The sequence below is a fragment of the Halomonas alkalisoli genome, from assembly GCF_021412585.1.
GTDB lineage: Bacteria > Pseudomonadota > Gammaproteobacteria > Pseudomonadales > Halomonadaceae > Halomonas > Halomonas alkalisoli.
The window spans coordinates 191,429-238,488 of record NZ_JAKCMI010000027.1 but is presented as its reverse complement, the minus strand read 5'-3'; the positions used below and the strand labels follow the sequence as shown (position 1 = coordinate 238,488).

The following is a 47,060-nucleotide window of genomic DNA, read 5'->3' as shown; positions in this document are numbered from 1 at the left end:
CCATCGGCTGCACAGTGGCCTTGGTTACCGGACTCCGATAGAGTTCGAGGAGATTAACTGATGGTGGCGTGTCCACTTTGTCGGGGGAAGTCCACATGACTCGCCACCGCATAAGAAAGAAACATTGTTGGAGGTAGCTTTAGCTCGCGACCGCGGTGTCACCAAACCTTGCCGATTAATACCAACAGCAGCGCTGCGACAGAGTAAAAAATAACTGCCTTTGTTTCCACCACCTAGTTGTAAAATCAGTCCAATGGCAGAAATCGGCCATGATGCGCCATCAAACAAGAAAAGAACGTTGTTGGAGGTAGCTTTAGCTCGCGACCGCGGTGTCACCAAACCTTGCCGATTAATACCAACAGCAGCGCTGCTACAAGAGTGAAAAAAACTGCCTTTGTTTCCACCACCTAGTTGTAAAATCAGTCCAATGGCAGAAATCGGCCAGAAGCAGATATCCAGAGAATTTTCATACAACGCTCTGGAATTCCTCTGCGATGCGCAAAGCACGATGATAGGTGAATGCTCCGTCGCCCGCCGCCACCTCGGCCATTCCCCTTGGCCGGCACATCGTCGACAAGGTGAAGGAGCAAGTGGACGGGTGACAGTAGTCGCACCTGCTAGACTATGAGAAGGGACACAAGACCGGGCAACAATTGGGAGATTGACGCCATGATGCAGTCCATACTGCTGGCTATCGATTCTTCTCCGTCCGCCGAGGTGGCTCGCCGGTACGCGATCGACATGGCGCGCCGACTGGAGGGGACGGTGCATGCGGTGTTTGTTATCGACTCTCGGCTCACGGAATTCTCTTACTTTAGCGATGAGTCGCGCCCCGGCGTCGTCGAAGCCGCCTTGCGGCTCCGGGAGCAGACCCTGCAGCAGCTTGAAGAGCAGGGTGAGCTTCTGCTGGAAGCGGTCAAGGCCGAGATCGAGGCAGCGGGCATCGAGTGTCGTGTCGACAGGCTCAGTGGCGTGCCCGCGGTGCGGATTCTCGATGCCGCGAGCGACAGCGATCTGATCGTCATGGGGCGGCGGGGCGAGTCCGCGGGCCTAGGCGATACCAAGGGACTGGGCGAAGTGGTGGAGCGGGTGTTGCGTACGGCCGATCAGCCGGTACTGCTCGCCGGCGCCGATTTCCAGGAGATCACACAGGTCCTGCTCGGCTTCGATGGCTCCAAGCCGGCCCGAGAGGCTATGAACTATGCCATCGAACTCGCTCAGAGGCTTGTGCTGCCGGTGAGGGCTGTCAGCGTGCATCACGAGGAACACGTTGCCCGTCGTCATCTGGAGACCGTCGAGCTCTATGCGGCCAGCCACAAGGTCAAGGTCGACACCGATATCCGCAAGGGCGATCCGGCCGACGTGATCCTGAGCATGGCGCAGCCGGGTGACTTGATCACCATCGGCGCCTTCGGCGAGGGGCGCATTCGAGAGTGGCTGCTAGGCTCGACCACTGAGACGATCTTGCGTTCGGCGGCGCAGCCGGTATTGTTGCATCGTTGAACGCGTGACTAAAAGCGCAGGGTGGCGCGCGTATCTTATCCAGATCACCCTCAAATTTCAGCGATCACGAGACCTTGGCACCGGCGCCCCCTATCAGCGTGGCATCCTGGCGGCTACTTCTTTTCCAGCGGCTCGGGCCACCTGGCTTCCGGCACGACAGAAGTCACCTTCGAGATCGAGGTAGAACCACAGTGAACAAAACCCTTCTCATCTCGATAGTCACTCTGCTCACCTCCCTACTACTAACTGCCTGCTCACCAGCCATCGGCGAGCCACCGGCACACTACCTGGAACGCGCCGGCACCGCCCTCATGGAAGCCATGGGCGATACGCAGCAGCTCGAAAACGTTCTTGCGATCTACGATGAAGGGCTGGAACGACACCCCGACAACGCCGAATTGCTCAACAGCCGCGCACAGCTTCTCGCCAGCCTCGGCCGTTACGAGGAAGCCAAACGTGACCTGGATGAACTGCACGAAGGGGAATTACACAAGGAGGGAATGCTGCTGCGCTGCATGCTGCAAGAGCGCCTGGAAGGAGCCACGGACGATGCCTTGGCGTGCTATGCGGAGGTGGAGGCCGCCTATGTCATGGCCGGCGAGCCAGACGACCATCCCAACGCCAATCACATCCTGGCGGCTCGCCTGGCCGAAACATCCGAGGCCGCCGACCTGCTAGAGGAGTGGCAGGCAAGCGACGACCCGATGAAGAACCTGATGGTGGAAGAGATGCTGGAGATGGAACGAGGGGAGCTGATCCAGATGCTATTGCCTTGAATGTTGCCCTACGTGAGAAGCCCAAGGCCGATAGATATCTGGCATCCTTATGGGGAATGTTGAGTACAGGGCGTTACCCAAGTGGACGACATGATCGAACGGGCTGCACTGTTCAGCAGGGCCGCCCACCAAGCCGTGGGGCAGCAACGCAAATACACCGGCGAGCCCTACTGGCACCATCCGGTGGCCGTCTCGGAGATGGTGTCAGCCGTCGAGACGGCGACCCCGGAGCTGATCGCTGCAGCCTTGCTGCATGACGTGCTTGAGGATACCGACGTTACGCCGATGGACATCGAGGAGTGCTTCGGTCAGCGAGTCACCGTCCTGGTCCAGGAGCTGACGGATCAATTCACCGATCCCGAAATCGGTAACCGTACCCACCGCAAGGCGCTGGAGCGTGACAGGCTGGCCGAGATTTCCCCAGAGGCTCAGACCATCAAGTACGCCGACCTGATCGACAACACCGTCAGCATCGTCGCGCGAGACCCTGGCTTCGCCCGGGTTTATCTGGCCGAGAAGCGCCGACTCCTCGAAGTGATGGCAGCGGGTGACCAGGAGCTGAGGCGCAAGGCATGGAGCGTATTGCTTGAAGGTGAGGCAAAGGTTCGCGGAGCAGCATCGAACGCTCGCACCTCGACGCGCTAGCTAGATCAGCTAGCGGCTATGATGCGCCACAGCATAAGAAAAGAACGTTGTTGGAGGTAGCTTTAGCTCGCGTCCGCGGTGTTGCCAGTCTTGCCGATGGAGACCAACAGCCGCCCTGCTATAAAAGTGGAAAAATCGCTGCGTTTGGTTCCACTTCCTATAGCTTGCAAATCGATTCAATGGCAGAAATCGGCCATGACGCGCCACCACACAAGAAAAGAACGTTGTTGGAGGTAGCTTTAGCTCGCGACCGCGGTGTTAACTAATCTTACCGATTAATACAAACAGCAGCGCTGCGACAAGAGTGAAAAATAACTGCTTTTGTTTCCACCTAGTTGAAAAATCGATCCAATGGCAGAAATCGACCAGAAGCTGGCTCTCAGAAAATACTGATTTAACATCGTGCTCTGCGGCAAATTTGTAGCGCAGCGGAAAATTTGTCCGACAGCAGCACTTTGTTATATGCCCTTTTCATTAGTGGCTCACAGGTATTGCTTGGAATTGGTGAGACATTTCCGTTTGGTCAAGGGTGCGGTCACGTAGTCTTCGTCCAGAAAGCGGATCAGCTCCTTCAGTTGTTTCTTGTCTTCCGGGATAACCAGCTTGCCGTCGTCGTTGACGATAATGGTGATGTGGTGATCTTCTGGCAGTTCGGCATTGAAGGTGTAGGCGACGACTTGGATGTCGGTGACGGTGATGTCTTTCAGTACTTCATTCTTCTGCAACAGGGCGATTTTCTTGCGGATGATGGAGTCGGCCTGCTCCTTGAATCCTGCTTGGTCTTCAAAGGCAAAGAGGTCGGTGGCGGCGAAGCCCTCGAGATCGGTGTCGGTGGCTTCTCGGTAGTATTCGGCCAGATCCAGAAAGCGTTTAGTGTTGTGGTAAGAAGTAAAATACAGGGTGCCGTTATGGAAATGGGTGGTGAGTTTGTCTTGCAGCATCATCCCCGGCTCTTCCAGTTTTTTGTAAGTGTCGCCACTGCCGATCAGGGTAAAACCGCGCTTGAGCAACTTACCGGCATCGAAAACCTGAAAGTTAACGGTTTTGTTGGCTTCTGTCCAAGTGCCGCTAAACAAGGCCTTGATGCGGTGCGTTTCGGCATTGAGGTCCAGCACCGGACAGGTGAGCGGATTGCCGATGGCCTGTCTGATGGCGGGTGGCAATGGGTAATCGGCAATGGTGAAGATTTCGCCTTCATCCACGTTGTAGCTGCCGGTAAAGGCGATCGACTGCCGGTCGCCAAGCAGTGTCGACTGTTGCTCGGCGAACAATTGTGCCAGTTCGGTATTGAGTGCGGCGGTCAGTGGTATGCGACGGATGGGAGCATCGTCATCATCGACCAAAGCGAACAGGTTGGAAGGATTATTGTTATTTGGCATGGTTGGCATCCAATATCATATATTCCGTTAATTGCACCACCTGTGAGACGGCCTTGCAATCGGTAATGTTCTGGCGGGTGACCAGCACATAGGTGATGTCGCCTTCGATCGTCACTTCAAAGAAGTGATAGCCGAAAAAACCCAGCAAAGGGTTGAAGTGGTAGGCGTGGGAGTTGTAGACGATAAAGAAGAAGATCACCGCCACAAACACCAGCACCGGCAGACTGATGGTGCTCTGGCTCTGGTTGATCAGCGGCAGCAGGTAGACCAGCAGAAAGCCGACGATCTCCTTGTCCACGGTTTTGACCGATTTGATCTTCACCGGCAGACGCTCCAGCCCGTGGCGCGAGGCAGACAGCCATACCAGTCCAAAGCACAGGCCACTTAACACCAGCGCGGCCAGCAGATAGCCGCTGCCCACTAGCCAATGAGCGGCCAGATTCTCCGTCCACGGCAAACCGCGCAGCCATGAACTGCTGATTTCGACAAACCACAGCGTCAGAAAAATGGGCGCAAGTGCCGTAGACACCAGCGCCAATTTGGCGAGCCGATTAAGCACGGGCAGCCTCTGGGGTATCAGCGCTGACTTTGTTATTCTTCGCTGCGGGTTCAGCTGCGCTGTTATGGCTGAAGGCTTCTTTTAACACCGCTTGCATCAGTTGTTCGGCGTGGTTCTGGTTTTGGGTGATCTGGGTTTCCAGTTGATCGCAGATGGCGAGGAGTTTATATGCCTTGTCGACTATTTTTTCTTGCTCATCAATCGCTGCTAGGGGAAACCGGAAGTTAGATAGTTTTGTAGCATTTATGTTTGACTGACCAAGTGCATCAGTTTTAACTTCATCGCACCATGCTGAATGTAGGCGCGAATTCATCACTAAATTTGCATAATCAGGTGAGATGCTGCCTGCCATGTGGAACCGAACCAAGTAACCGGCATAGATCGCTGGGTGCTCACCTCTATATAGAGCTGTTTTTCCAACCAGCTCTCTACTGTTCGTACGATTAAACAGTACATCACCTTCGATCAGTTCATATTTCTCAATTTCAACTGGATCATTTGAATATACCAATCCATCCCAGTCTATATCACCAGATTGAATATTCCCCATTCTTAGGACCGGAACATCACCTGTTTTCTTTGATTTGCTACTGGTTCCGTATTGAAATCCGTAGGTAACATCAGCCAACCGACACCATTCCCACCCCTGCGGCAGTTCGAACGGTTTTTCCTCGTCCGTAATCGGTGGCAACGGTTTTTGCGCTTTGATTTTTTTGTCTTTGACCAGCTGCGCTTTTTCGGTGGCGATGCGTTTGAGCAGTTCGCTGGCCGGTTCCACATCGGGGTTTTGCGCGCGCCATTCGGCGGTGAGTTTGCCTTCGATGGCTTCTTGTAAAATCTGCTGACGCAGTTTTTTCAGAAGGGCTTGTTGGTGGGTGAGTTCGGAAGATAATGTTGTACTTCTTGCTTTGATCGCCTGAAATTGCTTATTGAATACTCGCTGTTCTGTCAAATCGGGGAGGTAAATTGTCTGGTTAAAAAATTTATCTTTTTGTAAGCGAATTCGTTGCGTTGTGCCATCACTGCCTTTTCGGCAGATCTCGTCAAACCAATGCGTTGAAGTGAGCTCCAAAAAGAAACTTTTATCGACCACATCGTCGTCAATTTCAAAGCACCAGAAATCGTTGGTAACAACTGCGCCGTCCAGTTCCGGCGGCACAATACCAAAAGCCCCATTTCTGGCGTCAATGCCAGAAAAAATAAAATCACCCTCTTTAACCTGATACATTTTTGACTTTATATCAGCGCCAAGTTTTTCTTCACGTAGCACTACTCCCTTGTGATACAGCTTCACAGTGACAAGTTTGTACCGTGATGTTGGCTCAAGGTTTATTGGCCTTTTAATACGGTGAAGAAAATCGCCAATGAGTACCGGATTGCTCACTACACCAACTCCTTGCGCAATTGCTCCAGCAGCTGATCACCCTTGGCAAAGGACTGATGCAGCAGGTCGAGCAGTTCGGTGCTGCTGTGCTGTTTTTCTTCCTCGGCGCGATGCGGGTTTTTGATGTCGAGGTTGTAGCCATTGGCCTTGATGGTGTCGATATCCACCTGCCAGGCCTGTTTGTTGGCTTCGCGCTTCCCTTTATTTGAGCTCCACCAGTTTTTCAGGGAGTCGAACTCGGTCAACTGAATCGGCTTGGTTTTAGAGTAGGACTTGTAGCTTTCCGGCAGTTTGTGTTCGTAGTACCAGATGGTTTTTGTCGGCTCTCCCTTAGTGAAAAACAGCAGGTTGGTGGCCACCGAGGCATAGGGCTGGAACACGGAGTTGGGCAGGCGCACGATGGTGTGCAGGTTGCAGTCTTCCAGCAGTTTCTGGCGGATGCGTTGTTTGACGCCGTCGCCAGTGAGTGAGCCATCGGGCAGGACGATAGCGGCGCGGCCACCGTCCTTGAGCAGGTGAATCATCAGGATCAAGAACAAGTCCGCCGATTCCTTGGTGCGGTAGGTTTGCGGAAAATTATTTTCATTGTTATTGGAGACTACGCCACCAAAAGGCGGGTTGGCGATGATCACGTCTACCCGGTCTTTGCGGGTGTATTCGCTCAGGGGGCGTTGCAGGGAGTCGCCAAACTGGATATTGGGGGTGATGATGTCGTGCAGGATCAGGTTGGTGTTGGCCAGCATATAGGGCAATGGTTTGTATTCCCAGCCGCGCACATTGTGGGCAATGGCTTCACGCTCGGCTACAGTGCTGGCGCTGGCCTTGAGGTGCTCGATCACCGCCGTTAAAAAGCCGCCGGTGCCGCAAGCCGGGTCGAGCACCGTTTCGCCGTGTTCGGGATTCACCATTTCGGTCATCAACTGGGTAATGGCGCGGGGGGTGTAGAACTCGCCCAGGGTGCCGGCGCTTTGCAGTTCGCTCAGGAAGGTTTCGTAAATCTGGCCGAACAGGTGCAGGTCTTTGCTGTTGTTGAAGTCGATTTCGTTGAGCTTGTTGATCACCTGACGCAGGTGAATGCCGGATTTCATGTAGTTGTAGTTGTTGGCAAACACCTCATGCACCAGCACGGCGCGGCGCTTGGCGGTGGACAGATCAATCTCGGAGAGCGTGGGGAACAGCTTGCGATCAACAAACTGCAACAGCTCGTCGCCGGTCATCCCTTCGTCATCGCCGGCCCATTCGTCCCAGTGCAGCTCTGCGGGGATAGGTGAGCTGTAGTTGTCGTCCATCAGCTCCAGTTCTTTGTCCTTGTCGCTGAAAATTTTCAGAAACAGCATCCAGCCCAGTTGCAGAATGCGCAGCTCGTCGCTGCCGGTGCCGGTGTCTTGCCGCATGATGTTGCGGGCGGATTTTACGATGCCTGATACGTTTCCCATGTTACTTGTTGCTCCAGTGGGATTTTTCGTAGGCGCTTTGCTCTTCCCGACCTAGCGGTTGCGAGGAGCAACCGCTGCGCACGAAAAAGTCTTCCCTACCTTCATATTGGATGAATACCGGCTTGCCGCTTTTGGATACCTTGACGCGGCATATCTGCGTGTCTTCAACGGTGGGGAAGCTGATTTTTACATGAGAGATCAGCCCCGCGCCGATGTACTTCTTGATGATTTCTACCAGGTGCAGCTCAAAGCCATCGATATTGGGTTTCGACAAGGTGGATATATCATCAACAAGGCCCAGCATGTTCTGGTTATCGTCCACTCCGATAAAAAGATTGCCGCCCTCGCTGTTCATGAAAGCAGAGATGGTTTTGGCAATCACATATTCCAGCTTTTTATTCACCTCTTTGGTTCGCAGGTCATAACGCAAGGTTGACTTGAATTCGACGGTATCGCTCTCTCCCGACAGGATCAGCTCTTGCACCTCTTCGTTGGCCGGCTCTTCGTGGCTAAGTTCAATGCGCGATTTAAGCTCCCGGTAGATCAGCTTCGCGCGCGCCTGCAAAAAGGTCTCGTAATCATTGCTTTCGATGCCGAAGCCTTCGACATCAATAAAATGGGTTTGCAAGGCTTTGTTGATCTGGCTGTTTTCGTCCTGAAAATCCGCTATATATTGCGACGGGGCTTTGGCGCCAATCTTGCGCTTGTTCAGGTGGTCGCTGACAAAAGTAATATTCACCAGGCTGTTGCTATTGAGCACCGTTTGGCTTTTCAGGTAGGCCTTGGGGAAGAAGTGATGATAATTCTTGCTGCTGGCCACCTTCAGCCATGAGTTATCGAGAATAACCTTGCCGTTATCCTGAAAATCCTTTGGTTCCTGATAGGCCAGCAGGCACAGCACGGCCTTGCAATAACTGTTGCCGGCGCTGAAGTTAGTATCTATCAAGGCCTGTGGCGAATCAAGATAAACCTTGATGTCACTGTAATCGGGCCGCTGGCCGGCGAGAATCTGGTCGATGCGCTTGATGTCCTGTGCCAGCTTTGATTCCGTTGAGCTGGAGTAGCGGGACGATAAGGAGATACGCCAAAAGAACTCCTCAAGGTACTTGCGATGGTCGCCACTTGGCTTGCCCTTATTGACGTGAAAGAAATAGGCAAAAGGCACCAAAAGTGAGTCATAAGGGAGCAACTGGGAAACCGGGATGCGATAGGTTGTGCGGAAATAATCGACGCTGTCCTTGAGAGCAGAAATTACGGAATCCCAGCTATCGATAATGCTTTGCTTATCCAGGGCGAGGATGGTTTTACGCTTGCATTCCTTGGTGCGGCTTAACAGCAGCGCCAACAGACTCAGCACCACACTGCTGGATATGCCTTCGTATTTTATTTCCTTCAGCTCCTTGATGAAACCTTCCCACTTCACCTGCATGTCGAAGTGTTGAGGCTCGTCGTAGGTCTTGGCGGACATGATTTCAAACAGGGTCAGGGTTTGACCGCCCGTGTTGATGCGGGTGAACACTTCGATTGCCGAATCAATATCTTCCTTTCTCAGGATGACGGTCGAAAAATCATAAGTGTCAAAGGCTCTGGAATAAGCATGGATATTCTTGAAGTCCTCATCGGAGAAGCGCTCCTTGATATCGGTCATTCTGTCCATAAAGTTCAATACATCGGATAACGAGATAAATTTTTCACCCGTTGCTTCTTCGGTGATTACTTGCTCATCGTTATCGTTGATATCGACATCAAGATTTACCACGATGCTGCCGTAGTCCGTAATCTTTTTCTCGCCGACTTTCTGGATATGCGCCCCCTGATAGGCTGCAAACAATGAGGTGATTCGTTGCTGTCCATCTAGAACATACTGAACTTTGACACCGTCGGGGGTGTCGGGAATGTTCAGATTGCCAACGTTCTTGATGTCGTTGATGCGCTCGTCTGTTTGCCAAAGGATAAAGGTGCCGATGGGATAACCCTTTAAAATGCTGTCCAGCAGCTTGGCTGTTTTATCGATGGTCCAGACAAAATCCCGCTGGAATTTCGGGATCTTGATGATGCCTTTCTGTATCTCATTGATGAGGTCAGAATATTTTTTTGAATCGGGTTTTGGTTGTTCAAAATTCATGTTTTATGCCGCCTGATACAAGGCTTGTTCCAGTTGGGTCAGGGCTTGCAGGTATTGCTGCTTGCCGCCGAAGAGTTTGATGATTTCTGTCGGGGTGCCGAACTGGTCGAAGGGATTGACCTTTAGCACCTTGATGTCTTCGATGTTCTCGATGCCTTCGTCGGCGTATTTGTCCAGCAGGGCGTCCAGCACTTTGCGGGCCTGCTCGCCATAATGTGTGAATACGTCGCGCTTTCTGACCTGTTTGGCGCGCTCGGCGCGGGTGAGCGGCGGCTGATCAAAAGCGGTGTGACAGATCATGTCGAAGATATCCATCTCTTTGCCGATGGCTTCCTTCAGGTTTTCCAGCACGATGCCCTGCTCAGTCAGCTCATTGATAATGGCTTGCTTTTTGTCGGCGCTATGCCACTTGTTGAGGAAGGCATCCAGTGAGTGGAATTGCTCGCGCACTTTCTGGCGGGTATAGTCCTTCAGGCTGCCGGTGATCAGTTTGCCGTTGCCGTCCATGTACTGGATGCGCTCGTTGAGGATAGCGACATTGATGCCGTTGACATAAAACTTGGGACGCGGTTCGCTGATGATCTCCCCACCGGTGATGATTTCCGGCGGTTCAGGCAACGGATCAAAGATGATCTCCTCTCCCGCTTCATCGGTGATGGTATCGCCCTCGGCGATTTCTTCTTCGGGTGTGTCAAAGTCGTCATCTTCGTCCAGCTCTTTCACGCGTACCGGGTCGCCGTCGAAGTCTGGGTCGGCAAACAGGTCGGTGACGTTGCGGAAATCAAGAATGGTGAAAAAGGTCTTGCCGAACTCTTCGTTGATGCGGGTGCCGCGCCCGATGATCTGCTTAAACTCGGTCATCGAGCCTATGTTGCTGTCGAGCACGATCAGCTTGCAGGTTTGCGCATCCACACCGGTGGTCATCAGTTTGGAGGTGGTAGCGATTACCGGATAGCGTTCTTCCGGGTTGATGAAATTGTCCAGTTCGCGCTTGCCTTCATCGTTGTCGCCGGTGATCTGAATGACGTACTTGGGGTTGTGTGCCATCAGGTCGCCGTTGGCATTGGCCAGCGCAGTACGCATACGCTGGGCATGGTCGATATCCATGCAGAAGACGATGGCTTTGTCGAAGCGGTTGGTTTTGGTCAGGTATTCGGTGATCTTGTTGGCCACGGCTTCGGTGCGCTCGTCGATAACCAGGCTCTTGTCGTAATCCTTGCGGTTGTAGATACGGTCATCCACCAACTGACCACTTTTATCAGTTTTGCCTGCCTCCGGTCGCCAGCCTTCCAAATCAACATTCAGGCCAACCCGTAGCACCTTGTAGGGGGCAAGAAAGCCGTCCTGAATGCCCTGCTTGAGCGAGTAGGTGTAAATGGGGTCGCCGAAGTATTCAGTGCTGGAAACGGTTTCGGTTTCCCTGGGCGTCGCGGTAAGGCCGATATGAGTAGCGGTTTTGAAGTAATCCAGAATTTCGCGCCATGCGCTGTCTTCCGAAGCGCTGCCACGGTGGCACTCGTCGATGACGATCAGATCGAAAAAATCAGGGCTGAATTCGCGGTAAGCGTCCTTGTCTTCATCGTAGTTGGTCAGCCCTTGATAAAGCGCCAGATAGATTTCGTAGGATTTGTCGATCTTCTTGTGCTTGATGACCGTCATTTTGTCTTTGAAATGACGGAAATCGCCGCGCCGGGTCTGGTCGATCAAGGCGTTTCGGTCGGCCAGAAACAGGATGCGTTTTTTGGCCCCGGCCTTCCACAGGCGATGGATGATCTGAAAAGCGGTATAGGTTTTACCGGTGCCGGTGGCCATAGTGAGCAGAATACGCTGCTGACCGTTGGCAATGGCCTCTACCGTTCGGTTGACTGCGATTTGCTGATAATAGCGCGGGCTACGACTGGTGCCGTCAAAGAAATAATCCTGGGCGCTGATACGTTCTGCTTCTGGCGAAGTGATGCCTTTGTAGCGTTTGTAACGCTCCCAAAGCTGTGCTGGCGTTGGAAAGTTGTGCAACGGGAGTTCGCGCTCGATACTGCCGCTGGCGGCTGTGCGGTCGTGTTCAAAAAAGCCATCGCCATTGCTACTGAACACCGAGGGGATATCCAGAATGGTGGCGTAATCCAGCCCCTGCTGTATCCCTGCCATGACCGAGTGCTTGTTGTCCTTGGCCTCGATGATGGCGACCGGGATATTCGGCTTGTAGTAAAGGATGTAATCGGCCCGCTTGCGCTTGCCGCGGGTGGTGAGATTACCCTTCACATAGATACGGCCATCGGTGAAGCCGACTTCCTCGCGGACTTGCTTCTGCATGTCCCAACCGGCTTGCTCCAGCGCAGGCGTGATGAACTTGCTGCAGATGTCGCGCTCTGATAGTGCTTTTTTATTTGTCATCCGATGGTCGGGTTCCCTTTGTTAGTTCGAGCTGGGCTGGGCAAAACAGTTGTGCTATATGGCATGCTTGATATTCCACTTGAACACGCACGCACGTCAAACAGTGTTATGCTGCGCGCTCAAACACATCTTATCCTATTTTAAACCCTATAAACTAAGTATAGCTCGGCAGTATAACACCAATCATCGTGCATGCTGCCTTTCCCACATGTCCGCTTTGGGGTCGTTTCTACCTTTGGTTCAACCCTACTCAAATGCCGATAGCAAGTTGCCCCCATCAAGCCACGGCGATCCCCGCCAGTCGCGAGCTAAAGCTGCCTCCAACAATCGTTAATGCGACCGTTAATGGCTATCTCGGATCGGAATCGGAACTCTGCATTGGGACTTACCAGACTAGTCTGATTCTTTAATGACGGGCTAGCGCTTCATCTTCCGTAATACTTCTCGAAGGCAACGAAATCGGAATATCCGGCTGCTGTTATGTGCTTAAACACACTACCGCCCGGGGATAACATCATTTCCCTGCGACAGCCCTGTCTGCGTTGTACTGCCTGTTCTATCGGCGGTCGTCTCGGCGACCTTAACCTGAGTTAACTAAATCTTGTAACAAATTGCAAAGAGAAAGGGCCTACCCTTTGGTAGACCCTTGATCCCGGTCAGCTTAGCCGTGTCAGGCGTTCTGCCTAGACGCGCCTCACTCCCACTCGATCGTCGCGGGCGGCTTGCTGCTGACGTCGTAGGTCACGCGGGATACACCAGCGATCTCGTTGATGATGCGGTTGGAGACTTTCTCCAGCAGCTCATACGGCAGGTGCGCCCAGCGGGCGGTCATGAAGTCGATGGTTTCCACGGCGCGCAGGGCGATGACCCATTCGTAGCGGCGGCCGTCGCCGACCACGCCGACGGACTTCACCGGCAGGAACACGGCGAAGGCCTGGCTGGTCTTGTGGTACCAGTCAGCGTTGTGCAGTTCCTCGATGAAGATGGCGTCGGCTTCTCGCAGGATGTCGGCGTACTCCTTCTTCACTTCGCCGAGGATGCGCACGCCCAGGCCCGGCCCCGGGAAGGGGTGGCGGTAGACCATGTCGTAGGGCAGGCCGAGCTCGACGCCGAGCCGGCGCACTTCGTCCTTGAACAGCTCGCGCAGCGGTTCGACCAGCTTGAGCTTCATGGTCTCGGGCAGGCCGCCGACGTTGTGGTGCGACTTGATCACGTGGGCCTTGCCGGTCTTGCTGGCGGCGGATTCGATCACGTCGGGGTAGATGGTGCCCTGGGCCAGGAAGTCGACGCCTTCGATCTTGCTGGCCTCGTCGTCGAACACCTCGATGAAGGTGTTGCCGATCGCCTTGCGCTTGGCTTCCGGGTCGGCAACGCCCTTGAGCTTGTCGAGGAACAGCGCTTCGGCGTCGACGCGGATCACCTTGACGCCCATGTGCTTGGCGAAGGTCTCCATCACTTGCCCGCCTTCGTTCTTGCGCAGCAGGCCGTTGTCGACGAACACGCAGGTCAGCTGGTCGCCGATGGCGCGGTGCAGGAGTGCCGCCACCACGGAGGAGTCGACGCCGCCGGAAAGGCCGAGCAGCACGTGGCGGTCGCCCACCTGGTCGCGCACCCGGGCGATCTGGTCTTCGATGATCTTGGCCGGGGTCCAGAGCTTCTCGGCGCCGCAGATGCCGACGACGAAGTGCTCGAGGATGCGCTGGCCCTGCAGGGTGTGGGTCACCTCGGGGTGGAACTGCACGCCGTAGAAGTGCTTCTCGGCCCAGCTCATGGCGGCGATGGGGCAGCTCGGGGTGGAGGCGGTCACGGTGAAGGTGTCCGGGGCACGGGCGACCTTGTCGCCGTGGCTCATCCACACGTCGAGCAGCGCCTTGCCGTCGTGGTCCACATGGTCCTTGATGTCGCGGAACATGTCGTCGCTGCTGTCGATGGTGACCTGGGCGTAGCCGAATTCATGCTTGTTGGAGCCTTCCACGGCGCCGCCGAGCTGCTCGGCCATGGTCTGCATGCCGTAGCAGATGCCCAGCACCGGCAGGCCCAGCTCGAACACGCACTGCGGCGCCCGGGGCGAGCCCTCGGCCACGGTGGACTCCGGCCCGCCGGAGAGGATGATGCCGTTGGGCTTGTACTCGCGGATCTCCTCTTCGGTGATGTCGAAGGCGCGAACCTCGGAGTAGACGCCGATTTCGCGTACGCGGCGGGCGATCAACTGGGTGTACTGGGAGCCGAAGTCGAGGATCAGGATCTTGTGGGCGTGAATGTCGGTCATCTGGGCGTCTCTTGCTGGCAGCGTATGGCGGCGGGCCGGATACAAAAGCGTGCGGCGGGGTCGTTTGACGTTGCCCCGCCGCTATTGAGTCCTGCTATGGGCTCAGCTGGCCCGGTAGTTCGGCGCTTCTTTCGTGATCTGCACATCATGCACATGGGATTCGGCGAAGCCGGCACCGGTGATCTGCACGAATTCCGGCTTGGTGCGCATCTGCAGGATGTCGGTGCAGCCGGTGTAGCCCATGGAGGCGCGCAGGCCGCCCATCAGCTGGTGGACGATGGCGCTCATCACACCTTTATAGGGCACGCGGCCTTCGATGCCTTCCGGCACCAACTTCTCGGCGCCCTCGGACTTGTCCTGGAAGTAGCGGTCGGAGGAGCCCTGGCTCTGGGACATGGCGCCCATGGAGCCCATGCCGCGGTAGGCCTTGTAGGTACGGCCCTGGAACAGCTCGACCTCGCCCGGGGCTTCCTCGGTACCGGCCAGCAGGCCGCCGACCATCACCGAGCTGGCACCGGCGGCAATGGCCTTGGCCAAGTCGCCGGAGAAGCGCACGCCGCCGTCGGCGATCAGCGGGATGTCGTAGGGCTTGAGCGCTTCGGCCACGTTGGAGACCGCGGTGATCTGCGGCACGCCGACGCCGGCAACGATACGGGTGGTGCAGATGGAGCCGGGGCCGATGCCGACCTTGACGCCGTCGGCGCCGGCTTCGGCCAGGGCGCGGGCGGCATCGGCGGTGGCGATGTTGCCGCCGATGACCTGGATCTGCGGGAAGTGCTCCTTGACCCAGGCCACGCGGTCGATCACGCCGCGGGAGTGGCCGTGGGCGGTGTCGACGATGATGGCATCGACGCCGGCTTCGGCCAGGGCGGTGACACGGTCCACGGTCTCGGGGCCGGTGCCCACGGCGGCGCCGACCAGCAGGCGGCCGTCGCTATCCTTGGCGGCGTTGGGGAAGGTGCGTGCCTTCTCGATGTCCTGGAAGGTGACCAGGCCGCGCAGGTGGAAGCTGTCGTTGACCACCAGCATCTTCTCGATGCGGTGCTCCTGCATCTTGGCCTTGATCTGCTCCAGCGGGGTGCCTTCCAGCACGGTCACCAGGCGCTCGCGGGAGGTCATGATGTCGGCCACGCTGTCGCCGTGGTTGGGCTGGAAGCGCATGTCGCGCTCGGTGACGATACCCACCAGGGTCTCGCCCTCCACCACCGGGAAGCCGGAGAAGCCGTGCTCCTGGGCCATGGCCAGCAGGTCTTCCAGCTTGGCCTTGGGCCCCACGGTGACCGGGTCCTTGACGATGACGCTCTCGTGCTTCTTGACCTTGCGCACCTCTGCCGCCTGCTGGGCGATGGTCATGTTCTTGTGGATGATGCCGATGCCGCCTTCCTGGGCCATGGCGATGGCCAGGCGCGCTTCGGTCACGGTATCCATGGCGGCGGAGACGAGCGGAATGTTGAGGTAGAGATCGCGGGTCAGGCGAGTCCGGAGGCTGACATCCTTGGGCAGGACCTCCGAGTAGCCGGGTACGAGCAAGACGTCATCGAACGTAAGAGCTTCTTGTGCCATACGTAGCATAATCGGCAACACCCAGTGCGCTGGTGGGAGGGGAGCGAAGTCAATCGACCATTATAACGGGCCTGCTCGGGGTGGGGCAATGCGTGCCGGCCCTGTCGGGCACCCGCGAGGGATGACGCTCTGGCGGAGGTCGCACACTTGGAAACATAAGAATACCTAGATATCACTTACAGCCACCGGGATGTGCACTAGCTTGAAAGTGCGTTACCACAGCCACTCAAGGATAGGAGTGAAGACATGAACTGGGACCAGGTTGAAGGGAAGTGGAAAGAGGTGAAAGGCAAGGCCCGCTCCAGCTGGGGCGAAATCACCGACGACGAGCTGGATCAGATCGGCGGCAAAAAGGACCAGCTGGTCGGCAAGATTCAACAGAAGTATGGCCTGGAGCGCGAGGAAGCCGAACGCCAGGCCGATGACTGGGCCAAGGGGCTCTAAGGCCCATCGGCCCTAAGGCCCATCAAAGCAAGCCAAGATCCTAAGTCTAAGGACAGGTCTAAGGAGATTGAAAATGCAGAAACATATTCTGACAATTGCCGTTGCAGCCATCGCCGGTGGTCTCACTTTCGGTGCCAGTGCTGAACAGGACGCCTTCGCCCCTCAAGGGCTCTATTCTGCGAATGACATCATCGGCGCCGATGTCTATCACGCCGATGACACCGACGAGGAGGTCGGTACCGTCGAGAACATCCTGTTGGATGAAGAGGGCAAGGTAGCCGCCCTGATCGTCAGCGCCGGTGGCCTCTGGGGCATGGGCGGTGACGATGTCGTCGTGGGCATCGAGCACTTCAGCATGGAAACCCATCGCGACGATGACGGTATTTTCGGTCAGGATGACGTCACCCACCGCATCCTGGTCAACGCCACCGAGGATCAGCTGGAGACTTTCCCGGAGTATAACGAGGATTGGTTCAACACCGAACGTGACCGCCGCGCTCAAGCGCATGGCGACCGCGAAAGCGCCTGGCGGACCACCGGCACGGCCGGCACCGGTGCCGTGGGCGATGGCGAAGGAATGCGCGACGATGATCGTAGGCAAGACGGTGAGCACAGGCAGGACGGTGAGCACAGGCAAGACGGTGACCGTAAGCGCGACGATGACGATGCCGAGTATACCGATGAGGATATCGAGGACGATTTCGATTGATCGTCTTGGGTAGGCTTCTACCCCTCTCATGATATCAATGCATGATATGAACGCATGAGGTGAACGGCGCCGGGCCCCAGGGCTCGGCGCCTTTTCTTGTGGGGCTGCTTTTCTTGTCGGACATGTCGCCATGCTAGAGTGGCGCCAAGGTTTCACCACAGCCAGGGTTTACCAGAGCCCAGGCTTCGTCAGGAATATGCCGCCATGCCGCCACCCGATACCCCCGCGCTCTCCGTCAGTGACGTGAACCGTCGCGCCCGGTCACTGCTGGAGCAGGGCATCGGCGAAGTCTGGGTGGAGGGCGAGCTGTCGGGGGTTTCCCGCCCCGCCTCGGGGCATGTCTACTTCACCCTGAAGGACGCCACCGCCCAACTGCGCGGCGCCCTGTTCCGCAACCGGGCCCGCTTCGTGGCCACCCCCATGCGCGACGGCGACCGGGTGAAGGTGCGCGGCCGGGTCTCGCTGTTCGAACCCCGCGGTGACTATCAACTGATCGCCGATGCGGTGCAGGCGGTGGGCGAAGGCGACCTGCTGGCGGCACTGGAGCGACTCAAGCAGCGCCTGGCCGCCGAAGGGGTCTTCGCCAATGCGCGTCCGCTACCCTATCCGCCTCGTCACCTGCTGGTACTCACCTCCCCTACCGGCGCGGCCATTCGCGATGTCATGGCGGTGCTGGCGGCGCGCTGGCCGCTGGCCCGGGTCACCCTGATCGCGGTGCCGGTCCAGGGCCGCGAGGCCGCCCCGGCCCTGGTCGCCGCGCTCGGCCTGCTCAACCGGCAGCAGGCGCTGGACCCGGCCCGCGACGTGATCCTGATCACCCGCGGCGGTGGCAGCCTGGAGGACCTCTGGGCCTTCAACGACGAGCACCTGGCGCGGGCGATCTTCCATTCCCGGCTGCCGGTGATGTCGGCGGTGGGCCACGAGGTGGACACCACCCTCTCCGACCTGGCCGCCGATGTGCGGGCACCGACCCCTTCCGCCGCCGCGGAGCAGCTGGTTCCGGACCGCCACGACCTGCTGCGCCGCCTGGTGAGCCTGGAGCGCCAGCTGCAGCGCGTTACCCAGGCCCGCCTGAACCGCGAGGCCCAGCGGCTGGACCACCTGCGGGCGCGGCTACGCCACCCCGGTGAGGTGCTGAATCGCCAGCGCCTAACCCTGGGGGAGATCGATGCCCGGCTGGCCAGGGCCATGCAGCGTCGCCTGGCCGACGAGCGGCGCCGCCTTGCCCATCTGCAGCGCCGGCTGGCGGCGCGCCCACCGCGGCGGGACGTGGAGCAGGCCGGCATACGACTCGCCGCCGCCCGGGCCCGGCTCGAACAGGCCATGCAGCATGCCCAGGCACGCCAACGCGAGCGCCTCAGCGGCCTGGTGCGGCAGCTGCAGGCGGTCAGCCCGCTGGCGGTGCTGGGAAGGGGATACGCCATACTGGAAGACGATCGGGGGCAGGTGATCCACCGGGCGATGGACACCCAGCCCGGCCAGGCGCTGACCGCTCGCCTGGGTGAGGGCAGGTTGCGCCTGGAAGTCAAAAAGCGCCTGGAATAGCCCTTTTCAGCCAGTAGTCCGATCCAACCAGGAGCCCACTCCTAGGAGACGGGCTTGAAGGTACTCGGCTCCAGCTCGTGGCGGGAGAGCAGCTTGTAGAAGTCGGTGCGGTTGCGACCGGCGATGCGTGCCGCCTGGGTCACGTTGCCCTCGGTGATCTTGAGCACCTTGACCAGGTAGCTGCGCTCGAAGGTGGCCCGGGCATCGTTGAAGGTGGGCAGCGCGCTCTCCTCCGCCGCCAGCGCCTGGGACACCAGGGCCTCGGGGATCATCGGCGAGCGGGTCAGCGCCACGCACTGCTCCACCACGTTGACCAGCTGGCGTACGTTGCCCGGCCAGGCGCAGGTCGCCAGCAGATTGAGCGCCTCCGGCGAGAACCCCTTGACGAACGGCTTGTGCCGGGCCGCTGCCTGCGCCACCAGGTGGCGCGCCAACAGCGGAACGTCCTCGGCACGCTCCTTGAGCGGCGGCAGGCGCAGGTTCACCACGTTGAGGCGGTAGAAGAAGTCTTCGCGGAACTCACCCTGATGCATGGCCTGGCTGAGGTCGCGATGGGTGGCCGAGAGGATGCGCACGTTCACCGGGTGCGAGGTGGTGGAGCCCAGCGGCCGGATCTGGCGTTCCTGCAGGGCACGCAGCAGCTTGACCTGCAGCGGCAGCGGCATGTCACCGATCTCGTCGAGGAACAGCGTACCGCCTTCGGCGGCCTGGAACAGGCCCTTGTGGTCGCTGACCGCACCGGTGAAGGCCCCCTTGGCATGGCCGAAGAGTTCGCTTTCCAGCAGCTGTTCCGGCAGCGCCCCGCAGTTGATCGCCACGAAGGGTTTGCTGGCACGGGGACTGGCGTCGTGAATGGCCCGCGCCAACAGCTCCTTGCCCGAGCCGGAGGGGCCGGTGACCAGCACGCTGACATCGGACGCGGCCACCATGCGCGCCTGCTCCAGCACCCGCTCCATTTCCGGGCTACGGGTGATGATACTGGCGCGCCAGGCGTCGTCGCCCTCTCCGCTCCCCCCGGGAGCGCCCTGAGCCAGGGCCTCGTCGATGGCGCTGAACAGCTCGTCGCGATCCACCGGCTTGGTGAGAAAGCTGAACACCCCCTGCTGAGTGGCATTGACGGCATCGGGAATCGATCCGTGAGCGGTCAGGATGATGACGGGCAGTCCCGGCACCTGGCGTTGAATGGCCTGGAACAGGGCCATGCCATCCATCTCGTCCATGCGCAGGTCGGAAAGCACCAGCTCGGGGCGCTCGGCATCCAGGCAGCGCAGCGCTTCCTGGCCGCTCTCTGCCGTGGTCACGCGAAAGCCGCGGCTCTCCAGGCGCATCCCCAGCAAACGCAGCAGGCTGATGTCGTCATCGACCAGCAGAATGTGGGCGCCGGTCACCTTGCTGCCAGCCATGCGCGCCGCGGCCTTGCGAGTCTCAATGCTTCGGTTTTGGGCCACATCCATCACGTCCTATCTCCAGGTCGCTCAGGGCGACTGCTGCCTCAGGTTGATATTCTGCTCGATGGCCGTCAGGGCCTCGAGCTTCTCGGCAAGTTGTTCGTTCTCTTCGCGCTGGGCGGCGAGCGCGCTCTGGGAGCGAGACAGCTGGCCCGCCATGGCGCGCCGCCCCTCCAGTTCGTTGCGCCAATAGCGCAGCAGCGGCTGCAACGTCTCCGGCGCCGCCCTCAGGTGGGTTTCGAAAAGTTCGGCGGCCTGGGACCACTGGCGCTCACTGCCCCAGGAAAGCGTGATGGCACGGGCCAGGTGGCGCGCGTCCTCACTGTCTATCAGGGCCTGCTCCACTTCGGTCAGCTTGGCGCTGCGCCAGTCGCCGTCTCCGCGCTGGGACGCCAGCCCCAGGGCGATCCATTCGGGCAGCAGGCAGGCATCCTCCTCGAAGGTCGGCACGGCACCAGGGCAGTCCGTGGCCACCGCCACCATCTCTTCCTCGTTGGCTTCGGTGCGCCCCTGCTCGGGCAGAAACTCGCAACCCGCAAGCCATAGGGCAGCGGCACAAGTAAATAGAAATCTGGTCTTCATGGTCAGTCGCTCCTTGCGTCCATGCCCGCTTCCAGGGGCTTCCTATTATTATCGCTGCTGGAGAGAGGCACCGACTGGCGCGGCAGCGTCAACCGAAAGCACACCTCCAGTTCCCGATCCTCAACCAGCTGGAGACGGCCATTGTGCAGACGGGCACAATCCGCTGCCACCGAGAGTCCGATGCCGGACCCCTTGAGCGGTCCCTTGCGTCGGGAACGCCCCTGGTAGAAGGGCTCGAATAGCCTGGGCTGATCCACCTCGGCGATGGGCTCACCGCTGTTGGCCACATCCAGTACCAGCCGCTCATGGCCGGCATGGGCGCGAATCAGAAGATCGCCACCGTCGTGGCCATAGGCGATGGCGTTCGACACCAGGTTGTCGAGAATGCGTCCCACGGCAGTGGGATCGATCACCCACTCCAGCGGTCCGTCGAAGGCCGTCACCCGCATGCGCTTCTGCTCCAGCGCCAGGCGGTGCTTGGTGAGGGTGGTCATCACCAGTGTCGCCACGTCAACTTGCGCCAGGGCAACTCGCTGGTTGTGCTGCAGCAGGTTGTAATCGAGCAGTTGCTCGATCAGTCGCTGCAGCTCGCGGCCACTGCTGTCGATCAGCGAGAGGATCTCGCGCTGTCGCGGGCTGAGCTCGCCGGCCACCCCGTCGGTGAGCAGGGCGGAGCCTTCGCGCACGCTGGCCAGGGGGGTCTTGAGTTCGTGGGACATATGACGCAGGAACTGCTGCTTCTGGGCCTCCAGGTCGTTCAGCCGGGTCGACAGCCAGTCGAGCCGGTCGCCCAGTTGGACCAGTTCCGCCGGGCCCTGGATATCCTCGGCCTCGGCGCCGTCGACACCGCTGCCGATGCCCAGGATGCGTCGCTCGAGCTGGCGCACCGGGCGGATGATCAGCCAGCTGAACAGCAGCATCAGCGTCAGGCTGGCCGACACCAGCGCACCGGTCTGTAGCCACAGCCGGGACTGAACGGCCACGGCCTGAGCCCGGATCATCTCGATGCGATCGTCGATATGCTGATTGGTTGCCTGACGCATGGCATCGGTGTGCTGGGCGAAAGGCCCGAACAGGGACAGCCAGACATCCAGCGCCTCGGGCTCCAGCTCCGGCAGTTGCGAAAGCAGCAGCAGCTGCTCTTCCAGTGCCTGGACGTCGCTGTTGCCGGGCAGCAGGCGACGCTGCTGGGCGAGCAGCTCATCGAACTCGGCGTGACGCTCGGCATAGATATCGAGCAGGCTCTCCTGCTCCACCACAGCGTACTGACGCGCACTACGCTCCATCTCCAGGGCAAGGCTGCTGAGCTGGCGCGCACGGCGTGTTTCCTCGATGGCCTGACGGGCACTGACATCGGCCAGGCGTGACAGCTCCGAGAGCGCCTGCCCAGCCTGGAACATCACTACACCCAGCGGCAACATCACTACTAAAAATGCCAGCAGCACCAGCTGCGGCAGGGAGCGCGGGCGCCAACGGCGCGAGACCCGTTTGGTCATGACCAGTGTTCTATTCAGTAGAGAGGGGACCAACATTGGTTCATGCCTGCAGGATAACAGATTCCACGCTCTAACCGCGCCTGGCCAGTCCTCGGTGCGTCTCCCCCTTGGTATCACAAGGGTATGAAAAAAAAGAGGCCGGCATGGCCGGCCCAAGTACGCAGGGAACTGAAGGGATTGAAAAATATGGGCATCGATCGCCTGGTCGAGCCATGTCCATACTTTCCATGAGCCCGAGGGCTCCGAAGCACCGTACCGACCCTTGGCCACCAGGAGCGTCCGGTACGGGTGGGCGGCGAACCGCCCGGCTTCGTTTTCCATGTCGCCACCGCCGCGAATCGTATCGCCAGCGATGCCGTGCTGTTCGATCCCCCGAGGGGGATGAGGCATCCTTGCCGGGGCTTCCTTGCCCTTCTGGTACCATTCCGTGCCTTACTGGCGGTACCCGTCTCATCGCAACCTAAGTTACACATCGCGGAGCAGACGCTGATCATCGTTTGGCCCGGGTGCACAGGGCATGGGGGGTGGTACCCGAGCTTCCCGATGATCAAAAGTGGTTCGAGCCGTTTGAACCACTTCCGTTGCTCACCCTGCACATTGCTAGAGCCGTGCCAGGAATCCTGCAAAACCTATAAAATCAATAATTTGAGACGGTGAAATAAGAAGCGTGAGCGCAGCGGGCCAAGATAACCGTCGGAAATGGAGGTTAGCACCCCCCTTTCTGTCACCAATCAGCGACACCGAAATCACCGCAATGTAAATAGCCATGATAATCATACGGTTACGGCGTAGCTTTTTAGAGACAGTTTTTCGGCCAGCGTAGCCCAGTGGCGACAGCGCCGCAGCCGGCGGGGCTTGCCGGTGCGGCGATGGTGACGTTCAGGCGAGGGATTTGACGAGAATCTTCGACTTGCGGGCGTGGTTGTAGGTGTCGCGCTTCAGCGGTGGCAGCGCCTCGATATCGGAGGGGCGGAAACCGTGATCGACGAACCAGTGGGCGGTATGGGTAGTGAGCACGAACAGCGACGTGAGCCCGAGCCGACGCGCACGACGCTCCACGCCGGCGAGCAGGAGCGTGCCGCGGGCACCGCCACGGTAGTCCACATGGATCGCCACACAGGCCAGTTCGCCCATCTCGGCCTCGCCGAAGCAGTGCAGCGCGGCACAGCCGATGATCATGCCGTCGCGCTCGATTACCAGGTAGTCGTCGATCTCGTGCTCCAGGCGCTCGCGGGAGCGTGGCACCAGCATGCCGTGGTGCTCCAGCGGTTCGAGCAGCTCCAGCAGGCCACCGATGTCACCCAGCTCCGCGGGACGCAGTTGCTCGTAGCGGTGCTGGGTGATCATGGTACCCACGCCGTCTCGGGTGAAGAGCTCACCCAATAGGGCGTCATGGTTGTGCCATGACAACAGGTGGGTACGTGCCACGCCGTGGCGAGCGGCAGCGCAGGCCGCCGCCAGGTGGCGTGCCGCTTCGCTGCCAGGCACGGACTGCGCCAGCAAGGGCTCCGCCTCGCCGGGGGTGAGCTGTCGCTGCAGCGCGCCGCTCTCGTCGTAGAGGCCGTCGGCCTCGCCCAGCAGGATCAGCTTGTCGGCGCCCAGCGCCATGGCAGCATGCTGCGCCACTTCGGAGGCATCCAGGTCGAAGACCTCGCCGGTGCTGGAGAAGCCCAGCGGCGGCAACAGCACCAGGGAGCCGCGATCAAGCAGGCCCTGGACGGCGGAGGTACGCACCCGGCGCACCTCGCCGCTGTGGTCGAAGTCGATGCCTTCGCGCACACCCAGCGGCTTGGCCATCACCAGGTTGCCGGAAACCGCCGTCAGCTCGACGCCGTGCAGCGGTGTATTGGGCAACCCCAGGGAGAGCCGCGCCTCCAGCCACAGCCGCTGCTCGGCGGCGACACGCTGGACGCATTGCATGATGGCGGCATCCGCCACCCAGCGGCCATCGTGGCGCAGCGGTTCGATGCCGGCCTCGTCCAGGGCCAGCTGTACCTGGGGCCGGATGCCGAACACCACGACCAGGCGCACGCCCAGCGTATGCAGCAGCGCCAGGTCCTGGATCAACTGCTCGCCTCGCCCGCGCGCCATGGCTTCGCCCTCGATCAGAATCACGAAGGTTCGCCCTCGGTGTGCATTGATATAGGGCGATGAGTTACGGAACCAGTCGACGAAGGGGAAACGAGTATCCAAGGCCGCTCTCCGGCAGCAGGTGGAAGGGAGGGTGCAATCATCTTCGACTATATCAGAGCCGCGAAAACGGCGGCAGCCTAGCCTGCCACCGTCTCGCCGAGTCACTCAGCGGGCATCAGCCGCCGAAGACCGCCTTGAACAGGAAGAAGAACATGATGGCGAGGCCGGCGCCGGCCGGCAGCGTGATCAGCCAGGACATGACGATGGTGCCGATCACCCGCATGTTGAGGGCCGCCATGCCGCGGGCCAGGCCCACCCCGAGCACCGCCCCCACCAGGGTGTGGGTGGTGGAGATCGGCAGCCCGGTGCCCGAAGCCAGCACCACGGTGGTGGCGGCCGCCAGGGTGGCGGCAAAGCCTCGGCTGGGCGTCAGCTCGGTGATACCGGTGCCCACGGTGGCGATGACCTTGTGGCCATAGGTGACCAGGCCCGCCACGATACCGCCGCCACCCAGCACCAGCACCCACCAGGGCACCAGCGCCGACGCATCGATGACGCCGTCGCTGCGCACCACGCTGATTACCGCGGCCAGCGGCCCCACGGCGTTGGCTACGTCGTTGGAACCGTGGGCGAAGGCCATGGCACAGGCGGTGAAGATCATCAGCACACCGAAGACCCGCTCGACGTTGTCATAGCCGAATTGATCGTCGGCGCGACGCTCGCCCTTGACCCGGTTCTCCAGAACGATGCCAATGCCCATGACCCCGACCCCCAGCAGCACCGATAACAGCAGGCTCTGGCCGAAGGTGAAGTTGAGGCCCACATGAGTCAGGCCCTTGGTCAGGGTCACCATGGAGACGATGAAGCCGACCAGGAAGATATAGAACGGCACGGTGCGCTTGGCGGCGACGAAGGGGTCGCGGGCCTCGAAGATCAGGTACTGCACCGACTTGAACAGCACGAAGGCGATGGTTCCCGCCAGCAGTGGCGAGATGACCCAGCTCGAGGCGATGGTGCCGACCCGGTTCCAGGCCACCGCCTCCATGCCCAGCCCCACCGCGCCGAAGCCGACGATGGCGCCGACGATGGAGTGGGTGGTGGAGACCGGCCAGCCCTTGGCCGAGGCGATCAGCAGCCAGATGGCCGCCGCCAGCAGCGCCGAGAGCATGCCATAGACCAGCAGCTGGGGGTTGGCCTGCAGCAGGTCCGGGTCGATGATACCGCCGCGAATGGTCGCGGTTACCTCGCCACCGGCCAGCCAGGCACCGAGGAATTCGAAGATCACGGCGATGATGATCGCCTGCTTGATGGTGATCGCCTTGGACCCCACCGAGGTGCCCATGGCATTGGCGACATCGTTGGCGCCGACGCCCCAGGCCATGAAGAAACCGAAGAGGCAGGCAAGGATGATGAAGATTTCACCGTGCTGCGCAATGATCGACATAGGGGGTGGTTCCTATGTGGCTGTCAGAGAGGAGACATCAGCCCGGGATTGCCGGACAGGACGATGCCCTATCGAGCAGTGAGTATCTGCAGGCGGCTGCCGACGCGCTCGGCACGATCGGAGAGTTCACCTACCCAGTCGATGATCTTGTACAGAAAGACCACGTCCACCGGCTTGAGTCGGTCTTCGAGCTCGAAGAGTCTGCGGCGAATGGCCACCTGCTGGGTGTCGGCCTGCTGTTCGAGGATGTGCAGCTCACGGATCAGGTTCTGCATCACGTCGGTGACGTGGCGGCCGAAACCGGATTCCAGCAGGTCCTCCAGCTCTTCCAGGGCCTGCCGGGCCTGGGCGACACAGGCCACGGCGGTGCGCATGTAGTCGCGCATGGGCTGGGCCAGCTCGGCGGGCACCTGCATCTTGCGACCCAGCATGATGCCGGTGATATCGCGCACCTTGTTGGCGATCTTGTCCTGGACGGTGATCAGGTCGAGCAGATCGCTTCGCGAGACGGGCAGGAATAGCGTGTTGGGCAGGTTGAGGCGCAGCTCGGTCTTGAGGGTGTCAGCCTCGTGCTCGAGCCGGGTGACTTCCTCGCGGATCCGGGCGGCCTCCTCCCAGTCTCCATTCAGGCTGGCTTCGAAGAAGGGAAGCAGCTGCTCGGCACACTCGCTGGCCTTGACGATGTGGGCCAGCAGCGGCTGGAACGGCGAGCGGCCGAACATCGCGGAAAACGGATTGGGCTTTACCATGGCGTATCATGCGCTTGTGAAATGGCGGCGCCAGTATAAAGACTGGCAAGCTGTTACGTCATGAAAAAATTACACCAGCCACCCGACGACGGCGTGAACAAGGAGTGTGCGACATGAGCCAAGAGGTCGAAATGAAGCTGGCACTGGGCCGGGACGGTCCCGAACGACTCTGCCGCCACCCGCTGCTGCAAGGCCAGCCGGAAGCGACGCAGCGGCTCGCCAATACCTACTTCGACACGCCCCGGGGTGAGCTCGAAGCCGCCAGGATGGCCCTGCGGCTGCGCCGATGCGACGACGCCTGGGTACAGACCCTGAAGACAAGCGGCGAAGTCGGCGGCGGCCTGAGCCGGCGCGGCGAATGGGAGTGGCCGGTGGCAGGGGGCGCGCTGAATGAGGGAGCGCTGGACCGGCAAGGACTCGCCGCCCTGCCGCCCATGGCCGAGCTCGGCACCGACGTGCTCGAGCGACTGGAGGCGCGCTTCACCACGGACTTCGAGCGCCGGCTCTGGCTGCTCGACCACGCCGGGGCCACCATCGAGGTGGCACTCGACCAGGGCGAGATTCGCGCTGCCGGCCGTGTCGTGCCGATCCGCGAGCTGGAACTGGAGCTCAAGACGGGCGACCCCGCGGCACTATGGGACCTGGCGCTGGCCTTGGCCGAGACGATCCCGCTGCGCCCCGCCGATGCCAGCAAGGCCGCCCGTGGCGGCGCCCTGCTGAGTGGTCAATGGACGCTACCCGAGGGCGACACACCCACCGGCTGCCTGCACCGTGCCATCATGGCGCTGGACGCCCTGGCCGACACCCGGGATGACGCCTGGCGCCCGATAGCCGCCGAGGCCATGCAGCGGCTGGCCGCCGATGACACCGCCAAGGGCGACGCCGCCGAACTCGCCGCGGCCCTGGCCGGCCCCGGCTGGCTGACCCCTGCCTTCGGCCAGGCCGCCCTGCGCCTTGCTCGTCGACTCGATAGCACCGAAGGAGCCTCACCGTGAACGAACCTCTCCAGCCCGCCGGCGGCGGCCTGCGCACCCGCCTGTTCCAGATCATCTTCGAGTCGGACACCCCGCTGGCCAAGGGCTTCGATATCGCCCTGATGGCAGTGATCCTGGCCAGCGTACTGGTCGTGATGCTGGATAGCGTGGAGGGCTGGCACGCCGCCTATGGCGACCTCTTCTACTGGCTGGAGTGGGGCTTCACCATCGCCTTCACCGTCGAACTCCTCATACGCATCTATATTCTCGACAAACCGCTGCGCTACCTGAGGAGCTTCTATGGTGTCGTCGACGTCATCGCCGTGCTGCCCACCTGGCTGCTGCTGCTGGTCCCCGGCACCCAGACCCTGGTGGTGGTGCGCCTGCTGCGGATATTGCGCATCTTTCGCGTGCTGAGGCTGATGCAGTTCGTCGGTGAAGCGCAGCTGCTGCTGGATGCCCTGAAGCGCAGCACGCGTCCGATCTTCCTGTTCCTGTTCAGCATCTTCATGCTGGTCACCATCTTCGCCTCGGTGATGTATGTGATCGAGTCCGCCGAGGCGGGGTTCACCAGCATTCCTACCGCCATCTACTGGGCCATCGTCAGCCTGACCACGGTGGGCTACGGCGATATCGTGCCTGCCACGCCGCTAGGCCAGGCCATCACGGTCATACTGATGCTCACCGGCTATTCAATCATCGCCGTACCCACCGGGGTGTTCTCGGCCCAGGTGATCCGCTCGTTACGCGAGGACCGCTACTCCGAGCAGGCCTGCCCCGGCTGCGGCTACGACCGCCACGAGAAACGCGCCCGGTATTGCCTGAAATGCGGCACCTGGCTGGATGAAGAAACGCAGGACCCCAATGCGCCAGAGACGGATGGCGAGCGGCGAACCTGATTCCGCCGCCCGTCACACCCTGAACGGCTCCAGGTCGCCACGGCCCTCGCGCACGATGGTCGGCGGCAGCTCGCGCAGGTCGACGACGCTGGTGGCCTCCAGCTGGCAGGCGCCGCCATCGATGATCAGGTCGAGCTGATTACCGAAGCGGTCCCGGATCTCTTCGGGATCGGTCATCGGCAGCGCCTCGCCTACCGGGATCAAGGTCACGCTCATCAGCGGCTCGCCCAGGGCGTCGAGCAGCGCATGGGTGATGCGATGGTCCGGCACACGTACGCCGATGGAGCGCCGCTTGGGATGCAGCAGCAGTCGCGGCACTTCGTTGGTGGCGTTGAGAATGAAGGTATAGGCCCCGGGCGTGTGCGCCTTGAGCAGGCGGAAGACGGCGTTATCCACCTTGGCGTAGGTACCAATCTCGGAAAGGTCGGAGCACACCAGGGTGAAGTTGTGCTTGTCGTCCAGCGAACGCAGTCGCTTGATCCGCTCGACGGCCTTCTTGTCGCCCAGGTGGCAGCCCAGGGCGTAGCCGGAGTCGGTGGGATAGGCCACGACACCGCCATCGCGAATGATCTGAATGGCCTGGTCGATCAGACGCTTCTGGGGGTTCTCCGGGTGCAGCTGGAAATACTGGCTCATGGTCACTCCCTGTTGGTCTGCGTTCAATGCGGGCTTCCCCCGATCGTTCAAACCGCCAGTTTATCCTGCGACCGGGCCCTGCGCGACTTCACGACACGACTTCACGGCGCGGCAATGCTGCCGCCGGGCGGGACGTCGTCGCCAAGGGAAGCCTCGATGAAGGCCGCGATCCGGGGGTGGGTCCATACCGGCGCCACCGCGGTACGCGGTACCGGGCTCATGCTGCCCGGCGCCAGGTGGCCGCCGGGGAAGTGGAAGTCGCTGCCCACCGAGGCGAAGAGCCCACGGTCGGCGAGCTGCCGGGCCAGGTCGCGGGTCACGTCGGCGTTCTGGAAGCCGCTGACCAGCTCCGCCGCCTGGCCGCCGGCCTCGGCGAAGGCGTCCAGCAACAGCCCCCGCTTGCGGCGGGTCAGCCCGTGGCGCAGCGGATGCGCCAGCACCGCGACACCGCCGGATTCGAGAATCCAGCCCACGACCTCGGCCAGGGCGGGCCAGTGCGCCTTGACGTCGCCGGCCTTGCCACTGCCCAGGTGTTTCTTGAAGGCGGTCGCCATGTCCGGCACCACGCCCGCCGCCACCAGTGCGCGAGCGAAATCGGGCCGCCCCAGCGGCCGGTGCGGCCCGGCCAGCTCCCGGGCGCGGGCCAGGGCGTTGGGCAGGCCGATCTTCTCGAGCCGCTGACCGATCACCACGGCCCGGCTCTCCCGGGCTTCGGCCTGTGCCAACAGCCCCTCGGCCAGGGCACCGCTGGCGCCCCGAGGCAGCAGGCCCACCACATGAATGCCGATGCCGGACCATAGGGTCGAGAGTTCGGTGCCCGGCAGCAGGCGAACGGCCAGCCGGCCGGCCGTCGCCTGGGCCTCGGCGATGCCGGCCATGCTGTCATGATCGGTGAGCGCCATCAGCCGAACGCCGCGCTCGGCGCACAGGGCGACCACGTCGGCGGGCGCCAGGGCGCCATCGGATGCGGTGGAATGCATATGAAGGTCGACCCCGAGTGGCGTGGGGTCGCCCGAGAAACTGGCAGGTAATGGAAGCATGGGCATGACGCAGAGGGGCGACTTTGTCAGAATAATGGTCCCCATGGTGCGCGCCCGACGATAGCCGGTCAACGTCAGCACCCCGTTGGAGACCTGCGGCTCACGCCGCGCATGACCGAGGAAACACGGCGATGCTCTACGCAATCATCAGTGAAGACGTCAAGAACAGCCTGGAACGCCGGCTGGCCGCCCGCCCGGATCACCTGGCACGCCTGGAGAAGCTGCGGGACGAAGGTCGCCTGGTGCTGGTCGGCCCCCACCCTGCCGTAGACGCCGAAGACCCCGGCGAAGCCGGTTTTACCGGCAGCCTGGTGGTGGCCGAATTCGACAGCCTCGAGACGGCCAAGGCCTGGGCCGACGCCGACCCCTACATGATCGCCGGCGTCTACGCCAAGGTGACCGTCAAGCCGTTCAAGAAAGTGCTGCCCTGACCCGCATCCAATAACGACATGAGCGTCTCCTGACGTACAGAGGCGGTGCTATCCACAGCGCTTACCCACAGCGCATTACCCACAGCTCCTGTGGATAACACTGTTGAAACGCCGCGGATGCCTGCCGCTATCCCCCATGGCAGCCCGCTGAAATGAAATCGATCACATATTGAGCAGCGCGGGCCAGGCCTGGCGCGCTGCCCGCTTGTTTCTGTCAGGAGATGCCGTGTCTACCCTTCCCCCTCTTGCCGGTCTCGAGACCGCCCACCTCGACTGGGCGACCAACGAGGACGGCGAAGCCGGCCCGCTGTCGACCCGGTTTGGCGACGTCTATTTTTCCCGCCACGACGGCCGTGCGGAAACCGAGCACGTCTTCCTCGCCGGCAACGACCTGCCCCGCCGCTTCGCCGGCTGGCCCGCCGGCAGGCCCTTCGTCATCGGCGAGACGGGCTTCGGTACCGGACTCAACATGCTCTGCGCCTGGGCCTGCTTCGATGCCCACGCCCCGGCCGAAGCACGGCTGCACCTGGTGTCCACCGAGCGCTACCCGCTGAGCCGTGACGAACTGGGACGGGCGCTGGCCGCCTGGCCGGACCTGGCCGGACGCACCGAGCGCTTGATTCGCCAATGGCCCGAGCCGGTGGCCGGTGTACATCGGCTATGGCTCGACGAGCGGGTCACGCTGGACCTGCACTTCGGTGACGCTGCCGAGCGCCTGGCGCTTCTCGAGGGCCGGATAGACGCCTGGTTCCTGGACGGCTTCGCCCCGTCGAAGAACCCCGAGATGTGGCGCCCCGAGCTGTTCGCCGCCATGGCGGCACGCTCCCGGCCCGGGGCGACCTTCGCCACCTTCACCTGTGCCGGTGTCGTCAAGCGCGGGCTGGCCGAGGTCGGCTTCGCCTGGCGCAAGGTGCCGGGCATCGGGCGCAAGCGGGAAATGCTGGCCGGCGAGATCGCCTCGCCGCCCGTCGACACCCGCCGGGAGCCTGCCCCCTGGTTCACTCCCCCGCCGCCACGCCCGACGCGCCACGTGGCGGTGATCGGTGCCGGTATCGCCGGCGCCAGTACCGCCGCCGCCCTGGCTCGGCGTGGCATCGCGGTCACGCTGATCGACCGCTTCGACCGGGCCGAGCTGGGCACCACTCACCTGCAGGGGGCGCTCTACGTCAAGCTCGCCGTGGAGACCAACCTGCAGAGTCGTACTTACCTGGCCGGCCTGCTCCACAGCCGGCGCTGGCTGGCCAATCTCGACCCGCAGCAGGCGCTGTGGCAGCCCAGTGGCGTGCTGCAGCTGGCCCTGAGCGAGAAGGAGCAGGCGCGCCAGGCACGCTTCCTGGACAACCACCCCTTGCCGGAGAGCGTGGTGCGCGGGCTCGATGCCGAGGCGGCCAGCACCGCCGCAGGCATCAGGATCGACACACCTGCGCTGGACTACCCCGGTGCCGCCTGGGTCAAGCCGCTGGAACTGTGTGTGAAGCTGGCCAGGACGCCCGGCATCGGCTTTCGCCGCGGCGAGGTTACGGAGCTGGTGGGGGATGAGGCGGGCTGGACGCTGACCCTGGCCGGCGGCGAGCGCATCGAGGCCGACCAGGTGGTGGTCGCCACCGCCAGCGAGGCTGCCAGGTTCGACCAGTCATCGGCGCTGCCGCTGCAGCCGGTACGCGGCCAGGTCAGCCAGCTGGCGCTGCCCGAAGGGGCCCCTGCGCTGGGCCGCGTGGTGTGCGCCGGCGGCTATGTGCCACCGGCGGCGGATGGGGTGCTCAACTTCGGCGCCACCTTCGGGCCCGGCGATACCGACCCGGCAGAGCGCGAGGCCGACCACGCCGCCAACCTGGCGGAGCTGGAGCGGGGCCTGCCCCACTTCGTGGCGGCGCTACGCGAGGCCGGTGCCGACCTGTCGCCCGAGCGGCTCACCGGCCGCGTGGGCGTGCGGGCGGCAAGCCCCGACAAGTCGCCCTACTGCGGCCCGGTGCCCGATGCCGCCGCCTGGCGCGAGGACTACGCCACCCTGGCCAAGGATGCCACTCGGGTGCCGGACACTCCCGGGCGCCACCACCAGGGGCTGTGGATCAGCGCCGCCCACGGCTCCCGCGGCCTGGCCAGCGCGCCGCTGTGTGCCGAGCTGATCGCCTCGCGGATCTGCGACGAGCCGCTGCCGCTGGAATGGCCGCTGGTGGATCACCTGCATCCGGGTCGCCGCGTCATCCGCGACCTTATCCAGGGCAAGCTGGCGCCGTGACAGAGCTGCAGGCTACGAGACCACGGCTCAGTTCGGCGTCATATCCCGGAGCCGGCTGACGCTGGCGAAGTGCGGTGCCGGGCGTCCCAGGTGATAGCCCTGGCCGAAGTCGATGCCCAGCTCCACCACGGCGGCCAGCACCTCCTCGTCTTCGATGAATTCGGCGATGGTGCTGACCCCCAGGCTCTGAGCCAGGGTCACGATACTCTTGACGAAGGCCATGTACTTCTCGTCGCTGAGCATATTGCGAATGAACTCCCCTTCGATCTTGATCACATCGATGGGGAACTGCTTGAGGTAGCGGAACGAGGAGTAGCCCGAACCGAAATCGTCGATGGCGAAGTTGAAGCCCTCGAGTTTCAGGTCGAGTACGAACTTCTCCAGCAGCTTGAGGTTGCTGACGGTCTCGCGCTCGGTCAGCTCGAAGACGATGCGCTCCGGCAAGATATCGTAGTCGATGGCCAACTGGTGGATATGGCCGATGAACTCGCCGATGATCAGTGACTTGGGCGATAGATTGATGAACAGCATGCCCTGGTATCCCTGCTTATGGATCTGGGCGAAGGCCTTCTCGATCAGCAGATAATCCATCTTGTGGATGACGCCGATGCTTTCGGCGATATCGATGAACTCGCCAGCCGGCACGATACTGTCACCGACCTGTATCCGCATCAGCAATTCGTGGATGTTCACCTCGCCGGTACGTACGTCGGCAATGGGCTGGAAGTAGGGCACGATGCGCTCCTCTTCCAGTGCGCTGAGCACCATCTGGTTCTTCTCCCCCACCTCGCGGAAGACAGCCGCCACCTCCTCGCTATCCGGCAGGGCGATGCAGTTCTTCCCCTTACGCTTGGCCTTGTACATCATGTTGTCGGCCATCAGGAAGAGGTCATGGGGATTGCTTGCATGGTTCGGATAGGTAGCGATGCCGATCGAGGTGGTGGCCCTCACTGTTGACCCATCGGGGGCGGTCAGTACCTGGCTGGTCAGGCTGTCGGCGATCCGTAGCCCCACGGAATACGCCTGCTGCTGCTCGGTCTCGGGCAAGATGATGGTGAACTCGTCGCCGCCGTAGCGCGCCAGGAAGTCACCGGGACGCACCGATGCCATCAACGTGTCGGCGACGGCCCGCAAGAACTGGTCGCCGAAAGCATGGCCATGCCGGTCGTTGACGTGCTTGAAGTTGTCGAGATCGAGCATCAACAGGCTGAAACGGTCCTGATGCCGGGTTGAGCGGCCCACCTCGTAGCTCAGCATGTCCTTGAAGATGCGCTGATTGTGCAGCTGGGTAAGCGGGTCGCGGGTGGCGTAGAACTCCAGATCCTGAGTGTACTTGTAGATCGCCTTGACCGAGCCGACCAGATTGAGCAGCGTCGACAGGATGCCGTCGATGACGATGTGGCGGATCGGGTCCTGTGCCAGGTCGGACTGCACGCCAATACCCACGATGCCACCGATCTTGGGTGCCTCCAGTAACAGCGACTTGGTCTGCAGCCGAATGTCCTCGGCAGTGAGTTCCGCCGCCAAGGAAACACCTTCACCACAGGGGTGAACGGTATGGTGAATCACTTTGAGCACCGTGGCCCCCACGCCGTGGGGCTTGGCTTCCACCAGCTGTGTGAGAATCCGTTCGAAGGTCTCGCGGGTTTCCGCCACGACTTCGTGATACCAGAAGACCTCCAGTTCGTAGCCCTCCTCCTCCACCTGGAATATCGTCACCAGGGTGTGGGCCGGCATGATGGTATTGATCTCCGACAGCAGCTCCTTGATGAACTCGCGCCAGTCGCGCACTACTTCAGAAGTGATGATGAACTTGCTGAGTAGGCGAATCTCGAACTCGAGGATGTCCTTGTCCACGGCCACGTCCTTGAGCCGCCCAACCAGGGCGTTGACGTGCTGGTAGGCACTGTTGAGTTCGTGGAAGTGGACATCGATATCACTGATGTCTAGCTGGCGGAAGTCCTCCACCGAGTTGACCGCCGCCAGGCGCGAGCGGAAGGTATCCAGAGAGCCACGGATGCGACCGGCGAAGAGCGTCGAGATAGCCACCGCCAGCAGCAGGATCAACAGGGAGGCGACAATGAACATCGCCACGTAGTTCTGGCGCATCTCACGACTGATCGGGGCCATGTCGTGCTGGATGTCGATGATGCCCAGTACGTCGCCGCTGGCGGCGTTCTGGTGACAGGTCAGGCAGTCGGAGCGGGCGATCAGCGGCATGATACGCCGCACCGTGCCATCCTCCCGCCACACTCGCTCGCCGCCCGATGCCAGCGCAGAAAGAATGACGATATCCATGTCGGGCTGCTCGACCTCGCCATAACGCTCCGCGACCCGGTCGCCACGATAGAATTCGAAGCGATAGCCGGAGCCCTCATGGGCACTCCGGGTCTCCTCGATGAAGGCTTCCATCTGCTCCCGACTCCAGCCCTGGCGCATGACCTGCAGCATGGCATTGAAGCTCTGTCGAGCAAGGGTCTCGGAGGTCTGCTCGGCCTGACGGGCCAGGATATCCTCGTAAAGCAACGTGACGACCAGGGTCACCCCCAGGAAGACCGCCAGCGAGGCCGACAGGATGGCCATCAGCACGAACCCCTTGAGGGTCCTCAGGGAGGTGAGAAACGATCGAGCCATGGTCAGCATTGCAAACCCATCCTTCGAGACAGGAGCCAGCAAACCACTACCCTAGTTGAGAGATTTCGGCTGAAGTACCAGAAATATCATCACGAGTGTTGAGAATATTAATCAAATGATTCAGATCAAATCTTCGTTACATTTCTCTCCGGTCGAGACTGAACAAAGGTCGCAAAGCATCACCCCTCCTCTTCGTCATCCGCCAGGTCGCGGCCGAAGGCGCGCCACTGGGCCAGGGTCATCACTTCGGTGGTTTCGGTCTGCAAGTCGTGGGCGATCAGCAGGTCGCCCCGCTCCAGCTGCTTCCTGAGCTCGCCGACCCAGCCGCGCATGCCCTCGCCGGTGTCGGTGGTGTCGTAGCCCTGCCGGGTGACGAAGGTCTCTAACAGAGCCTCCAGGGTCTCGGGCGGCAGCATGCGATAAGGCACCTCGATGAAGCGGCCGTCGTTCATTGCTCTGTCTCCCTGCCACTCTCCCAGGCTTCGAGGCGTTCCAGGAAGCCTTCCTCGTCGAGTACCGGCACCCCCATCTGTTCCGCCTTGGCGAGCTTGCTGCCGGCGCCGGGGCCCGCCACCACGCCGGCGGTCTTCTTCGAGACGCTGCCGGCCACCTTGGCGCCGAGCGCCTGGAGGCGCTCCTTGCCCTCGTCGCGGGTCATGCTCTCCAGGGTGCCGGTGAGTACCCAGGTCTGGCCGGCCAGGGGCTGGGGGCGCTCGCCGATCTCCTCCTCTTTCCAGGCCAGGCCCAGGGCCCGCAGTTCGTCGATGGTGTCGCGATTGTGGGGCTGCCGGAAGAAGGTGTGCACGTGGGCGGCGACCACCGGCCCCACGTCCTCGACGGCTTCCAGGTCGGCGACCTCGGCCCCCATCAGGGCATCCAGGGTGCCGAAGTGGCGCGCCAGGTTGGCGGCGGTGGCCTCGCCCACCTCGCGAATGCCCAGGGCGAAGACAAAGCGGGCCAGCGTCGTCTGCTTGGCCTTGTCCAGGGCCGCCACCAGGTTGTCGGAGGACTTCTGCGCCATGCGCGGCAGTGAGGCCAGGCGCTCGGCGTCGAGCCGGAACAGGTCGGCGGGGGTCTTGACCCAGTCCCGCTCCACCAGCGCCTCGATCAGCTTCTCGCCGAGCCCGTCGATATCGAGCGCCCGCCGCGAGGCGAAGTGCTTCAGCGCCTCCTTGCGCTGGGCGCCACAGTAGAGCCCCCCGGAACAGCGGGCCACCACCTCGCCCTCGAGGCGCTCGACCTCGGAGTCGCACACCGGGCAGCGTTCGGGGAAGACGATTTCCCGGGCATCGGCCGGACGCAGCGAGGTTTCTACCCGCACCACCTGGGGAATGACGTCGCCGGCACGGCGAATCGTGACGGTGTCGCCGATCATCACCCCGAGCCGGGCGATCTCGTCGGCGTTGTGCAGGCTGGCATTGGAGACGGTGACCCCTGCCACGGTGACCGGCTCGAGCCGGGCCACCGGGGTGATCGCCCCGGTGCGGCCGACCTGGAACTCCACGTCGTTGAGGGTCGTGGTCTCCTCCTGGGCGGGGAACTTGAAGGCGATGGCCCAGCGCGGCGCCCGGGCAACGAAGCCCAGCTCGCGCTGCAGGCGCAGGTCGTCGACCTTGATCACCACGCCGTCGATATCGTAGCCGAGCCGGTCGCGCCGCTCGCCCAGTCGGCGGCAGTAGTCGATCAGCCCCTGGCTGCCGGTGACCACTTCAAGGGCGGCGCTGGTGCGCAGCCCCAGGTCGCCCAGCCGAGCCATCAGCTCGCTGTGGGTGGCATCACCCGGGTCGGGCTCGAAGCGGGCCGCCTGGTAGGCGCTGAACTCCAGCGGGCGCGAGGCCGTTATCCTGGGGTCGAGCTGGCGCAGGCTGCCCGCGGCGGCGTTGCGCGGGTTGGCGAACACCTTGCCGTCCTCTTCACGGGCCTTGGCGTTGAGCGCCTCGAAGCCCTCGTGGCTCATGATCACCTCGCCACGCACTTCCAGCAGATCGGGCAGCGCCTTGCCACGCAGCTTCAGCGGTATCGAACGCAGGGTACGCAGGTTGGAGGTAATGCCCTCGCCGGTGCGGCCGTCGCCGCGAGTCGCACCGCTGACCAGCACGCCCTGCTCGTAGACCAGGGACACCGCCGCGCCGTCCAGCTTGGGCTCGCAGCAGAAGGCGATGGTTTCGCCATCGATTTCCAGCCGGTCGGCCACGCGCTTGACGAAGGCGGTGATCTCATCCTCGTTCAAGGCATTGTCGAGGGAGAGCATCGGGACCGCGTGCTGGACCTCGGGGAAGCCGGCATCGGGCGGTGCCCCGACCCGCTGGGTCGGCGAGTCGGGTGTCACAAGGTCGGGATACTCAGCCTCGATTTCCTGGAGCCGACGCAGCCGACGGTCGTAGTCGGCGTCGGTCATGCGCGGCTCGTCGAGCACGTAGTAGCGGTAGTTGGCGTCGTCGAGTTCGGCGCGCAACGTGGCGACTTCATCGAGGGTCTTCTGTTCGGGCTGGCTCATGCGTCTCGGTGTCTCGAAGAGGATTTCTTGCCGCCCGGAACACGACAACCCCGTGATCGCTCACGGGGTTGTCGTCAGGTACGGCATGGCACTCGGTCAGGAATCAGTTCACCTGGTAGCGATTGAGGCGGTTGCGGCGCTCGAACTCCTGCACGCGCTGGCGGGCGAACTCCACGGTCTGGGCGGTCATCACGCTGTGATTCTCGTCCTTCAGCTCGCCACCCAGGTTGCGCACGATCACCATGGCGGTTTCCACCATCGCTTCGAAGGCTGCCGCCGTATCCAGCGCGCCGGGCAGTGGCATCAGCAGGGTGACGCCAGGCGTGCGGAACTCGTCCATGGCCTCGATGGGGAAGGTCCCTGGCTTGATCACGTTGACCATGGAGAATTGCAGTTCGCTCTCCGGGTCCTCGGTCTCGAAGCGATGGAAGATACCCATCTCGCTGCTGTAGCGCAGGCCGCAGGCCAGCATCAGATCCAGCAGCGCCTCGCCGGAGAAGCCCTGCTCGTCACGGGAAAGCACGCTGATGACGATGACCTCGTCGGAATGGCTGAGGGTCTCCCGGGCGCGCTCGGCATTGACGTCGTGCCGCAGCGCCTTGGCCAGTGTCGGGTGGGCCCGCACTACGTCGTCGTCAATCAGGTCGTCATCGTACATCGCGACGTCCGGCTCGGCGGCAGAGGCGTGCTCGGCAGCGGACGGCATCGGCTCGTCGTAGGCGGGATCATCCCGATCCGCCACCGGTTGCCGCGTGCGTGGCGGAGCGAACAGCGGATCGTCGTCGTCGGCCATCTCGATGACCTGGGCCTCGAGGCGGCGGCGCTCGGCATCCCTGGCGGCCTTCTCGGCCTCGGCCTCACGGCGGCGCTGGGCATCCCGGGCGGCCTTCTCGGCACGCGCCTGCTCACGGCGTGCCTTTTCCTTCCGCTTCGCTTCACGCCGCTTGGCCAGACGCTGCTGCACGGAAACGCCGAAGCGCTGGACCGAATGGCCCATGCGCCGCGACCCGCTCTTGAGCGAGTCGGTCATGCCCTCCAGATCGACGAGGCGATAGCGCTCGTCGTCGTCATGCAGTTCTTCGTGGTCCTGGGGATCGGCGGCCAGCGGCTCGGCAGCCATGGCGGCGGGCGGCTCGGCATCGTCCAGAGCCGAGAGCGTCGGCTCGCGACGGGGGACATCCGCTTTGGCATCGTCAGGGCGCTGTGACGTCGGGCTGGCCGTGGCGTCGACGGGGGCTTCCTGTCGCGCTTGCACCGTCGGTGGCACGCTGGGCGCTTCGCGCCCGGCAACCGAAGGCTCGCTGCTCGATGAAGCCGTCTCGTGATCACGCCCGCGCGTAGATGCGGCATCAGCGACGACATCATCGCGACGCGGCTCGCTGGACGCAGCCGACGCTTTCGGGGCACCTGTCGCTTCGAGCGATGGCTCGTTAAATGATGGCGCTTCAACCGATGGCTTTTCAAGCGACGGCTCTTCCATCGATGGTTGGGCCCGCACGGCATGGCGTGCCTGGGTGTCGTCACGCGGTGGCGACGACGCCCCTGGCGGCGGACCCGCTCCGGGTGTGTGCCTCGCGGCCTTCAGGCCGGACAGCACCCGTGAAGGACCAGGATGTTCCTGGCGCTTCAATTTGGGCTTGGGTTTGCTCTGCCCCTGGGCATAACTGGCAGGGCTGATGACACGCGCCCCACCGTTGGGCAGTTCCCAGTTTGTGTCAGCCTCGGACGATGCTGTTGCGTCATCGCTACCGTGGTTGTTGTTTTCCCCTACCTGGTCCAGGCGGGGCACTCGGCGCTGGCGTTTCAGGCGACGTACCCCATCAACAACGATGAGAGTCACCAGTGCCAGCCCCAGAATGATCAGCCATTCTCTAAGTTCCATGGGTCGTCTTGCCTATCACTAGGGCGCCATGCCGGATGGATGTCCGTCAACAGCATAGCGCGATTGCCTGAAAAAGGGCCACTTTTTTTATTTGTCAAGCCCCGGCATTCTCGCTTGAGAGTCCAATCGACCCTGCGCCTTTCCCTGTCATTTCACACTTCGATAGTGCGATCTGACCATGATGACTATTCTGTAACCGCTCTGTTATCGCGTGTCTATAACACTTGCCAGCCACGTCAGGCCTCGGCTAGCGCGGCGGCCTCTTCGACCCCTACCGCAACCAGGCGTGATACACCAGGCTCCTGCATGGTAACACCCATCAACCTTTCCGCCGCCTCCATGGCGATCTTGTTGTGGGTAATATAGATGAACTGCACCGAATCCGACATGTCCTTCACCAGTTTGGCATAGCGACCCACGTTCGCGTCATCCAATGGCGCATCCACCTCGTCGAGCATGCAGAAAGGCGCCGGATTGAGCTGGAAGATGGCGAAGACCAGCGACAGGGCAGTCAGTGCCTTTTCGCCCCCCGAGAGCAGGTGAATGGTGCTGTTCTTCTTGCCGGGAGGACGTGCCATGATCGCCACCCCGGTATCCAGCAAATCATCCCCGGTGAGCGTCAACCATGCGGTTCCACCGCCGAAGACTCGGGGGAAAAGCGTCTGCAGGCCCTGATTGACCCGCTCGAAGGTGTCACGAAAACGGGTGCGGGTTTCCTGGTCAATCCGTCGAATCGCCTTCTCCAGAGTCTCCAGCGCCTCGTTCAACTCGGCCTGCTGGGCCTCCAGGTAGTCGCGACGCTCGGCCTGCTGGTCGTACTCCTCGATGGCGGCAAGGTTGATCGCACCCAGCCGGCGAACCCGCTCGGCGACCTCCTCCAGCCGGGTCTGCCAGGCGGATTCCGTCGCCTCGGGGTCCAGCGACTCCAGTAGGACCGCAGTATCATGACCGAGTTCAGCCAGCTGCTCGTCCTGGGTTTCGGCCTTGAGCGCCAGCGCCTGGACCTGCATGCGTGACTCCTGCAGGCGCTCGCGAATGCCTTCCAGGCTGCGCTCGTGGCCCTGCCGGGCCTGCTCGTCCTCACGCAGCCGTTCGGCCAGCTCGGCGGCACGGCCACGCACCTCATTGAGCGCCCGCTCGTCGCCTTCGCGCCGATGCAGCAGATCGTCGAGCCGCTCGCGCTGCTCCTCGTCGGGCTCGCGCAGCTGTTCCAGCGCTTCGCTCAGTTCGCCACAGCGGGTCGCAAGACGCTGGCGGGCGTCGCCGGCGCGCCCCTGCTGCTCCGCCAGGCCCGCCCGCTCGGTGCTCAACCGCTGGTACTCCAGCGCCAGCTGCTGGGCGCGCTCGTTCAGCGGGCGCTGGCGGGCACGCAGCGAGGCGAGCCGCTCACGACTCTGGCTGCGCTCCCGCTCCAGCCGCTCGCGCTGCTCGGCGCCCTCCTCGAGCCTCGCCATGGCCTGCTGCCACTGCTCACGGGCCTCCTCGATCGCCAGCCGCGTCTCTTCGCCGGTCTCGCGCAGTCGCTCGACCTCCTCGACCAGTTCGGCGGCCCGGCCCTGCAGGTGCTCGAGCCGGCTGGCCAGGCCGCTATCCTGCACCGCCAGCTGTTGATGTTCCGCGGCCAGGCGGCGTTCGTCGTGACGCACGCCCTCGAGGGCGCCTTCGGCCTGCTCAGCCCGCTCGCGCTCGACGGCCAGCTCGGCGTCCTGAGCGACCAGGCGGGTCTCGACGCCGTCGAGCTCGGCGGCCACCTCGTCCCGGCGCCGCCGGCTGACCAGCAGCGCATCGGGGCCCGCGCCCTGGCCACGGTGGCGTATCCAGTCACTGCCCAGCCATAGCCCCTGTGGCGTGATCAGGCTCTCCCCTGCGGCCAGGCCTTCGCGCTCCTCCCAGGCCTGGGCATCGCTTTCGACGCAGCGAATCGCCCCCAGCCAGGCCGACGCGGCACCGGCGCCGCGCACCCGGGCCGCCAGGCTGTGGGACGGCGGCTCGCCAGCGGTATCGGGGGAGAGCGCTCCCAGTTCGGCGGGCGGCGCATCGCTTGCGGCCTGAAAGGAGCCGGGGGTGGCCAGCCGCGCCTTGAGCCACGGCGCCAACACCCAGGAGACACTGGCCTCCCAGCCATGGTCGACCTCCAGGGACTCCCCCAGCCGGGGGGCGTCGCCCAGGCCGTGGTCGGCCAGGTGGGACGCCAGCGCTTCGTCCGGATCGGTCAGGGCGGCCTGGATCAGCGCTTCCAGCGAGGCGAGCTCACCCTGGAGCGCACTGCGCCGGGCGCGCTGTTCCTCGCGTCGCTGCTCCAGCTCGGCGGCGGCGGCCCGCGCCGTGTCGCGCTGCTCCTGCAGCTGCTCGCGCCGTGCCTCGGCGCTCTCCTGCTCCAGCCGGAACTCGGCCAGACGCTCCTGGAGCTCGCCCCGCCGAGCCTGCAGCTCGGACAGGTCCGGCAGCTCCTGCTGCTGCTGGCGGCGGCGCTGCTCGTCGGCATCCAGCCGTGCCAGCCGCTCTTCCAGTTCGCGCAGGCGGTCCTGCGCGCGCTCGGCCTCGCGGCTGGCTTCGCGCCAGCCCTCGCTGAAGGCCTCGTAGGCGAGCTCGGCCTCCTCGGCACCGGGCTCCGCCTCTTCCAGCATCGCCTCCAGCTCGGCCAGCTGTTCGGCGACTTCCTCCTGTTCGGGGCCCAGGCGCTCGAGCCGCTCGTCGAGCCCTGCCAGCCGCGCCTGGTCGTCTTCGCCCAGCCGGTCCAGCTCGGCCAGCTCGCGATGGGCGCTCTCCAGGTCGCGCCCCAGCTGGGCTTCCCGGCTGCGTGCGTGCTCCAGGTTCTGCTCCAGCCGGGCGATGGCGCCGGTGGTCTCGAAGAAGCGCGCCTGGCTCGCTTCCAGCTCCTCGGCCAGGCGGTCGTGGCCGGCACGGGCCTCCTCGAGGCGGGTCTCGCACTGCCGCATGCCGAGGATCTCGCGCTCCACGGCGGTTTCCAGCTCGCGGACGCGGCTCTCCTCCTCACCCTGGCGGGCACGCAAGGCGCGGCCACGCAGCAGCGCCAGCTCGCCCTTGAGCCGGTGCTCCTGTTCCTTGAGGGTCTGGTAGCGCCGCGCCGCCTCGGCCTGGCGCCGCAGGCGTTCGAGCTGCTTGTCGAGCTCCTCGCGGATGTCATCCAGGCGCTCGAGATTCTCCCGGGTGCGCCGCATGCGGTTCTCGGTCTCCCGGCGACGCTCCTTGTACTTGGAGATACCGGCCGCTTCCTCGAGGGTGGCACGCAGCTCCTCGGGGCGTGCCTCGATCAGCCGCGAGATCATGCCCTGGCCGATGATGGCGTAGGAGCGCGGGCCGAGGCCGGTTCCCAGGAAGAGGTCGGCGATGTCGCGGCGACGACACTTCTGGCCGTTGAAGAAGTAGGCGGACTGGCCGTCGCGAGAGACCAGACGCTTGACGGCGATCTCGGCGTACTGGGCGTAGATGCCGCCCATGGTGCCGTCGCGGTTGTCGAACAGCAGTTCGATGGCGGCCTGCCCCACCGGCTTGCGACCGGTGGAGCCGTTGAAGATGACGTCGGTCATCGATTCGCCGCGCAGGGTCTTGGCCGAGGATTCGCCCATGACCCAGCGCACGGCATCGATGATGTTCGACTTGCCGCAGCCGTTGGGGCCCACGATGGCGGTCATGTTGCCATCGAAGGGCACCGTGACCGGATCGACGAAGGACTTGAACCCGCTCAGGCGGATCGAGGTCAGTCGCATCCCGGCTACTCGACGAGGCGGTCGATGACGACCTCCACGGGTGCGTCGTCGACGCTGCCCACGGCAACGCCATCGAGGTCGCCGAACATGTCACCCGGTGCCGGCGTGGCGTCGCCACTGGAGGTGACGCGGACCAGCAGCCTGGCCTCGCTCACCTGGGAGAGGCTCGCTTCGTCGGACATGGCATGCCGGTCGTCGAGCACCAGGCTCGTGGGCAGGTCGCCAAGCGTGACCCGGGCCACGGCCAGCGGGGGCAGTTCGCCCTCCATGTCCCGGGCGATGATGAACACCCGGGTGTCGTCATCGAGCATGCCCTCGAGGCTCTCGTCCAGGCGAACGCTCACATGGATTCCCGGCCCCTGGGCGATGGGCTCCTGCTCTTCCGATGCGACGCCCATGCGCTGCTGGGCGATGCGAATGCCTTCCCGCAGGGCTTCCGAGGAGCTGGAGTCGGACATGCCGGCAATGGCACGCCGCCAGCGATCGATGGCCAGCTCGTAATCGCCGCCATCGAAGGCCTGGACGCCGAGCATGCCGAGGATAGTGGGCTCGCGGGGGTCACGCTCCAGGGTCTCGTCCACCAGCGCCTGCACTTCGTCGGTGACGCTGCGGTTGGCCATGAAGAACTTGAGCTGGGCCTTCTGCGCCAGCAGCGATGGCTGCCGCCCCTCGAGTTCAATCAGGTTCTCCAGCGCATTCAGCGCCGCGGTGCCCTGGCCGGAATCGCGGTAGATGGGGTAGAGGGAGGCCCAGACATTGGGGTTGTTCGGCTGGCGTTCCGCCTGCTGCTCCAGCCGCTCCACCAGCGTCGGCAGGGAGTCGCTCTCCTGGTAGGCCTCGTAGATCGCCAGGTCGCCTTCGGCGCCGTGTTGCAGGTACCAGGCCACCGATCCGATCACCACGGCCACCGCCACCAGCGGGACGACGAAGCGGCCGGAAGCGGGCGAGTGCAGCGGAGGACGTTTCAGGGCTTCGGTATCCTCGAGCAGGCTGCGATCGAGCTCCAAGCGATCCTCCTCGAAGCGGGCCTGGTCGATATCGCCCCGCTCCAGCGCCGCCTCCAGCGATGCCAGGCGGCGGCGATAGATCGCCACGTTCTGTTCCGCGGACTTGTCATTCTCCTCGAAGCTCACCTGAGCATCGTGCACCAGGCGCGCCCGGCGCAGGGGGGCCACCAGCAGCCACAGCGCGGGCAGCAGGAGAATGGCAAAGGCAAGCCACAACAGACTCATGGGGTTCTCCCGCGGTTGATCAGGGCGTCGAGACGCGCGCGCTCTTCGTCGCTCAGGGCGCGGGCCGAGGCGTTGCGCCGCGCGCGCACCACCAGCACCACCAGGATGCCGCCCAGCACCACCAGCGCGGCCGGCAGCCCCCACAGCAGGTAGGTGCGGCCTTCCAGGCGCGGGTTGTAGAGCACGTAGTTGCCGAAGCGCTCGACCATGTGGTCGCGGATCTCCATGTCTGCCCTGCCGTCCTGCAGCATGAAGTAGACCCGGTCACGCATGTCCCGGGAGACCGGGGCGTCGGAGTCGTTGATGGCCTGGTTTTCGCAGGTCGGGCAGCGCAGCGAGGCGGTCAGGCTACGGTAGCGCTGCTCCATGACCGGGTCGTCGAATTCGCGCATCTCAATGGCAGCAGCCTGTACCAAACCGGCTACCAGCAACAGCACGAGGCTAGCGAGGGTCAGTCGAATCACTGCCATTTTGCCACCTCCGGCAGGATGTGTTTGCGGATGTCTTCCGGCGAGATATAGCCGGTATGGTGATAGCGGATGATGCCGTCGCGATCCACCAGGAAGGTCTCAGGCGCCCCGTAGACGCCGAGCTCGAAGCTCAGGTCGCCCTCCGGGTCGAAGATATTGACTTCGAAGGGGTCGCCGAAGTCCTGCAGGAAGCCCATGCCCTTCTCGCGGGTGTCCTTGTAGCTGATACCCACCAGGCGGATGCCGCGGTCGGCCAGGTCGAGCAGCTGGGGCATCTCGCGCTTGCACTCCGGGCACCACTCGCCCCAGACGTTGACCAGGGTGACCTGGCCGAGGAACAGCGACTCATCCACCCGCTGCTCCGAGTCCTTCAGGGTTTCCTTGTCGAAGGCCGGAAAGTCCCGAGCCATCAGCGCGGAATCGCGGTGGAAGGGGTTGAGCGACAGCCCCTGGTAGAGAAACACCGACAGCGCCAGGAAGCCGATCAGCGGCAACAGCAGTATCAGGCGACGCGTCATGCCGTGGCCTCCTTCGACGCCGCGGGCCCCGGTGCCATTTCCGGATCCTCCGACGTGGCCAGGCGCCGGTAGCGGCGGTCGGCCACCGCCAGCAGGCCGCCGCCGGCCATCAGCAGTGCCCCCAGCCATAGCCAGCGCACGAAGGGCTTGTACTGCACGCGCATGGCCCAGCTGTTGTCGCCGAGGTCCTCACCCATGGCCACGTAGAGGTCGCGGAACAGGCCGGGACGCAGGGCGACCTGGGTCATGGGCATGCCGCGGGCGATGTAGAGCCGCTTCTCGGGGGTCATGGTGAAGCTGCGGCTGCTGCCATCACGCTGGACCTCGATCACCGCCCGGTCGGCCAGGAAGTTCGGGCCGCGACGGCTGGTGAGTTCGGTCATGGTGAAGGTGTAGCCCGCGACCTGGGCGCTGTCGCCAATGCTCATGCGCACGTTGCGCTCGATGTTGTAGTTGGAGACCACCGCTACGCCGATGATGGTCACCGCCACGCCGAGGTGGCCCAGCTGCATGCCCCAGTAGGCCAGCGACAGCTTCTTGAGCCCGGCGATGCGCGTCGGTGCATGGCGGGTCTTCTCATAGATGTCCCGGAACATCGGCAGCACGATCCACATGGCGGTCACCAGGCCGATGGCGACCCAGGCGTTCCACTCCTGGCCAAAGATGAAGGGCATGGTGACGCCGATGGCCAGCGCCGCGACACCGGCGAGCCAGAGCCGCTTGACCAGCGAGCGGACCTCGGTCTGCTTCCAGCGTGCGATGGGGCCGAGCCCCATGAAGATGCACATGATCACGGTGAGCGGCACGAACAGGGCGTTGAAGTACGGGGGGCCCACGCTGATCTTGCCCAGGTTGAGGGCGTCGAGCAGCAGCGGATAGACGGTACCCATCAGCACGGTGACGGTGATGATCACCAGCATGATGTTGTTGATCAGCAGCAGGGCGTCACGAGAAAGCCAGTTGAAGCTGGTCTTGTGGCTGACCCGCGGGGCGCGGAGGGCGAAGATCAGCAGCGACAGCCCCACGGTGATACCCAGCAACACCAGGATGAAGAAGCCGCGGGACGGGTCGTTGGCGAAGGCGTGTACCGAGGTCAGCACGCCGGAACGCACCAGGAAGGTGCCCAGCAGCGACAGCGAGAAGGTGGTGATCGCCAGTAGCAGCGTCCAGCTCTTGAAGGAGCCGCGCTTCTCGGTCACCGCCAGGGAGTGCATCAGGGCGGTGCCCGTCAGCCAGGGCAGCAGCGAGGCGTTCTCCACCGGGTCCCAGAACCACCAGCCGCCCCAGCCCAGCTCGT

At 62.7% G+C, this 47,060-nt stretch carries 35 protein-coding genes (1 of these 35 cut by a window edge); 10 read left to right on the top strand and 25 right to left on the bottom strand.

The features are described from left to right. The first annotated feature begins 669 nt into the window (after positions 1–669). The 3 genes from LY622_RS12515 to LY622_RS12505 all read left to right on the top strand — a co-directional run bounded on the left by LY622_RS12515 (position 670) and on the right by LY622_RS12505 (position 2,924). Entirely contained in the window at positions 670–1,503 is an 834-nt protein-coding gene (locus tag LY622_RS12515; RefSeq protein WP_234291184.1) for a universal stress protein, read from the top strand. A gap of 191 nt (positions 1,504–1,694) precedes the next feature. Beyond that, positions 1,695–2,279 (top strand): tetratricopeptide repeat protein, encoded by a 585-nt coding sequence (locus LY622_RS12510; protein WP_234291183.1) that lies wholly within the window; start codon positions 1,695–1,697, stop codon positions 2,277–2,279. A 90-nt stretch (positions 2,280–2,369) separates the two neighbouring features. Next, a complete protein-coding gene (locus LY622_RS12505; protein WP_234291182.1) occupies positions 2,370–2,924 on the top strand; it encodes an HD domain-containing protein in 555 nt (184 codons plus the stop codon). Positions 2,925–3,406: 482 nt separating this feature from the next. On the opposite strand, the gene LY622_RS12500 is transcribed toward LY622_RS12505, so the two are convergent. The 8 genes from LY622_RS12500 to guaB all read right to left on the bottom strand — a co-directional run bounded on the left by LY622_RS12500 (position 3,407) and on the right by guaB (position 16,039). Continuing rightward, complete coding sequence (locus tag LY622_RS12500; protein ID WP_234291181.1) at positions 3,407–4,303, bottom strand: Kiwa anti-phage protein KwaB-like domain-containing protein; 897 nt, start codon at positions 4,301–4,303, stop codon at positions 3,407–3,409. Next, entirely contained in the window at positions 4,293–4,862 is a 570-nt protein-coding gene (locus LY622_RS12495; protein WP_234291180.1) for a KwaA family protein, read from the bottom strand. Before LY622_RS12495 ends, LY622_RS12500 begins: the two co-directional genes overlap by 11 nt. Then, the gene (locus LY622_RS12490) at positions 4,855–6,246 is read right to left on the bottom strand and encodes a restriction endonuclease subunit S (RefSeq protein ID WP_234291179.1); all 1,392 of its coding nucleotides are present in this window, start codon (positions 6,244–6,246) and stop codon (positions 4,855–4,857) included. Before LY622_RS12490 ends, LY622_RS12495 begins: the two co-directional genes overlap by 8 nt. Continuing rightward, positions 6,246–7,682, bottom strand: coding sequence for a class I SAM-dependent DNA methyltransferase (locus LY622_RS12485; protein ID WP_234291178.1), 1,437 nt, complete (start codon positions 7,680–7,682; stop codon positions 6,246–6,248). Before LY622_RS12485 ends, LY622_RS12490 begins: the two co-directional genes overlap by 1 nt. A 1-nt stretch (position 7,683) precedes the next feature. Further along, positions 7,684–9,807, bottom strand: coding sequence for a GmrSD restriction endonuclease domain-containing protein (locus tag LY622_RS12480; RefSeq protein ID WP_234291177.1), 2,124 nt, complete (start codon positions 9,805–9,807; stop codon positions 7,684–7,686). Between the two features lie 3 nt (positions 9,808–9,810). Next, positions 9,811–12,198 (bottom strand): EcoAI/FtnUII family type I restriction enzme subunit R, encoded by a 2,388-nt coding sequence (gene hsdR, locus LY622_RS12475; protein ID WP_234291176.1) that lies wholly within the window; start codon positions 12,196–12,198, stop codon positions 9,811–9,813. 694 nt (positions 12,199–12,892) lie between these two features. Then, on the bottom strand, positions 12,893–14,467 hold the full coding sequence (gene guaA, locus LY622_RS12470) for a glutamine-hydrolyzing GMP synthase (RefSeq protein WP_234291175.1): 1,575 nt from the start codon (positions 14,465–14,467) through the stop codon (positions 12,893–12,895). 102 nt (positions 14,468–14,569) lie between these two features. After that, positions 14,570–16,039: an IMP dehydrogenase gene (guaB, locus tag LY622_RS12465; RefSeq protein ID WP_234291174.1), complete on the bottom strand. Its 1,470-nt coding sequence runs from the start codon at positions 16,037–16,039 to the stop codon at positions 14,570–14,572. Positions 16,040–16,276: 237 nt separating this feature from the next. On the opposite strand from guaB, the gene LY622_RS12460 reads away from it, so the two are divergent. The 3 genes from LY622_RS12460 to xseA all read left to right on the top strand — a co-directional run bounded on the left by LY622_RS12460 (position 16,277) and on the right by xseA (position 18,728). Then, complete coding sequence (locus LY622_RS12460) at positions 16,277–16,474, top strand: CsbD family protein (RefSeq protein ID WP_234278985.1); 198 nt, start codon at positions 16,277–16,279, stop codon at positions 16,472–16,474. A 73-nt stretch (positions 16,475–16,547) separates the two neighbouring features. Continuing rightward, on the top strand, positions 16,548–17,183 hold the full coding sequence (locus LY622_RS12455; protein WP_234291173.1) for a PRC-barrel domain-containing protein: 636 nt from the start codon (positions 16,548–16,550) through the stop codon (positions 17,181–17,183). A 204-nt stretch (positions 17,184–17,387) separates the two neighbouring features. Next, positions 17,388–18,728 (top strand): exodeoxyribonuclease VII large subunit, encoded by a 1,341-nt coding sequence (gene xseA / locus LY622_RS12450; protein WP_234291172.1) that lies wholly within the window; start codon positions 17,388–17,390, stop codon positions 18,726–18,728. Between the two features lie 41 nt (positions 18,729–18,769). Here xseA and glrR read toward each other — a convergent pair whose 3' ends face one another. The 6 genes from glrR to LY622_RS12420 form a co-directional block, all read right to left on the bottom strand. Then, positions 18,770–20,131, bottom strand: a complete 1,362-nt coding sequence (gene glrR / locus LY622_RS12445; protein ID WP_234291198.1) for a two-component system response regulator GlrR — start codon at positions 20,129–20,131, stop codon at positions 18,770–18,772. A 72-nt stretch (positions 20,132–20,203) separates the two neighbouring features. Continuing rightward, positions 20,204–20,758 (bottom strand): hypothetical protein, encoded by a 555-nt coding sequence (locus tag LY622_RS12440; RefSeq protein WP_234291171.1) that lies wholly within the window; start codon positions 20,756–20,758, stop codon positions 20,204–20,206. 2 nt (positions 20,759–20,760) lie between these two features. Further along, positions 20,761–22,254, bottom strand: coding sequence for a sensor histidine kinase (locus LY622_RS12435; protein ID WP_234291170.1), 1,494 nt, complete (start codon positions 22,252–22,254; stop codon positions 20,761–20,763). A gap of 879 nt (positions 22,255–23,133) precedes the next feature. Further along, entirely contained in the window at positions 23,134–24,447 is a 1,314-nt protein-coding gene (gene argA, locus LY622_RS12430) for an amino-acid N-acetyltransferase (RefSeq protein ID WP_234291169.1), read from the bottom strand. Between the two features lie 115 nt (positions 24,448–24,562). Next, a complete protein-coding gene (locus tag LY622_RS12425; protein ID WP_234291168.1) occupies positions 24,563–25,831 on the bottom strand; it encodes an inorganic phosphate transporter in 1,269 nt (422 codons plus the stop codon). A gap of 68 nt (positions 25,832–25,899) precedes the next feature. Continuing rightward, positions 25,900–26,580, bottom strand: a complete 681-nt coding sequence (locus tag LY622_RS12420) for a TIGR00153 family protein (RefSeq protein WP_234291167.1) — start codon at positions 26,578–26,580, stop codon at positions 25,900–25,902. 113 nt (positions 26,581–26,693) lie between these two features. Between LY622_RS12420 and LY622_RS12415 the strand changes: the two genes are divergently transcribed. Then, positions 26,694–27,575: a CYTH domain-containing protein gene (locus LY622_RS12415; RefSeq protein WP_234291166.1), complete on the top strand. Its 882-nt coding sequence runs from the start codon at positions 26,694–26,696 to the stop codon at positions 27,573–27,575. Continuing rightward, positions 27,572–28,453 carry an ion transporter gene (locus LY622_RS12410; RefSeq protein WP_234291165.1) on the top strand — a complete coding sequence of 294 codons (882 nt, stop codon included), beginning with the start codon at positions 27,572–27,574 and terminating at the stop codon, positions 28,451–28,453. The genes LY622_RS12415 and LY622_RS12410 overlap by 4 nt, the downstream gene beginning before the upstream one ends. A 12-nt stretch (positions 28,454–28,465) precedes the next feature. On the opposite strand, the gene LY622_RS12405 is transcribed toward LY622_RS12410, so the two are convergent. Together LY622_RS12405 and LY622_RS12400 are read right to left on the bottom strand one after the other, a co-directional pair. Continuing rightward, positions 28,466–29,089: an L-threonylcarbamoyladenylate synthase gene (locus LY622_RS12405; RefSeq protein WP_234291164.1), complete on the bottom strand. Its 624-nt coding sequence runs from the start codon at positions 29,087–29,089 to the stop codon at positions 28,466–28,468. Between the two features lie 101 nt (positions 29,090–29,190). Further along, a complete protein-coding gene (locus LY622_RS12400; RefSeq protein ID WP_234291163.1) occupies positions 29,191–30,135 on the bottom strand; it encodes a PHP domain-containing protein in 945 nt (314 codons plus the stop codon). A gap of 125 nt (positions 30,136–30,260) precedes the next feature. Here LY622_RS12400 and LY622_RS12395 point away from each other — a divergent pair, with 125 nt between their 5' ends. Further along, a complete protein-coding gene (locus LY622_RS12395) occupies positions 30,261–30,560 on the top strand; it encodes a YciI family protein (RefSeq protein ID WP_234278973.1) in 300 nt (99 codons plus the stop codon). A gap of 226 nt (positions 30,561–30,786) precedes the next feature. Continuing rightward, entirely contained in the window at positions 30,787–32,799 is a 2,013-nt protein-coding gene (mnmC, locus tag LY622_RS12390) for a bifunctional tRNA (5-methylaminomethyl-2-thiouridine)(34)-methyltransferase MnmC2/FAD-dependent 5-carboxymethylaminomethyl-2-thiouridine(34) oxidoreductase MnmC1 (RefSeq protein ID WP_234291162.1), read from the top strand. Positions 32,800–32,826: 27 nt separating this feature from the next. Here mnmC and LY622_RS12385 read toward each other — a convergent pair whose 3' ends face one another. The 9 genes from LY622_RS12385 to LY622_RS12345 all read right to left on the bottom strand — a co-directional run. Next, entirely contained in the window at positions 32,827–35,442 is a 2,616-nt protein-coding gene (locus LY622_RS12385) for a putative bifunctional diguanylate cyclase/phosphodiesterase (protein WP_234291161.1), read from the bottom strand. A gap of 170 nt (positions 35,443–35,612) precedes the next feature. Beyond that, positions 35,613–35,885, bottom strand: coding sequence for a YheU family protein (locus LY622_RS12380; RefSeq protein ID WP_234291160.1), 273 nt, complete (start codon positions 35,883–35,885; stop codon positions 35,613–35,615). Continuing rightward, on the bottom strand, positions 35,882–37,930 hold the full coding sequence (gene ligA / locus LY622_RS12375) for an NAD-dependent DNA ligase LigA (protein WP_234291159.1): 2,049 nt from the start codon (positions 37,928–37,930) through the stop codon (positions 35,882–35,884). Before ligA ends, LY622_RS12380 begins: the two co-directional genes overlap by 4 nt. Positions 37,931–38,033: 103 nt before the next feature. Beyond that, on the bottom strand, positions 38,034–39,812 hold the full coding sequence (gene zipA, locus LY622_RS12370; protein ID WP_234291158.1) for a cell division protein ZipA: 1,779 nt from the start codon (positions 39,810–39,812) through the stop codon (positions 38,034–38,036). Between the two features lie 236 nt (positions 39,813–40,048). After that, positions 40,049–43,543, bottom strand: coding sequence for a chromosome segregation protein SMC (gene smc, locus LY622_RS12365; protein WP_234291157.1), 3,495 nt, complete (start codon positions 43,541–43,543; stop codon positions 40,049–40,051). A 5-nt stretch (positions 43,544–43,548) separates the two neighbouring features. Then, positions 43,549–44,775 carry a c-type cytochrome biogenesis protein CcmI gene (gene ccmI, locus LY622_RS12360; protein WP_234291156.1) on the bottom strand — a complete coding sequence of 409 codons (1,227 nt, stop codon included), beginning with the start codon at positions 44,773–44,775 and terminating at the stop codon, positions 43,549–43,551. Next, complete coding sequence (locus tag LY622_RS12355; RefSeq protein WP_234291155.1) at positions 44,772–45,245, bottom strand: cytochrome c-type biogenesis protein; 474 nt, start codon at positions 45,243–45,245, stop codon at positions 44,772–44,774. Before LY622_RS12355 ends, ccmI begins: the two co-directional genes overlap by 4 nt. Continuing rightward, positions 45,236–45,763: a DsbE family thiol:disulfide interchange protein gene (locus LY622_RS12350; protein WP_234291154.1), complete on the bottom strand. Its 528-nt coding sequence runs from the start codon at positions 45,761–45,763 to the stop codon at positions 45,236–45,238. Before LY622_RS12350 ends, LY622_RS12355 begins: the two co-directional genes overlap by 10 nt. Then, a protein-coding gene (locus LY622_RS12345) for a heme lyase CcmF/NrfE family subunit (RefSeq protein WP_305038583.1) crosses the window boundary here: on the bottom strand, positions 45,760–47,060 show its 3' portion. It continues 706 nt past the right edge of the window; 1,301 of the gene's 2,007 nt are visible here — the last part of the coding sequence; its start codon lies beyond the right edge, outside the window; its stop codon occupies positions 45,760–45,762. The genes LY622_RS12350 and LY622_RS12345 overlap by 4 nt, the downstream gene beginning before the upstream one ends.

Excerpts from the sequence above, each read along its gene's own strand:
- glrR (WP_234291198.1), bottom strand. The coding sequence starts at position 20,131 with ATGGCTGGCAGCAAGGTGACCGGCGCCCACATTCTGCTGGTCGATGAC.
- LY622_RS12380 (WP_234291160.1), bottom strand. The coding sequence starts at position 35,885 with ATGAACGACGGCCGCTTCATCGAGGTGCCTTATCGCATGCTGCCGCCC.
- LY622_RS12505 (WP_234291182.1), top strand. The coding sequence starts at position 2,370 with ATGATCGAACGGGCTGCACTGTTCAGCAGGGCCGCCCACCAAGCCGTG.
- LY622_RS12515 (WP_234291184.1), top strand. The coding sequence starts at position 670 with ATGATGCAGTCCATACTGCTGGCTATCGATTCTTCTCCGTCCGCCGAG.
- guaB (WP_234291174.1), bottom strand. The coding sequence starts at position 16,039 with ATGCTACGTATGGCACAAGAAGCTCTTACGTTCGATGACGTCTTGCTC.
- LY622_RS12350 (WP_234291154.1), bottom strand. The coding sequence starts at position 45,763 with ATGACGCGTCGCCTGATACTGCTGTTGCCGCTGATCGGCTTCCTGGCG.
- smc (WP_234291157.1), bottom strand. The coding sequence starts at position 43,543 with ATGCGACTGACCTCGATCCGCCTGAGCGGGTTCAAGTCCTTCGTCGAT.
- ligA (WP_234291159.1), bottom strand. The coding sequence starts at position 37,930 with ATGAGCCAGCCCGAACAGAAGACCCTCGATGAAGTCGCCACGTTGCGC.
- LY622_RS12425 (WP_234291168.1), bottom strand. The coding sequence starts at position 25,831 with ATGTCGATCATTGCGCAGCACGGTGAAATCTTCATCATCCTTGCCTGC.
- LY622_RS12485 (WP_234291178.1), bottom strand. The coding sequence starts at position 7,682 with ATGGGAAACGTATCAGGCATCGTAAAATCCGCCCGCAACATCATGCGG.
- LY622_RS12405 (WP_234291164.1), bottom strand. The coding sequence starts at position 29,089 with ATGAGCCAGTATTTCCAGCTGCACCCGGAGAACCCCCAGAAGCGTCTG.
- LY622_RS12440 (WP_234291171.1), bottom strand. The coding sequence starts at position 20,758 with ATGAAGACCAGATTTCTATTTACTTGTGCCGCTGCCCTATGGCTTGCG.
- LY622_RS12480 (WP_234291177.1), bottom strand. The coding sequence starts at position 9,807 with ATGAATTTTGAACAACCAAAACCCGATTCAAAAAAATATTCTGACCTC.
- LY622_RS12435 (WP_234291170.1), bottom strand. The coding sequence starts at position 22,254 with ATGACCAAACGGGTCTCGCGCCGTTGGCGCCCGCGCTCCCTGCCGCAG.
- LY622_RS12415 (WP_234291166.1), top strand. The coding sequence starts at position 26,694 with ATGAGCCAAGAGGTCGAAATGAAGCTGGCACTGGGCCGGGACGGTCCC.
- LY622_RS12395 (WP_234278973.1), top strand. The coding sequence starts at position 30,261 with ATGCTCTACGCAATCATCAGTGAAGACGTCAAGAACAGCCTGGAACGC.
- LY622_RS12500 (WP_234291181.1), bottom strand. The coding sequence starts at position 4,303 with ATGCCAAATAACAATAATCCTTCCAACCTGTTCGCTTTGGTCGATGAT.
- LY622_RS12455 (WP_234291173.1), top strand. The coding sequence starts at position 16,548 with ATGCAGAAACATATTCTGACAATTGCCGTTGCAGCCATCGCCGGTGGT.
- LY622_RS12400 (WP_234291163.1), bottom strand. The coding sequence starts at position 30,135 with ATGCCCATGCTTCCATTACCTGCCAGTTTCTCGGGCGACCCCACGCCA.
- zipA (WP_234291158.1), bottom strand. The coding sequence starts at position 39,812 with ATGGAACTTAGAGAATGGCTGATCATTCTGGGGCTGGCACTGGTGACT.
- LY622_RS12460 (WP_234278985.1), top strand. The coding sequence starts at position 16,277 with ATGAACTGGGACCAGGTTGAAGGGAAGTGGAAAGAGGTGAAAGGCAAG.
- LY622_RS12355 (WP_234291155.1), bottom strand. The coding sequence starts at position 45,245 with ATGGCAGTGATTCGACTGACCCTCGCTAGCCTCGTGCTGTTGCTGGTA.
- xseA (WP_234291172.1), top strand. The coding sequence starts at position 17,388 with ATGCCGCCACCCGATACCCCCGCGCTCTCCGTCAGTGACGTGAACCGT.
- LY622_RS12420 (WP_234291167.1), bottom strand. The coding sequence starts at position 26,580 with ATGGTAAAGCCCAATCCGTTTTCCGCGATGTTCGGCCGCTCGCCGTTC.
- hsdR (WP_234291176.1), bottom strand. The coding sequence starts at position 12,198 with ATGACAAATAAAAAAGCACTATCAGAGCGCGACATCTGCAGCAAGTTC.
- LY622_RS12385 (WP_234291161.1), bottom strand. The coding sequence starts at position 35,442 with ATGCTGACCATGGCTCGATCGTTTCTCACCTCCCTGAGGACCCTCAAG.
- ccmI (WP_234291156.1), bottom strand. The coding sequence starts at position 44,775 with ATGAGTCTGTTGTGGCTTGCCTTTGCCATTCTCCTGCTGCCCGCGCTG.
- guaA (WP_234291175.1), bottom strand. The coding sequence starts at position 14,467 with ATGACCGACATTCACGCCCACAAGATCCTGATCCTCGACTTCGGCTCC.